General features: G+C 60.6%; 48 protein-coding genes, 1 tRNA gene and 2 pseudogenes (2 of these 51 only partly in view). 27 read left to right on the forward strand and 24 right to left on the reverse strand.

The window, feature by feature from the left end; genetic code table 11:
• A protein-coding gene (locus FJ986_RS22105) for an AbrB family transcriptional regulator (protein ID WP_140675629.1) crosses the window boundary here: on the forward strand, positions 1-939 show its 3' portion. Its footprint begins 165 nt before the window's first position; the window shows 939 of its 1104 coding nt (coding positions 166-1104); its start codon lies beyond the left edge, outside the window; the stop codon is at positions 937-939.
• Between the two features lie 40 nt (positions 940-979).
• Here the strand turns inward: FJ986_RS22105 and FJ986_RS22110 are convergent, their stop codons facing one another.
• Positions 980-2056: a siderophore-interacting protein gene (locus FJ986_RS22110; RefSeq protein WP_140675632.1), complete on the reverse strand. Its 1077-nt coding sequence runs from the start codon at positions 2054-2056 to the stop codon at positions 980-982.
• A gap of 541 nt (positions 2057-2597) precedes the next feature.
• Between FJ986_RS22110 and leuA the strand changes: the two genes are divergently transcribed.
• From leuA to FJ986_RS22135, 4 genes are all read left to right on the forward strand, one after another.
• Positions 2598-4334 carry a 2-isopropylmalate synthase gene (gene leuA, locus FJ986_RS22120; RefSeq protein WP_140496087.1) on the forward strand — a complete coding sequence of 579 codons (1737 nt, stop codon included), beginning with the start codon at positions 2598-2600 and terminating at the stop codon, positions 4332-4334.
• Between the two features lie 182 nt (positions 4335-4516).
• A complete protein-coding gene (locus tag FJ986_RS22125; protein WP_140496088.1) occupies positions 4517-6289 on the forward strand; it encodes a hypothetical protein in 1773 nt (590 codons plus the stop codon).
• Between the two features lie 328 nt (positions 6290-6617).
• The gene (locus FJ986_RS22130; RefSeq protein ID WP_140496089.1) at positions 6618-7421 is read left to right on the forward strand and encodes an alpha/beta fold hydrolase; all 804 of its coding nucleotides are present in this window, start codon (positions 6618-6620) and stop codon (positions 7419-7421) included.
• Positions 7422-7531: 110 nt separating this feature from the next.
• A complete protein-coding gene (locus FJ986_RS22135; protein WP_140496090.1) occupies positions 7532-8149 on the forward strand; it encodes a hypothetical protein in 618 nt (205 codons plus the stop codon).
• On the opposite strand, the gene FJ986_RS22140 is transcribed toward FJ986_RS22135, so the two are convergent.
• A complete protein-coding gene (locus FJ986_RS22140) occupies positions 8133-9056 on the reverse strand; it encodes a metallophosphoesterase (RefSeq protein ID WP_140639857.1) in 924 nt (307 codons plus the stop codon). The two genes, FJ986_RS22135 and FJ986_RS22140, sit on opposite strands and share 17 nt — an antisense overlap.
• 53 nt (positions 9057-9109) lie before the next feature.
• Between FJ986_RS22140 and FJ986_RS22145 the strand changes: the two genes are divergently transcribed.
• Complete coding sequence (locus tag FJ986_RS22145) at positions 9110-9607, forward strand: NUDIX domain-containing protein (protein ID WP_140496092.1); 498 nt, start codon at positions 9110-9112, stop codon at positions 9605-9607.
• Between the two features lies 1 nt (position 9608).
• On the opposite strand, the gene FJ986_RS22150 is transcribed toward FJ986_RS22145, so the two are convergent.
• Positions 9609-10607: a glutathione S-transferase family protein gene (locus FJ986_RS22150; protein WP_140496093.1), complete on the reverse strand. Its 999-nt coding sequence runs from the start codon at positions 10605-10607 to the stop codon at positions 9609-9611.
• Positions 10608-10894: 287 nt separating this feature from the next.
• Here FJ986_RS22150 and FJ986_RS22155 point away from each other — a divergent pair, with 287 nt between their 5' ends.
• From FJ986_RS22155 to FJ986_RS22175, 5 genes are all read left to right on the forward strand, one after another.
• The gene (locus FJ986_RS22155) at positions 10895-11431 is read left to right on the forward strand and encodes an N-acetyltransferase (protein WP_140675635.1); all 537 of its coding nucleotides are present in this window, start codon (positions 10895-10897) and stop codon (positions 11429-11431) included.
• Positions 11432-11490: 59 nt separating this feature from the next.
• Positions 11491-12252 (forward strand): 3-hydroxyacyl-CoA dehydrogenase, encoded by a 762-nt coding sequence (locus FJ986_RS22160; RefSeq protein ID WP_140564028.1) that lies wholly within the window; start codon positions 11491-11493, stop codon positions 12250-12252.
• A 67-nt stretch (positions 12253-12319) separates the two neighbouring features.
• Positions 12320-13099: a HugZ family protein gene (locus FJ986_RS22165; protein WP_140556152.1), complete on the forward strand. Its 780-nt coding sequence runs from the start codon at positions 12320-12322 to the stop codon at positions 13097-13099.
• A 156-nt stretch (positions 13100-13255) separates the two neighbouring features.
• Positions 13256-13600, forward strand: a complete 345-nt coding sequence (locus FJ986_RS22170) for a metalloregulator ArsR/SmtB family transcription factor (protein WP_140496438.1) — start codon at positions 13256-13258, stop codon at positions 13598-13600.
• Positions 13601-13738: 138 nt separating this feature from the next.
• Entirely contained in the window at positions 13739-14542 is an 804-nt protein-coding gene (locus FJ986_RS22175; RefSeq protein ID WP_140675638.1) for an RNA methyltransferase, read from the forward strand.
• Positions 14543-14544: 2 nt separating this feature from the next.
• Here FJ986_RS22175 and FJ986_RS22180 read toward each other — a convergent pair whose 3' ends face one another.
• Both FJ986_RS22180 and FJ986_RS22185 read right to left on the reverse strand, forming a co-directional pair.
• Positions 14545-15693 carry a hypothetical protein gene (locus tag FJ986_RS22180; RefSeq protein ID WP_140675641.1) on the reverse strand — a complete coding sequence of 383 codons (1149 nt, stop codon included), beginning with the start codon at positions 15691-15693 and terminating at the stop codon, positions 14545-14547.
• Positions 15694-15880: 187 nt separating this feature from the next.
• Positions 15881-16417, reverse strand: a complete 537-nt coding sequence (locus FJ986_RS22185) for an EipA family protein (RefSeq protein ID WP_226880597.1) — start codon at positions 16415-16417, stop codon at positions 15881-15883.
• Between the two features lie 387 nt (positions 16418-16804).
• Here FJ986_RS22185 and FJ986_RS22190 point away from each other — a divergent pair, with 387 nt between their 5' ends.
• Together FJ986_RS22190 and FJ986_RS22195 are read left to right on the forward strand one after the other, a co-directional pair.
• On the forward strand, positions 16805-17434 hold the full coding sequence (locus tag FJ986_RS22190; protein WP_140496099.1) for a histidine phosphotransferase family protein: 630 nt from the start codon (positions 16805-16807) through the stop codon (positions 17432-17434).
• A 242-nt stretch (positions 17435-17676) separates the two neighbouring features.
• On the forward strand, positions 17677-18045 hold the full coding sequence (locus FJ986_RS22195) for a response regulator (RefSeq protein ID WP_140496100.1): 369 nt from the start codon (positions 17677-17679) through the stop codon (positions 18043-18045).
• An 86-nt stretch (positions 18046-18131) separates the two neighbouring features.
• On the opposite strand, the gene ctrA is transcribed toward FJ986_RS22195, so the two are convergent.
• The gene (ctrA, locus tag FJ986_RS22200) at positions 18132-18827 is read right to left on the reverse strand and encodes a cell cycle two-component system response regulator CtrA (protein ID WP_006203583.1); all 696 of its coding nucleotides are present in this window, start codon (positions 18825-18827) and stop codon (positions 18132-18134) included.
• Positions 18828-19278: 451 nt separating this feature from the next.
• On the opposite strand from ctrA, the gene FJ986_RS22205 reads away from it, so the two are divergent.
• Positions 19279-19656: a flagellar export protein FliJ gene (locus tag FJ986_RS22205; protein WP_140496101.1), complete on the forward strand. Its 378-nt coding sequence runs from the start codon at positions 19279-19281 to the stop codon at positions 19654-19656.
• A gap of 61 nt (positions 19657-19717) precedes the next feature.
• Here FJ986_RS22205 and FJ986_RS22210 read toward each other — a convergent pair whose 3' ends face one another.
• Complete coding sequence (locus FJ986_RS22210) at positions 19718-20116, reverse strand: helix-turn-helix domain-containing protein (protein ID WP_140657042.1); 399 nt, start codon at positions 20114-20116, stop codon at positions 19718-19720.
• Between the two features lie 89 nt (positions 20117-20205).
• Between FJ986_RS22210 and FJ986_RS22215 the strand changes: the two genes are divergently transcribed.
• Entirely contained in the window at positions 20206-21132 is a 927-nt protein-coding gene (locus FJ986_RS22215; RefSeq protein ID WP_140657040.1) for an NADP-dependent oxidoreductase, read from the forward strand.
• Positions 21133-21199: 67 nt separating this feature from the next.
• Here FJ986_RS22215 and FJ986_RS22220 read toward each other — a convergent pair whose 3' ends face one another.
• Positions 21200-21475 carry a DUF1153 domain-containing protein gene (locus FJ986_RS22220; protein ID WP_006203587.1) on the reverse strand — a complete coding sequence of 92 codons (276 nt, stop codon included), beginning with the start codon at positions 21473-21475 and terminating at the stop codon, positions 21200-21202.
• Positions 21476-21573: 98 nt separating this feature from the next.
• Here FJ986_RS22220 and FJ986_RS22225 point away from each other — a divergent pair, with 98 nt between their 5' ends.
• On the forward strand, positions 21574-21768 hold the full coding sequence (locus tag FJ986_RS22225; protein WP_140518053.1) for a hypothetical protein: 195 nt from the start codon (positions 21574-21576) through the stop codon (positions 21766-21768).
• A complete protein-coding gene (gene mnmA, locus FJ986_RS22230) occupies positions 21765-22955 on the forward strand; it encodes a tRNA 2-thiouridine(34) synthase MnmA (RefSeq protein ID WP_140496104.1) in 1191 nt (396 codons plus the stop codon). The genes FJ986_RS22225 and mnmA overlap by 4 nt, the downstream gene beginning before the upstream one ends.
• A 37-nt stretch (positions 22956-22992) precedes the next feature.
• On the opposite strand, the gene FJ986_RS22235 is transcribed toward mnmA, so the two are convergent.
• Positions 22993-23958: a Gfo/Idh/MocA family oxidoreductase gene (locus FJ986_RS22235; protein WP_140582221.1), complete on the reverse strand. Its 966-nt coding sequence runs from the start codon at positions 23956-23958 to the stop codon at positions 22993-22995.
• Between the two features lie 240 nt (positions 23959-24198).
• On the opposite strand from FJ986_RS22235, the gene FJ986_RS22240 reads away from it, so the two are divergent.
• A tRNA-Met gene (locus FJ986_RS22240) sits at positions 24199-24275 on the forward strand.
• Here FJ986_RS22240 and FJ986_RS22245 read toward each other — a convergent pair.
• The 8 genes from FJ986_RS22245 to FJ986_RS22285 form a co-directional block, all read right to left on the reverse strand.
• Positions 24232-25857 (reverse strand): recombinase family protein, encoded by a 1626-nt coding sequence (locus FJ986_RS22245; protein ID WP_140675694.1) that lies wholly within the window; start codon positions 25855-25857, stop codon positions 24232-24234. The genes FJ986_RS22240 and FJ986_RS22245 overlap by 44 nt on opposite strands.
• A complete protein-coding gene (locus tag FJ986_RS22250; protein WP_140630203.1) occupies positions 25854-26126 on the reverse strand; it encodes a hypothetical protein in 273 nt (90 codons plus the stop codon). Before FJ986_RS22250 ends, FJ986_RS22245 begins: the two co-directional genes overlap by 4 nt.
• Positions 26127-26355: 229 nt before the next feature.
• On the reverse strand, positions 26356-26946 hold the full coding sequence (locus tag FJ986_RS22255; RefSeq protein WP_246678969.1) for a hypothetical protein: 591 nt from the start codon (positions 26944-26946) through the stop codon (positions 26356-26358).
• An 888-nt stretch (positions 26947-27834) separates the two neighbouring features.
• A complete protein-coding gene (locus FJ986_RS22265) occupies positions 27835-30219 on the reverse strand; it encodes a xanthine dehydrogenase family protein molybdopterin-binding subunit (protein ID WP_140675644.1) in 2385 nt (794 codons plus the stop codon).
• Positions 30216-31208, reverse strand: coding sequence for a xanthine dehydrogenase family protein subunit M (locus FJ986_RS22270; protein WP_140675647.1), 993 nt, complete (start codon positions 31206-31208; stop codon positions 30216-30218). The genes FJ986_RS22265 and FJ986_RS22270 overlap by 4 nt, the downstream gene beginning before the upstream one ends.
• A complete protein-coding gene (locus FJ986_RS22275; RefSeq protein WP_140630211.1) occupies positions 31205-31696 on the reverse strand; it encodes a (2Fe-2S)-binding protein in 492 nt (163 codons plus the stop codon). Before FJ986_RS22275 ends, FJ986_RS22270 begins: the two co-directional genes overlap by 4 nt.
• Positions 31697-31933: 237 nt before the next feature.
• Positions 31934-32767, reverse strand: coding sequence for an SDR family oxidoreductase (locus tag FJ986_RS22280; RefSeq protein ID WP_140630214.1), 834 nt, complete (start codon positions 32765-32767; stop codon positions 31934-31936).
• Between the two features lie 33 nt (positions 32768-32800).
• Positions 32801-33964, reverse strand: a complete 1164-nt coding sequence (locus FJ986_RS22285) for an NADH-dependent flavin oxidoreductase (RefSeq protein ID WP_140630217.1) — start codon at positions 33962-33964, stop codon at positions 32801-32803.
• A 105-nt stretch (positions 33965-34069) separates the two neighbouring features.
• Between FJ986_RS22285 and FJ986_RS22290 the strand changes: the two genes are divergently transcribed.
• A complete protein-coding gene (locus FJ986_RS22290; protein WP_140630220.1) occupies positions 34070-34963 on the forward strand; it encodes a LysR family transcriptional regulator in 894 nt (297 codons plus the stop codon).
• A gap of 328 nt (positions 34964-35291) precedes the next feature.
• Here FJ986_RS22290 and FJ986_RS22295 read toward each other — a convergent pair whose 3' ends face one another.
• From FJ986_RS22295 to FJ986_RS22305, 3 genes are all read right to left on the reverse strand, one after another.
• Positions 35292-36155, reverse strand: coding sequence for an aldo/keto reductase (locus FJ986_RS22295; protein WP_140630222.1), 864 nt, complete (start codon positions 36153-36155; stop codon positions 35292-35294).
• Positions 36156-36203: 48 nt separating this feature from the next.
• A complete protein-coding gene (locus tag FJ986_RS22300) occupies positions 36204-36800 on the reverse strand; it encodes a flavodoxin (protein WP_140630225.1) in 597 nt (198 codons plus the stop codon).
• Between the two features lie 89 nt (positions 36801-36889).
• Positions 36890-38047 (reverse strand): aldo/keto reductase, encoded by a 1158-nt coding sequence (locus FJ986_RS22305; protein ID WP_140630227.1) that lies wholly within the window; start codon positions 38045-38047, stop codon positions 36890-36892.
• Between the two features lie 155 nt (positions 38048-38202).
• Between FJ986_RS22305 and FJ986_RS22310 the strand changes: the two genes are divergently transcribed.
• On the forward strand, positions 38203-39090 hold the full coding sequence (locus tag FJ986_RS22310; protein WP_140630317.1) for a LysR family transcriptional regulator: 888 nt from the start codon (positions 38203-38205) through the stop codon (positions 39088-39090).
• Here the strand turns inward: FJ986_RS22310 and FJ986_RS22315 are convergent.
• A complete protein-coding gene (locus tag FJ986_RS22315) occupies positions 39055-39585 on the reverse strand; it encodes a DUF4405 domain-containing protein (RefSeq protein ID WP_246678967.1) in 531 nt (176 codons plus the stop codon). The two genes, FJ986_RS22310 and FJ986_RS22315, sit on opposite strands and share 36 nt — an antisense overlap.
• A gap of 710 nt (positions 39586-40295) precedes the next feature.
• Positions 40296-40908 (reverse strand): annotated as a pseudogene (locus FJ986_RS22320) (transposase).
• A 278-nt stretch (positions 40909-41186) separates the two neighbouring features.
• Here FJ986_RS22320 and FJ986_RS22325 point away from each other — a divergent pair.
• From FJ986_RS22325 to FJ986_RS22335, 3 genes are all read left to right on the forward strand, one after another.
• Complete coding sequence (locus FJ986_RS22325) at positions 41187-45638, forward strand: ATP-binding protein (protein ID WP_140630232.1); 4452 nt, start codon at positions 41187-41189, stop codon at positions 45636-45638.
• Positions 45639-45946: 308 nt separating this feature from the next.
• Positions 45947-50296, forward strand: coding sequence for a dsDNA nuclease domain-containing protein (locus tag FJ986_RS22330; protein ID WP_140630235.1), 4350 nt, complete (start codon positions 45947-45949; stop codon positions 50294-50296).
• A complete protein-coding gene (locus FJ986_RS22335) occupies positions 50284-51753 on the forward strand; it encodes a hypothetical protein (protein ID WP_140630237.1) in 1470 nt (489 codons plus the stop codon). The genes FJ986_RS22330 and FJ986_RS22335 overlap by 13 nt, the downstream gene beginning before the upstream one ends.
• A 216-nt stretch (positions 51754-51969) precedes the next feature.
• On the opposite strand, the pseudogene FJ986_RS30990 reads toward FJ986_RS22335, so the two are convergent.
• A pseudogene (locus FJ986_RS30990) lies at positions 51970-52247 on the reverse strand (tyrosine-type recombinase/integrase); the annotation flags it as partial.
• Positions 52248-52467: 220 nt separating this feature from the next.
• On the opposite strand from FJ986_RS30990, the gene FJ986_RS22345 reads away from it, so the two are divergent.
• From FJ986_RS22345 to FJ986_RS22355, 3 genes are all read left to right on the forward strand, one after another.
• On the forward strand, positions 52468-52662 hold the full coding sequence (locus FJ986_RS22345) for a hypothetical protein (protein WP_140630239.1): 195 nt from the start codon (positions 52468-52470) through the stop codon (positions 52660-52662).
• 16 nt (positions 52663-52678) lie between these two features.
• A complete protein-coding gene (gene dgt, locus FJ986_RS22350) occupies positions 52679-53977 on the forward strand; it encodes a dGTP triphosphohydrolase (RefSeq protein WP_281405965.1) in 1299 nt (432 codons plus the stop codon).
• 381 nt (positions 53978-54358) lie between these two features.
• The gene (locus FJ986_RS22355) at positions 54359-54739 is read left to right on the forward strand and encodes a hypothetical protein (RefSeq protein ID WP_140630241.1); all 381 of its coding nucleotides are present in this window, start codon (positions 54359-54361) and stop codon (positions 54737-54739) included.
• 407 nt (positions 54740-55146) lie between these two features.
• Here the strand turns inward: FJ986_RS22355 and FJ986_RS22360 are convergent, their stop codons facing one another.
• Positions 55147-55959 (reverse strand): helix-turn-helix transcriptional regulator, encoded by an 813-nt coding sequence (locus FJ986_RS22360; RefSeq protein WP_140582224.1) that lies wholly within the window; start codon positions 55957-55959, stop codon positions 55147-55149.
• Positions 55960-56066: 107 nt separating this feature from the next.
• Here FJ986_RS22360 and FJ986_RS22365 point away from each other — a divergent pair, with 107 nt between their 5' ends.
• Positions 56067-57671, forward strand: partial view of a CocE/NonD family hydrolase gene (locus tag FJ986_RS22365; protein WP_140675650.1) — the 5' portion only. Its footprint extends 420 nt past the window's final position; the window shows 1605 of its 2025 coding nt (coding positions 1-1605); it begins with the start codon at positions 56067-56069; its stop codon lies off the right edge, out of view.

Raw genomic sequence — 57671 nt, forward strand, 5'->3', positions numbered from 1 at the left:
CTGGCGGCCATCGTCGCCGGCACCAACGGCGCTACCGTGCGCGTGCCGCGGCTTCTGTTCGGCTCCGCCCAGGCGATCGTCGGCTGCCTCATCGCCGCTTCGATCTCGGCCGACATTTTTCGCGTCTTCTATGCCGAATGGCCGCTGTTCCTCGGCGCAGTGACAGCCACCGTCGCGGCGTCCAGCCTGCTCGGCTGGCTGATCAGCCGGTGGCGCATCCTGCCCGGCACGACCGCCGTCTGGGGATCCTCCCCAGGCGCGGCCACCGCAATGGTGCTGATGGCCGGCGCCTTCGGCGCCGACCAGCGCCTCGTCGCCTTCATGCAGTATCTGCGTGTCATCTTCGTCTCGATGACGGCGGCCATTGTCGCCAAGATGTGGGTCGACACGTCAGGCGTCGAAATCCCGCCGATTATCTGGTTTCCGCCGATCGATGCCCAAGCCTTAGCAGCAACCATTGGCATCGCGCTGGTTGGCGGGCTGGCGGGAAGGCTTTGCCGGTTGCCTTCGCCCTCCTTTCTGGGCACCTTCATCTTCGGCGCGGTGATCCACCTTGGCCTCGGCGTGCCGATGCAATTGCCGCCTTGGCTGCTGGCTGTCAGTTACGCCATGGTCGGATGGTCGATCGGGCTGAACTTCACAAGGCCGATCCTGCGCCATGCGACACGTGCCCTGCCGCAGATCGTCGCTTCGATCGTGGCTCTGATCGCCTTTTGCGGCGGCCTCGCCTTCATGATCAGCCATCTGCTCGGCATCGATCCGCTGACCGCCTATCTCGCGACCAGCCCCGGCGGCATGGACAGCGTCGCCATCATCGCCGCCGCCGCCCAGAACGTCGACATCTCCTTCATCATGGCGCTCCAGTCGGCGCGTTTCCTGATCGTCCTGCTTGTCGGCCCGAGCATCGCGCGGCTGGTAGCGCGCGCGGTGAAGGAATAGGCTGCTCCGCCCCGGCTGCCGGCATACTTATGGATCGATCCTAATCCTCGTCGTCGCCCTCGGCCTGCGCGTCGCGACGCCAATAGGCCGTTACCAGGTGCCGGTCGCGGCCCAGGCCCCACGCCTTGCGCACGATCTTGCGGATCTCGCGGAAGTCCGTGAACTCGCATCCGGCCCAGACGTAGAGGTTATCGGCAAGCGCCATGTGGCTGCGCTCGCGCAGGGCGGCCGCCAGCAGGCCGGCGGTGCCGGCCGCGCGGTCGTGCCGGTAAAGCCAGGTGATTTCGATGTTGTCGCCTTGCGCCAGCGCGATGCGGTCGTCCGGGCCATCGACCTCGATGAGCGCCTCGACGCGGGTTGATGGCCGCAGTTCCTCCAGAATCCGGCCAATTGCCGGCAGCGCTGTGTCGTCGCCGACCAGCAGCAGGGTCGGCGCCGTCGGCGTCTCGCCGCCGCTTGGCCCGATCATGCCGATGACGTCTCCCGCCACCGCGTTCTGCGCGAATGTGGCGGCGGGCGTGTCATAGCCGGGGTGCAGCACGAAATCGACATCGAGCCAACCGCTTGTCGGATCCACCGCCCGGATCGTGTAGATGCGCACGGTGAGCGCATCCTCACCGGCAGGCCACACAAGCAGGCCGTCGGCGCCCATCGAAGGCCAAACGGGCGGCCTGCCCCGCGGCGGCAGCAGCAGCCGGATGTGCAGGCCGCCATGAGTAAACCGGCCAAGATCATCGCCTGCAAAGCGCAGGCGCTGCATATGCGGAGAAATCCGCTTTGACGACACCACCGTGATTTCGCGGAAGAAGATCGGGGTGCCGGTGTCGCTGCCGTCGCCTTGCCAGCGCAGTCCGCTCGTCGTTCCGAGATGCTGCGCGACGTGGCCGGCGACCGTCATCTTCATGTAGGACAGGCAGGTTTCGTCTACGGCCGAGACGCGGATCAGCATGGAGTCGCCCTCGAGTGCCGCGCTCAGCGAACCGTAGTACAGGCGAAGTTCCCATCGATCGGCAACACCGGTCTCGACCTCGAATTCGCTGTGCTCGGTGCGCAGCCGGTCCATCACCGACCTGATCGCCGCATCGCTGATCCGGGTTTGCGCTCGCAGTTGGTCCATCGTTCGCGTCTTTCGAAACGGTTTGAAGCAATCGGCCGCAGGAGGGCCGCGCCGGCAGCGGCATGCCATAGACGTTCCGAAGTTTCCACAGAAACTTGAATACATAAGTCATCTTATATATTGAACCGCTACGTCCCGTTGGCGGCCAGGTCCGGCCTCGGCCTGTTGGAAGGGCACGCACGTCGGCGACGACGTCAGACGGAACGTGGCCCGGCACGCGCCCGGCTGTCGGCATGGCTTTCGGTACGGCTTGCCTCCGGCTGGCCGCTCCTGTATGAAAGCCGCCATGAACACGCGCGCCACCACCGCTTCCCGTCAGACCGGCTTTGCCGGCGAGACCGTGCGCGCGCTTGCCTCGACGCTGCTTCTTCTCGGCCTTATCGGCGATCGCCGGGTTCGCTGAAGGAGCGCCCGGCGGTCGAGCCGCCGCGCAAGCGCATGCTCCTTGGCAGTCACATCAAGCGAACGAAAAACTGGTAAAGGCGCCACTCGCCACCCATCCGCCTGAAGGCGGATTCGAGGGTCGCCGGGAGAAACGACGATGAACGCACGAGAAGAAATCCGCGTAAGCGAGGCCCCGGCGGGCCAGCAGAACGGCGGCATGCCGGACGCCGCCCGCAAGTACCAACCCTACCCAATCGTCGGCCTCACCGACCGGACCTGGCCCTCGAAAGTGATCGACAAGGCGCCAATCTGGTGCTCGGTCGACCTGCGCGACGGCAACCAGGCGCTGATCGACCCGATGGGCCACGAACGCAAGGCGCGCATGTTCGCGCTGCTGCTCGACATGGGTTTCAAGGAGATCGAGATCGGTTTTCCTTCGGCCTCGCAGACCGATTTCGACTTCGCCCGCTGGTGCATCGAAGAGGGCAGCGTACCGGCCGACGTTTCGCTGCAGGTGCTGGTGCAGTGCCGGCCCGAACTGATCACCCGCACCTTCGAAGCGCTCAGGGGCGCCACCAACCCGATCGTGCATTTCTACAATTCGACCAGCGAGTTGCAGCGCCGCGTCGTCTTCGAGAAGGACGTCGCCGGCATCAAGCGCATCGCCACCGATGCCGCCAAGATGATCACCGACATGGCAGCGGGTGCCGGCGGCGGCTACCGTTTCGAATACTCGCCCGAAAGCTTCACCGGCACCGAGCTCGAGGTGGCGCTGGAGATCTGCAACGCGGTCACCGAGATCGTGAAGCCGACGCCTGACAACAAGCTCATCATCAACCTGCCGTCGACCGTCGAGATGTCGACGCCCAATATCTATGCCGACCGCATCGAGTGGATGTGCCGCAATCTCGACAGGCGCGAGAACCTGATCATTTCGCTGCACCCGCATAATGACCGTGGCACCGGCATCGCCACCACCGAGCTCGGCCTGATGGCCGGCGCCGATCGCGTCGAAGGCACGCTGTTCGGCAATGGCGAGCGCACCGGCAATGTCGACATCGTCACGCTGGCGCTCAACATGTACACGCAAGGCGTCGATCCGAAGCTGGACTGCTCCGACATCAACCGGATGAAGGATGTCTACGAATATTCGAACCAGCTGAAGATTCCCGAGCGCCATCCCTATGTGGGCGAACTCGTCTACACCGCCTTTTCCGGCTCGCACCAGGATGCCATCAACAAGGGTATGAAGGCGCTGAAGAAGGCCAACACGCCAGTGTGGGAGGTTCCCTACCTGCCGATCGACCCGGCCGACGTCGGCCGCAGCTACGAAGCCATCATCCGCATCAACTCGCAGTCCGGCAAGGGCGGCATCGCCTATGTGCTGCAGGCGGATTACGGGCTCAACCTGCCGCGCAACCTGCAGATCGAGTTTAGCCAGGCAATCCAGGCGATCACCGATGCCGAAGGCAAGGAAGTGCCGGCCAGGCGCATCTATGAGCGCTTCCTCGATACCTATGTCGACCAGCCGGGCGCCAGGCTGAAATTCCTCGATCACCACACCTATCCGGACACCGAGGTAAAGGGCCGGCGCGTTGTCGAGGCCGTCATTCTCGACGACGGCAAGGAGATGACGATATCAGGCACAGGCACAGGCCCGATCGACGGCTTCGTCGATGCGCTGTCGCGTCATGTCGGCGTCGATATGTCGGTGCTCGACTATTCCGAGCACTCGATGCAGCGCGGTTCGAACGCCTCGGCCATTTCCTATGTCGAGATGGAATATCCTGACGGCAAGCTGTTCGGCGCAGGCATCAACACCAACATCGTCGCTGCCTCGCTGGAGGCCGTGGTGTCCGCCGCCAACCGGATTATCGGCAAAAGAGCCGGTTGATACAGGCCTGGAACGACTTCGGGACCATCGTCGTTTAGCGATTGGTCCCGACTTTTGTGTCATTAACCACCGGGAAATTATCCGGTGTGGTACGTGATCGCATAATACGTGTATGCTTGTACGGTGGTGCGGTAACGATATGATCGCGCCTCAACCTGTGCCGACTTCGAGAGGATCGACACTTGCAGCATGCCACGCCTGCCGCCCCCGCAGTGCGCGAGACACTGGAGCGACTGCTTGCCAGCGAAACGTTCGGGAGATCCGAGCGCGCGCGCAAATTGCTTCGCTATCTCGTCGAGCGCGAGCAGGCCGGGGAAGCCGACAGGCTCAAGGGCTTTTCCATCGCCATGGATGTTTTCGGCAAGGACGGCGATTTCGATCCGTCCACCGATGCCGTCGTGCGGGTGCAGGCGGGCCGCCTGCGCGAACTGCTGCAACATTATTTCGCCAATGAAGGCATTGCCGAGCCGGTCCGCATAGCCATTCCGCGCGGCGGTTACGTCCCGGCCTACGAACTCAATGCCATCCGCCTGCCGCAAGCAGCGGAAGCCGCCAGTCACGCAGAGCCGACAGCCAGCCTGCCCGAACAGTCCGGTGCCGCCGATGATGCCGCACCCATGGCGGCCTTGCTCGGCCAGGTTCCTGCGGCGGGCCTCTCGGTGACGCGCCATCTCAGGTTCTTCTGGATCGCGATCGCCGTGGTTATCGCCATGTTGGGCGTTCTGATCCTGCGCCAGGGCGGCGGTGCCTTGCTGGCGGGAGGCGACATCCCGGCAACGTCCGAGACCGCCGGCGAAACCGGCAGCATCACGCCGTCGCCCATGGTCGAAGCGCTGCCGCTCGTCTACATCGCCCTCAGGGCCAACACTCCCAATGCCAGTCGCGTCGCCGCATCGCTGCGTGCCGGCCTGAGCGGCTTTGATACGATCGACTTCATCGGTCGCAACACCGACAAAGCCGATCCGGTCGCCGATGCGACGAGTTTCATTTTCGATATCCTGCCTGGACCAGACGCGGGCGACGTTACCATCGAACTGCAAAGCTTGGCGTCCGGACGGGTGCTGTTGTCGCGCAACCTGACCGCCGCCGACAGCGCACCAACCGTAGTCGAGGATCGCATATCCGGCATTCTCAGTGCGGCACTTCCCGCTTCTGGCACCATCTACAATTACATCGAGCAGTCCGGCGCGGAGACCGGCCTGACGCAGTGCCTGCTGCTCAACGACAAATACTATCTCGACCAGAACGCCAGGACTCACGAGACCGCCTATCGTTGCCTCGAAGCCCTTGCCAACAGTGGCGCGAAATCGTCACTGGTTTATTCGGAACTCGCCTCATTGCATTTGGAGGCCGTGACCGACCACTACGCCTACCCGCCGGACGCAACGATCGAGAAGGCGATGACGTTTGCCCATCGCGCCGTGCAGATGGGGCCGACCAGCCCGTACGCACATCGCTCCTACGGCTACATCAATTCGCGCCTCGGCAATGCCGACGAGGCCCTGCGATGGATGCGCAAGGCCCATGATCTTAACCCCTACGATCTCGCCATGGCCGCCGCCTATGGCTACGGGCTGGTTTTCGCCGGCCGGTACGCCGAAGGAACACCTCTTCTGGCGCATGCCGTGGATGCCTCGAGCGGCCACCCGACCTGGTGGGACTTTGGGCTTTTCGCCGGAGAATTAATGCTGGGCGATACCAGCAAGGCAGCGATAGCCAGCAGCGCTCTGAGAACCACTGCGGCGAAATCGCACTATCTCGCCGCCCGTCTGATCGGCGCCAAGATCGCCGGTCGGGACAACCAGGCACGAAGGCTGCTTGATGAGCTGATAACCGAATTTCCGAAATTCGCCGCCAATCCGCGCGCAACCTTCATCGACAGAAAATATCCCGCCGATCTGACCGAGCGGCTGGTCGACGCCTTGCGTGCCGCCGGGCTCTTCAACGCGAGCTAGATGTGAGCCATTCCAGGGCAGCTAGTGCCGGGTTCCCTTCCGGAGTTGCGTGAAATGAGGACTTAAAGCGGACAGCGAGTCCATCGAATAGTGAAAGGCCCAAAAGCGTTTCGCGTCGAAACGGATTCATGCGACACGCCTTAGGTCTTTTTGCTCGTGCGTGTCGTTCGCCCAAATCGAGGTCGCTTTTGGGAGCGGCATCCACCAGCAGCCGGCTCGCTGTTCGGCCAATCGCCTAATCGCGAAAATTTTACTGGCGAATGCTCTGGACTAGGAGCAATTCAGCCACATTTCCATCGCGCCTTCTCGAATAAAGCCTCAATCTTTCATGACTTCATCACTTTATGCCGACGAACGGGGTGTGGGTTCGAAGACCATCGTCCTGCTGCATGGTTTTGGCGGCAGCCACGATGTCTGGCGCGAGGTGATCTCCTTGCTGCCGCGTTCCGTACGCACATTGGCCTATGATCTGCCGGGACACGGCCTGTCGCTCGACTTTCCGTCGGCCGGACCGGCCAAGGTCGCGGCAAACGCCATCCTTGCCGACCTCTCCGCACGCGCGATCAAGCGCGTCCACCTCGTCGGCCATTCGATGGGCGGCGCGGTTGCCGCGCTGATGGCGTTGGCGGAGCCGGCAAAAGTCGCCTCGCTGACGCTCCTGGCGCCGGGCGGTTTTGGCCCCGAAATCAATGGACCGTTGTTGCGCCGCTTTGCCCGCGCGCAGGACCTGGCCGAAGTCCAGGCCTGCCTCGCCGAAATGTCCGGCCCTCGAGCCGCGCCCTCGCGTCGCATGGCCGAATTGCTTTGCGAAATGCGCGGCCGCCCCGGACAAACCGAAAAGCTCGTCGAGATCGCGGCCGCCATGACCAGGAGCGATCGACAGGGCGTCATCCCGCGCGAGCGGCTCGATGCGCTGAACATGCCGGTGATGGTGGCGTGGGGATCGGATGACGCCGTTCTACCTTTTACCCAAGTGGATAACCCGCCGGAGCGCTTCCATGTGCACCATGTGCTGGAGGCCGGCCATATGCTGGCCGAGGAAGCGCCCGACCTGATCGCCGAGATCATTCGCCGCAACAGCAATCGCCGCGTCGGGCCGCAACGGGTGAAACTGTCCGCCGCGGCCAGCTGACTTCTTCCGTCTGCGCCGCCAACGGCGACCCTTGATGCATTGATCTCGCCAGTGCATTTTGCCGGCGGCTGTGTTAACTCCATGTTAACCAAACCCGCGAGGCCACGCCCATGAAGGATGCAGGCGAAAAGATCATCGACCCGTCGAGAAAATTGTCCGATGCCATTCGCGATGTAAAGAATGCCTTTGCCGATCGCGACGACGTCGTCGTCGACATGCGCGAGGCGCATCGCATGCGGCTCGACCTTCTTGCCACCGAACTCGCGCCCGTTTTTGCCGACGTTCCCGCCGACATGGACAGTTTCGACTTCGTCGTCTCGTCCGGTCTGCAGCCGCGCCTGTGGATCGACGCCGTCAGCCATGTCGCCATGGGACGCGACCGCCGCACCTACCGTTTCCTGAAGGACACCCGCATCGGCCGTGTGGTGCTGGCCGAATCGAGCGAGATGAAGCCGGTTGCCGATTCCGTGACGCGCTATGTCGCCGAGCGGATCGTCGAACGTCAGAGAATGATGGAGGGTGGCGTCGAGGCTGCCGTTCCCGGGATGAAGCGGCACGTGGTGCCGGAAGCCGAGCCGCCTTTGCGATCGCCGCCGCGCAGCAAGGGCTGGTCGGCCGTCCTGTCCGGCCTTGGCCTGATCGCCGCAGGCGCGCTGGTGGGACTGGCGGTTTCGATCGTGCTGTTCTGGGACCGTATCGTGGCGCTGGGGCTCAGCTTGCGGCCATAGCCGGTTGCGCCCCGAGCTCGAGCGTCTGCAGATCCGAAGGTGGTATCGCCGGCCCCGTCAAGCCGCGCCGCGTCAGGCGGATGCGCCAATCGCCTTTTTCACCGTCTATGTCGAACAGATTGTACTGCGCCGCCGGAGGCTTGCCGCCGGGAGCCTGGCCGGCCGCGGCGACGCCAACCACCGGGACCTTGGCGTCGCGCGGGCCGATCTGAAACAGCGACGGCAGATGTGAATGGCCATGCAGGACGAGCTCGGCACCGTGCCGGCGAATGATTTTGTGGAAGCGGGCGATGCCGAACAGCCGCTTGTGCTGCGGGACGGCGCCCCGCACCGGCGGATGATGGATCATGATCGCACGGAACAACCCTTGCTTCGCCGTCGCATCGAGCATTTTGCGCAGCCGCTCGGCCTGGCCTTCCATGAAGAAGCCGTTGGCCATGAAGGGTGCCGTCGCACGCGCCGTGGTGATGCCGATCAACGCGACATTGCCGCGCACGCGCAGATAGGGAAACGAATTGCGATCGACCGGACTGTTGACGCCGTCGCCCGTCATCCATGCCGCCCAGGACCGGCACACCTTGTCGAAGGCGCCAGGCACATAGGCATCGTGATTTCCCGGCACCACCGACACGTCATGCGGCGAGCCGAGCGTCTCCAGCCAGTGCTTGGCCATCTCGATCTCGCCGTCGAGTGCCAGGTTGACGAGGTCCCCGGTGACCGCGAGGTGATCGGGCGCGCTGGCCTTGATATCGGCCACGATGGTGTCGATGACGGCATCGTGCATGTGCCGGCGACGGTTGCGCTGCCAGTTGACGTAGCCCAGCACCCGCTTGGAGGCGAGATCGCGATAGGTTACTTCAGGGAGTGGCCCCAAATGGATATCGGAAATATGTGCGAGCCTGAACATTTCTCCTTCATAGGCGACGCGCACGCGGCTTTCCACCCACGGTTTCGCGACTGATGACGACCGATCCCGAGAGCACTTTGCGCCAGACCGGCTGGCCGGGGCTGCGAGCCAGGCTGTTCCATCTCTACTTCGTGCTGCGGCGGCCAATGACGCTTGGCGTGCGCGGGCTCATCCACGAAACGGCATCCAACTCCCTCTTCCTCATCCGCCACACCTATGTGCCGGGCTGGCAGCTTCCCGGTGGCGGAGTCGAGATCGGCGAGACGATGGCCGAAGCGCTGGCGCGCGAACTGGCGGAAGAGGGCAATATCACGCTGACCGCTCCGCCGGTGCTGCGCTCGATGCATTTCAACCGCCGCGCCAGCCGCCGCGACCATGTCGGCCTGTACCTGATCGAAAAATTCAGCCAGACAGCCCCGAAACTGCCGGACCGCGAGATCGCCGAGGCCGGTTTCTTTCCGCTCGACCGTTTGCCCCAGGGCACGACGCCGGCAACGCTGCGGCGCATCGCCGAGGTTTTTGGCGGGAAGCCGCCATCACCCTATTGGTAGTTCAGGCAGCCGCCTTGGCGAACCGTGCCCTGTCATGCCCCGCGCCGTAGTTAATTTCCGGCCCCACAGGCACTATACGCGTCGGGTTGATCATTTCGTGGCTGCCGTAATAGTGCGACTTGATATGATGGAGGTTCACCGTGCCGGCTACGCCGGGCACCTGGTAAAGGTCGCGCAGATAGTTCGACAGGTTGGGATAGTCGGCGATGCGGCGCCGATTGCATTTGAAATGGCCGACATAGACCGGGTCGAAGCGCACCAGCGTGGTGAACAGCCGCCAGTCGGCTTCGGTGATCCGCTCGCCGACGAGATAGCGCTGATTCGACAGCCGATGCTCCAGCGTGTCGAGCGCGGCGAACAACTCCCCGAACGCTTGCTCGTAGGCGGCCTGCGTGGTGGCGAAGCCAGCGCGATAGACGCCGTTGTTGATGGCGGGATAGACCAGCGCATTGACCGCGTCGATCTCGCCGCGTAGCGCCTGCGGATAGAAGTCGAGGTTGGCGTCACCCCAAGCGTCGAAAACTGAATTCAGCATCCGGATGATTTCGGAGGATTCGTTGGAGACGATGGTCTCATCCCTTTTATCCCACAGCACCGGCACCGTGACCCGGCCGGAATAGTTAGGGTCGGCCCTGGTGTAGATCTGGTGCAGGAAGTCCAGGCCATAGAGCGTGTCACCTGTGGCTCCGTCCTGCGCCAGGAACGTCCAGCCATCGGCGCCCATGAAATGATGGACGACCGACACGGAGATGATGCCTTCAAGCTTCTTCAGCGCCCGGAAGATCAGCGTTCGGTGCGCCCAGGGACAGGCAAGCGAGACATAGAGGTGATAGCGACCGGGCTCCGCCTTGAAGCCGCGGCCGCGGCCGCGGCCTTCGGCAGGCGCCCCGTCACGAGTGATCCAGTCGCGCCATTGCGACTGCGCCCGCACGAATTTGCCGCCGCTGCCTTTGGTGTCGTACCAGCGGTCCTGCCATTTGCCTTCGACCAGCAATCCCATCGCTTGTCCTTTCCTGTCTAGAACATCATGTAGGGCTCCAAGTCGTTGCATGGAATCGCCGGGCGCTGAACAGATCGTCAAGCACGTCGCGGCGCCCGTTGCTCTCTACCTGCAAAACCGCCGATTGCAGCGGCGGGAAATTGATGCTAGCGGACACTCCGCATGTTCGATTTTGCTTTGATCCGGTTCGACCGACGACGAAAGGGCGCCCACGCTTGATAAAGCGCTGATTGGCGAATGCTGCCGTTTGCAGCAAACCTTTCCTCCTGTGCCGGAACGCAAAGACCATGAGCCTTGCCGACGTAGAATACCTGCCGGAAACTCCGGCGCATGACCCTCAGATCGAAGCCATCAATGACGAAGCCTTCGGGCCCGGCCGTTTTGTGCTGGCCGCCTACAAGATCCGCGAGGCCGGCGGGCATGAACGCGCGCTGTCCTTCGTCGCCATGGACGGCGATCTCGTGGTCGCATCAGTTCGCATGACCCGCATCGCCGCAGGCGCCGGACGCGCGCTGATGCTCGGGCCGCTCGCGGTGCGGCCGGCCTTCAAGAATCTCGGCATCGGCCGCCGGCTGGTGGCGATCGCGCTGGAAGCGGCCGCCAAGGCCCGAGCGCCCGCCGTCATGCTGGTCGGCGACGAGCCCTATTATGGACCGCTCGGCTTCAAGCGTATCCCGCGCGGCCAGATATCGATGCCACGCCCCGTCGAGCTCGACAGGCTGCTGTCGCACGAGATCATGCCGGGCGCGGTTGCAAGGCTCACGGGCGAGGTCTGCCATGCCGACCAGGCCAGGGTCGCCGAGCACTTTGCCGCGATGGCTTGACCATTCGCGCCGATTGCGCGCCTGATCCACGCCTGACTCTCATGTGAAAGGATGACGCCATGAATCCAAACGGCGAGGTCGCGGTTGTTACCGGCGGCGGCTCCGGCCTTGGCGAGGCGACGGCGCGCGCGCTGGCCGCCAGGGGCGCCCGCGTCGCCATCTTGGATGTCGGCGTCGATCGGGCGGCCAAGGTGGCGGCCGAGATCGGCGGCATCGCCGTCCAATGCGATGTCGGCAGCGCCGACAGCGGTGTTGCCGCGCTTGCCGAGGTCGCGGCCAAGCTGGGCGAACCGCGCATCCTGGTCAATTGCGCCGGCATTGCCATCGGCGTGAAGACGATCGGCAAGGATGGTCCCCATCCGCTCGATCAGTACCGCAAGGTGATCGAAGTCAATCTGATCGGCACTTTCAACATGATCCGCCTCGTCGCCGACCGCGCCGCAAAGCTCGACCCGCTGCAGGGCGGCGAGCGCGGCGTCGTCGTCAACACCGCATCCGTCGCCGCCTATGACGGCCAGATCGGCCAGGCCGCGTATTCGGCATCAAAGGGCGGGGTCGTCGGCATGACGCTGCCGGTGGCGCGCGATCTTGCCCGTTCCGGCATCCGGGTCTGCACCATCGCACCCGGCATATTCAGGACGCCGATGATGGCCGGCATGCCGCAGGAGGTGCAGGATTCGCTGGGCGCCGCGGTGCCCTTCCCCTCGCGCCTCGGCGAGCCGTCGGAATATGCGGCCCTTGCCTTGCACATCATCGAGAACCAGATGCTCAACGGCGAGACCATTCGTCTCGATGGCGCCATTCGCATGGCTCCGAAGTAGCACTTGCCAGCCTGGCGCCATCGTCTGATAAGTGGAATAGCCAAATCAACTTAGCAGGGCGAGCATTTTGGCCGATCGAACGAAGGACGTGATCCGCGAGACCGACGCCGAGGCGATCCGGCAGGCCAAGACACTCATGCGCCGCGCCCGCTTCGGCGCCTTGGCGGTGTTGGAGCCGCAAACGGGTTCGCCGCTGGCGAGTCGGGTCGGCGTCGCCACCGACATCGACGGCACGCCGCTGATCCTGGTGTCGCAGCTTTCGGCCCATACGCCCGCCATACTTGCGGACCCGCGCTGTTCGCTGCTGCTCGGCGAGCCGGGCAAGGGCGACCCGCTCGCGCATCCCCGGTTGACGCTGATCTGCCGGGCAGCGCGGATCGAGCGCGGATCGGACGCGCATGCACGCGCCGAACGCCGCTATCTCAACCACAATCCGAAGGCCAGCCTCTATGCCGGCCTCGGCGACTTTTCGATCTTTCGTCTCGAACCGCAGCGCGCCAGCCTGAACGGCGGCTTCGGCAAGGCCTACCTGCTTGATCGCACCGATCTCATCGCCGACGGGCCGATCGTCGAGGAACTGGCAGCCAGCGAGCAATCCGCGATCGACCACATGAATGCGGATCATCTCGACGCCGTCGCCCTCTACGCGCATCATTTTGCCCGGGCATCCGGCGACGGCTGGGTCATCGCCGGGTTCGATGCCGACGGCATGGATCTGGCCTCTGGCGACGATGCCGGCAGGGTCTTCTTTCCGCAGCCCTTGGCCACAGCGCATGAGTTGAGGCACGTCTTGGTCGACATGGCCAAGAGCGGCCGGGCGGCAACGTCGCCAAATAACCGCACTTAAATTACGTTTGATCAAAAGCAACGCTTGAGATTTGAATGAAATGTTCTACCCTTTGGCTGTGGCGCTGACTCGTTGGCGACCATTCACAACTGAGTTTATGGATTCAGGCACCATTGCCCCCATGGTGCCTCGATGAGCAAAGAGCATGGGGGATCGATGATCTCGACAAAGCTAATCGCCAACGCTGGATCGGCGGCCGAATTTCTGATGCTGATGGGCAATGAAAAACGGCTTTTGATCATGAGTTATCTGATCGACGGTGAAATGTCGGTCGGAGCCATCGCCGAGAAGGTGATGCTCAGCCAGTCCGCCCTGTCGCAGCATTTGGCAAAGTTGCGGGCGCTGGACCTTGTGGACACCCGCCGCGACCGCCAGATGATCTACTACTCCTGCAAATCCGACGCCGTGCGCGAACTGCTTGCCACGCTCGACGGCATTTTCGGCAGCGGCAAGGATGATCTGTCCCAGATGGCACAAAGGCTGCGTCGCGCCGGAACTTGAACGGCTGGGCGCGTAAACGTTTACGCCACCAGCGGCCTTCGGCAATGTGCGTCCATCCTGGGCGCGCAAATACACTTTGACACTGCATCCGCGCATCATGTTCTTGGCAACCGATTCCGATTGTCAGCCGAGGCTCAGATGACCCTTGTCCACATCGACGATCCGCGGGATCCGCGCGTCGCCGCCTATCTCGACATCCGCGAGCGTGACCTCGCCGGTCGACAGGGCCGCTTCATTGCCGAGGGCAAGGTCGTGCTCGACATGCTACTGTCGGCCGCGCGCTTCCGCGCCGAATCGGTGCTGGTTCTGGAGAACCGCTTGGCCGGCCTCGAAGAAATCCTGCACAAGGCGTCTCCTGACCTGCCGGTCTATGTCGCCGCCGGAGCTGTGATGGATGCCATTGCCGGGTTTCACATGCATCGCGGCATCCTTGCCATTGGTCGCAAGGAGACGCCCCAGCTGGCCGAGGCCCTGCTGGACGGCTTGCCTGCCCGAGCATTGATCGTGGTGCTCGTGGGCATCGCCAACCATGACAACATGGGCTCGATTTTCCGCAACGCCGCCGCGTTCGGCGCCAACGCGATCCTTTTGGATGCGACCTGCTGCGATCCGCTCTATCGCAAGGCGATCCGCGTTTCGGTCGGCGCGGCCTTGAAGGTCCCGTTCGCCTCGTTCAGCGACACCGCGCGGTTCGCCGCGACGCTCGACCGGCGTGGCTTTACCCAATTTGCGCTGTCGCCGCGCGGGACATCAGACATACGCGATGCAAAACCGGCCGAACGCCTGGCACTCTACCTCGGGACTGAGGGCCAAGGCCTGCCCGAAAACCTGCTCGCCCGTCTCAATACTGTTCGGATCAACATGTCGGAAGGCTTCGACAGCCTGAACGTCGCGGCGGCATCCGCCATCGCCCTGCATCATTTCTGCGCCGGCGGTGCCTGAATTCAATCTGCCGCAGCCGCCTTCTGTAATGCCCGCACGCGGTCGGCAAGGCTGCGGCCGCCGCTGTTCAAACGCGCATCCTGCTGCGCCTCCAGCGCCTTGGCGATCGGCGACCCCGGCCCTTCGAGCTTGGCTGTCAAGTTGACGACTTCCGCCGCCAGGTCATTCATCTGTTCGCGCAACATGGAACTTGCGTGGCGTGTATCGCCCTGCGGGCTGGCGGCCTCGACGGCGGACAGATCCGCCTTCAGCCGCTTGTTCTCGCGTGCCAGTGCCGTCAGTCTGGCCTCCAGCCGCTCACGGTCGGCGTCGAGCCTGGCGATCGCCGTTTCGACGTCGTCGCGCCTGTCCGCCTGTACCTGCCCGCCGATCAACCGCAAGGCCGAGGCGCCGTCCCCGGCCTTCGCTTTTTCGCGCTGCCGCGCCAGATCTTTCTCGCGGCGTTCGAGCTTCTCCTCTCGGTCGGCAAGCGCGGCGAGCAACCGTTCGACTTTCTTGTCCAGTTCGGCGGTTTTTTTCCTCTCGGCCTTCAGCGCCTCACGCGCGGCCTTGCTTTCGGCCGCGATCTCCTGGTTGCGCCTGTCCGCCTCCTTGCGCTGGCCGCGCAGCAGCGCGATATCGCTGGCGAGCTTCTGCAACTCGGATTCGCGCGCCACAAGTTCGATCTGGCGGCTGCTGGAGGAGAAGCTGGCGTCGTCATACATGCGTTCCAGCTTCTCAAGCTCAAGCGCGCGCTTCTCCAGTTTGCGTTCGGTCTCCTTGAGCCGCTCGGACAGCCGGTGCAGTTCATCCTCGCGCTGGTGCAGCGCCGCGTTCTTGGCAGCCAGTTCATCGAGCACCTGGTTCTTGTCCATGCGCTCCATCGCCAGCCCCTTCAGGGCCTCGCGGCCGCGATTGATCTCGATGAGCTGCTCGGTCGACTTCTCGCGCAGCGCCTTGACGTTCATCTCGAGGCGGCGCGTCGCCATGGCGAACTCCGCCCGGATCCGGTCCTTGTCGGCCCCAATTTCGGCTTGCGTCAGCGGGATCGAGGCTTCGATGCGTTTGCGCGTCAGAGCGACCGCCCGTCGCCAGATGGCCGGAGCCACCATCAGCGCCAGAAAGCCGGCGCAGAGAAAGCCGAGAGCAAAGAACAGGACCGACTGAACCAAGTGACTATCCGTTATCGCGCGCCGACATGCAACAATACGAGGATCAAAAGCCGTCGCGACTTTTGACCATTACTCTGTTGGCATGACGGAAATCAGGCGCTGCGGCAAGGGCTCGCCGCGGCGCATATGGGTCATCGGATCTGGATTCTCATCGAAAGCGTATACACATTCCGGTCGTGACCTCGGGTCAGAACGGATTCCACGTCGCCCGGTCGGTAAGCTTCAGGTAGCCGAGATTGACGCCGAGCCGGGCGCCGACGCCGGTGCGGATCGGCACCAGCAGCACATTGTTGTTCTTCAGCACGTTGAATCCGACGCCCGCCACCACATAGGCCGAGCCGGCGACGCCGCCATAACGGTTGTAGAGATTGCCGACGTCATCGAGATTATAGACGAGCATCATCACCCGCGATCCCTCGCCGCCGAAATCCCAGCCGAGCGACGGGCCTTGCCAGAACACTTTATGGTCGCCGGCATTCTTGGTGTAGAGCGTGCCTTCGCCATAGGTCAGGCCGCCGATCAGCGCGCCGGATCCCTCCTCGCCAAGCAGATAGCCATTGGGCAAGCCATAGGAAGCAAAAATCTTCTCCACGACTGTGGCAAGGCCGCCCGATGTCGCGCCGAAGAACTTGTGACCGGAATCGACAATCTCCTGAGCGGTGTACTCCTGGGCCCGCAGGGCCGATGTCGAGAAGACGAGAACGCCCAGGAGCGTGATCGCCATTGAGAGGACACGGAGAAAACTCCGGCCGTAGAATCGGGAAAACATGCTTCCAATCTCCGTCAGGGAGCACTTTCGCCGACGCCTCGCACCCGTACGGCTCTTTAGGCGGCCGTTAAGGATGGCTGTTAGGGGCAAACTATGCCGTAATCCTTTTTCAACCATTAAACTCGCACATGAAGATGGCGGTTCGAAGGCTGTTGGGGTCGTTCATACAGGCAAGCAGCCTGCGTGAACGCGCCATAGGCCCCAACGGCGATTTTGGGTTTGTTGCTGCACGCACGGGCGCTGTGTATTCAGAAAGCTCGGGAAGAGAGTGTGATTCGCGTGGGCAGGCGACGATCGATCGCGCGGCCATGATTTATGGAATTTTTGCAGGGATTTTCGCCGATGTCCGATCTTTTCACCCTTTCCGCCCCCGATCTGGCGGCACTTTTGTGCAGCCGGGTCTGCCACGACATCATCTCGCCTGTCGGCGCGATCAACAACGGGCTTGAACTGCTCGATGAAGGCGGCGCCGACGAGGACGCCATGAAGCTGATCCGCCAGAGCGCCCGCAACGCCTCGGCGCGCCTGCAGTTCGCCCGCATCGCCTTCGGCGCGGCGGGTTCCGCCGGCATGCAGATCGACACCGGCGATGCCGAAGCCGTCGCTATCGCCTTCCTCAAGAACGAGAAGCCGGAACTCACCTGGAATGGAAGCCGTGCACTGTTGCCCAAGAACAAGGTCAAGCTGCTGCTCAACCTGATCCTGGTCGCCAACGCTGCCATTCCACGTGGCGGCAAGCTTTCGGTGACGCTGGAGAATCTCGAGACCGAGCCTCGCTTCGCGCTTTCGGCGAGTGGCCCCATGTTGCGGGTGCCGCCGAAATTCCTCGAACTGCATTCCGGCCACAAGCCGGAGGAACCGATCGACGCGCATTCGGTGCAGCCTTACTATACGCTGCTTCTGGCGCGGGAGGCCAACATGACGATATCGATCCATGCGACCGCGGAAGAGATCGTGCTTTCGGCGGCCTGAGATCCGCGCAAACCAGCAGCAAAGTATTTCAGCGCTGTAATATTGGTTGAACGGACCTGTGGGCGAAAGATGAACTTCGCCTGACAGCGCGGGCCAAAGCATCTGCAAGGAAAAGCTTGCAAATTGGCATCTTTGCAAAAATTTTACCTAATGGCTTTTCGGCTTCTTTACCAGATCGGCCTATGCTGTGCGGCAGATACCCCGACGCGACCGGATTGCCACAAGGCAAAGAGGACCCGGAAATGAAACGCTGCATGTTCGTCGACGATTCTAGCGTCATCAGGAAAGTTGCGAAGCGCATCCTGGGCGGTTCCGACATGATGGTCATCGAAGCCGCCAGCGGGCTTGACGCTCTGGAGATGTGCGCCGCCGATATGCCTGATATCATCGTCGTCGACGGTGCACTGCCGGATGTACAGGCGGTCGACCTGATCCGGCGCGTGCGCGCCATGGAAAGCCCGACCAAGCCGCAGATCCTGATCTCGCTGGTCGAACTGGACATCGCCTCGATCATGCGAGCCAAACGCGCCGGCGCCCAAGGCTATCTGTTGAAGCCGTTCAACCGCCCGCAGCTACTCGAGCGCTTTCGCACACTGAAGATCGCTGCCTGATCCGTCGGATCGCGGTTACCACCGGTCTATGACGCAAAAACCCGGCTGCCGCCGGGTTTTTGTCTGGAATTTCGATCGGCCGTCGCTCAGGCGCTGACGCGGATGTCTTCAGGTTCGCGCAGCACATAGCCGCGGCCCCAGACCGTCTCGATATAATTCTGGCCGCCGGACGCAGCATCGAGCTTCTTGCGCAGCTTGCAGATGAAGACATCGATGATCTTCAGTTCCGGCTCGTCCATGCCGCCATAGAGGTGGTTAAGGAACATTTCCTTGGTGAGCGTGGTGCCCTTGCGCAGCGAGAGCAGCTCCAGCATCTGGTATTCCTTGCCGGTAAGGTGCACGCGCTGACCGCCGACTTCGACGGTCTTGGCATCGAGATTGACCACCAGGTCGCCGGTGGTGATGACCGATTGGGCATGTCCCTTCGAACGGCGCACGATGGCATGGATGCGCGCCACCAGCTCGTCCTTGTGGAAAGGCTTGGTCATGTAATCGTCTGCGCCGAAGCCGAGGCCGCGCACCTTGTCCTCGATGCCAGCCATGCCGGAAAGGATGAGGATCGGCGTCTTCACCTTGGAGAGACGAAGCGTTCTCAAGACCTCGTAGCCGGACATATCGGGTAGGTTGAGGTCGAGAAGGATGATGTCGTAGTCGTAGAGCTTGCCCAGATCGACACCCTCTTCGCCGAGGTCGGTCGTATAGACGTTGAAGCTTTCCGATTTCAGCATCAGCTCGATGCTTTGTGCGGTTGCACTGTCATCTTCTATCAGCAGAACACGCATTTCATTCCCCTTTTCTGCTGCCGGACCATCTTGCGACCCATCCGGGACCGGAGCAGTGATTGCCTGGTGCAGAGGCTGCCATGGAATGGTTAACAAAACCTAATTCCGCGTCGATGACGGTACCAGATTTTTTAACCACTTTCTACACCCTCTTGAATTTAATACCGAATCACAGGACCAAACCGCTAATGCAACACATTAAAAACCTGGACTAAGTGACTCCAGGGACTCATCGACATCGCTTCCACGTCGCCAGCCGGATTTTTACCCGGCCTTAAGTCCTGACCCGTATGATTAACAATGCCCGTAAACGAATGGTTACCGTCGGCAAAAAACTTTAGGGTTTTGTTTCCCATAGTGCGGGGAAAGCCGGTGGACACGGGCAGCGCTTGGGCCTTTCCAAGTGGTTTGGACGATATGTGCAGGTGTGCGTTTCCGGGAGTACCGAATCATGAAGTCACGTGAAAACCTCGTTCGGCTGAAACAGTTTCAGGTGAATGAGAAGCGGCGGCAGCTGCTGCAGCTCGACATGATGATCGCCGAATTCGAACGCATGGCCGCCGAGCTGGAGCTTCAGATCAGCGCCGAGGAAAAGAAGGCCGGTATCACCGACATCAATCATTTCGCCTATCCGACCTTCGCCAAGGCGGCCCGTTTGCGCCGCGACAACCTCAGAAATTCGCAAGGCGACCTCGCCCAGCAGCGAAGCGCCGCCGAATCATTACTCGGCGAAGCTGAAGCGGAGCTTTCCAAGGCGGAAATGCTCGAATCGCGCGACACCAAGATTCGCGAGGCCGAAACTGGCGGTCGTAGCGCGATGATCGGCTGAACCGCCCGATATCCGCGTCTTTGAGCACGTCCAAGCGGGCGCGCAACGCATTGGGCGAGCGCTAAACGGCCCACTCCCCTTCATTCACGGCCGCAGCCCGCGCCCGGGCCTCCTTGATGTCGGGAACGTGTTGTTCCGACCAGGATCTGATCTGGTTGAGCAATCCCGCCAGATTCTGGCCAAGTTCGGTCAATTCATATTCGACCCGAGGCGGGACGACCGCAAACACCTCGCGCCGCACCAGGCCGTCGCGCTCGAGCACGCGCAACGTCTGCGTCAGCATCTTCGGCGTGACGCCTTCGAGCTTGCGGGCAAGCTCGCCATTGCGCTGCCGGCCTTGGCGCAGCGCACAAACAACCAGGTAAACCCACTTGCTGGCCAGCGTCTCCAGCACCGTGTGTGAGGGACAGGTCCGCCGGAACGCATCATAGCCGTAGGGGGAGTCGAGATCACTATCCATACGGTGCCTATATATCAACAAGGTACATACTAGACAAGAGACCATTACTCTCCAAATGATAGTGGGACCGGTCAATCAGGAGAAATCTTATGCGTGCCATTATCCAGAATTCCGTCGGCGGACCCGATGTCCTTGTCATCGCCGAGCGCCCGGCGCCCTCGCCCAACGCCGGCGAAGTGCTGGTCCGCATCAAGGCGGCCGGCATCAATCCGGTCGATGGCGCCGTGCGCGCCGGCTATTACCCGCTGCTCGGCGAACCACCCTTCATCCTCGGCTGGGACCTTTCGGGAACCGTCGAGGCGCTGGGGCCTGGTGTCAGCGGCCTGAAACCAGGTGACGCGGTGTTCGGCATGCCGCGCTTCCCAAAGCAGGCGGCAGCCTATGCCGAACTGGCCGCGGTGCCCGCCGATGAAATCGCGCGCAAGCCCGCGCACGCCGATTACGTCCAGGCAGGCGCATTGCCGCTGGCCGGCCTCACCGCCTGGCAAGGCCTCGTGCGTCATGGCGCGATGAAAGCCGGCCAGCGCGTGCTGGTCCACGCCGGGGCCGGCGGCGTCGGCCATCTGGCGGTGCAGGTCGCCAAGGCGGGCGGCGCCTGGGTTGCCGCCACCGTCAGCACGGAAAAATTGGATTTCGTCCACAAGCTCGGCGCCGACGAGGTCATCGACTACACCAAGGATGATTTTACCGACAAGGCGAAGGACATCGACCTGGTGCTCGAGACGGTGGGCGGCGAGCACGCCCATCAATCGTTGAAGGTGCTCAGGGACGGCGGCGTGCTGGTGTCACTGCTCGACGTCAGCGACAAGACCAGGGCGGATGCCAAGGCGCGAAGCATCCGCGTCGAACGCATGTCCGTTGTTCCCGACCGCGAAGGCCTGCTGGAACTTGGCAGGCTCGTCGATGCGGGAAAGCTTACCGTGCATGTGGCAAAGACCTTCCCGCTAGAACAGGCCGGCGCCGCGCACGCTTTCCTCGCCAGCAAGCCGGTCGGCAAGGTGGTGCTGACGGTCTGAAACGCGCAAATGCTGTCAAGAAACCAAAAGGGCGCGAACTTCGCGCCCTTTTGCAGATTCTTGAGCGTCAGTGCCGGTATTGCTGGATGCGCGTCGTGCGCAGCCCGGCGAGGCCGTATTCGTCGATCGAGGCCTGCCAGGACAGGAACTCCTCGGTGGTCAGCTTGTAGCGCTGGCATGCCTCCTCGAGGCTCAAAAGCCCGCCGCGCACCGCTGCAACCACTTCCGCCTTGCGCCGGATAACCCAGCGACGTGTATTCGTCGGCGGCAGATCGGCAATTGTGAGAGGGCTGCCGTCAGGCCCGATAACATATTTGACTCGCGGTCTAACCAGATCGGTCATCGTACTCTCTACAAAAAACTCAAAGACCCAATCCCCACCACGTTACCGCCACAGCTTTAAAAATTGCCTAAGCAGACCCTAACAGCTAGGTAATGATCATGAACGCCGCGTTAGTCTTTTCGCAAACATTTGAAATATCTGCCGGGAAGTTCCGGATTCGCTCGAAAAATCTGCGCGGTCACCGGGCCGGCAGTTGCCCGCCGATCGGTTCCCGCAAGCTGGCGCAGCCGCCAAGCTTGACCTATATTCGCGTCATTGGCATGCAAGCGCCGCGCAGAACGAAAGAACCATGAACAGCCTCGATCTTCCCGGACGTCCCGAAAACACCCGTATCGTCGTCGCCATGTCGGGCGGCGTCGATTCGTCCGTCGTCGCGGGTCTCTTGAAGCGCGAGGGTTATGATGTCGTCGGCGTCACCTTGCAGCTTTACGATCATGGCGCCGCGACGCACCGGGCCGGGTCCTGCTGTGCCGGGCAGGATATCGATGACGCCCGCCGCGTTTCCGAGACGCTCGGCATTCCGCATTATGTGCTCGACTACGAAGAGCGCTTCCGCAAGGCGGTCATCGATCCCTTCGCTGAGAGCTATGTCGCCGGCGAGACGCCGATCCCTTGCGTTTCCTGCAACCAGACGGTGAAGTTCGCTGATCTGCTGGCCACCGCCAAGGATCTCGGCGCCGACGCGCTGGCCACGGGCCACTACATTCGCTCCGGCGCCAATGGCGCCCATCGCGCGCTCTATAGGCCGGTCGACGCCGATCGCGACCAGAGCTATTTCCTCTTCGCCACCACGCAGGCGCAGATCGATTATCTGCGCTTTCCGCTCGGCGGCCTGCCGAAGCCGCAGGTTCGCGCCATTGCCGAGGAGATGGGCCTGACGGTAGCCGCCAAGCAGGACAGCCAGGACATCTGCTTCGTGCCCCAGGGCAAATATTCCGACATCATTGCCAAGCTGAAGCCGACGGCCGCCAATCCGGGTGACATCGTCCATATCGACGGCCGGGTGCTCGGCCGCCATGAAGGCATTCTGCGCTACACCATCGGCCAGCGCCGCGGCATCGGCGTGGCCTCCGGCGAGCCGCTCTATGTCGTCCATCTCGACGCCGAGCGCGCCCGTGTCGTGGTCGGGCCGCGCGAGGCGCTGGAGACGCACAAGATCTACCTGCGCAACATGAACTGGCTTGGTGACGGCGCGCTGGCCGACATGCCCGCGGGCGGGCTGGAACTGTTCGCCAAGGTCCGCTCGACCAGGCCGCCACGCCCGGCGATGCTGCGTCACGAGGCGGGCGTCACATCGGTCGAATTGGCCGATGGCGAGTCCGGTATCGCGCCTGGACAGGCTTGCGTGCTCTATTCCGACGACGGCAACGAGGCCCGCGTGTTCGGCGGCGGCTTCATCGAACGCTCCGAGCGCGGCGCCGAGGCCGAGGCGATGTTGAGCCGACTTGCCGCGTCACCGGCGCAGGTTCCCGCCGAGTAGGCAACGATCTCTCCGCCGCGACGCGGCCCGATCTTCTTCAGGGATTGGATTTGGTGTGCGTGACCGTACCCGCGGTCAGGATGCGCAGCACCCGGATTGCCTCCTCGCCGCTGGTGCGCGGTTCGGCCCGCGTTTCGATGCAATGGATGAAGTGCTCGAGTTCGCGCGTCAGCGGCATGCCTTGGCCAACCGCGACATAGGAGGGCTCATTGGTGGTGAACGCCCATTGGCCGCTGTCCTGCCAGACCGCGTGGCGATAGACGGCGAGCTTGCGCTCCCATGGTTCGACATCGTCGAAGACAGCCATCGCCTTGGTGCCGACCACGGTCAGCCGCCGTTCGCGGTAAGGGTTCAGCCGCGAGGCGAAGAGATGGCTGCGCAAACCGTTGGGAAAGCGCATGTGCAGATGCGCGAAGTCGCTGAGATTGTCGAGCAGCGCCGCCCCTTCGCCGCGCACCTCGATCGGTTCGGTGCCGGTGATGGCCAGGATCATCGACAGGTCATGCGGCGCCAAGTCCCATAGCGCATCGTTCTCGGTGTGGAATTTGCCGAGGCCGAGCCGGTGCGAATGGATGTAGCGGACCTCGCCGAGCTCGCCCTTGTCGATGAGCGCCTTCAGCGTCTCGAACGCGGGATGGAAGCGCAAGACGTGGCCGACCATGAAGACGCGGCCCTTGTCCTTCGCCGCCTGCACCGAGCGCTCGGCATCGGCAACCGTCAACGCGATCGGCTTCTCCACCAGCACGTCCTTGCCGCTTTCGGTGGCGCGCACCGCCATCTCGGCATGAAATTGCGGCGGCAGCGCCATGACGATGGCGTCGATGTCATTGCGGACGAACAACTGGTCCGGTTCGATCGCGAGGCAGTCCTGTTCGCTGGCAAAGCCTTCGGCGCGGGCACGGTTGGCGTCGGAGACCGCGTGCAGCGTGCCGAGCGCCTTGAGGGTGCGGATGTGGTTGGAGCCCCAGTATCCGCAACCGAGGACTGCAATGCGCGGCTTCATCTGTTCTCAAACTCTAAAAACTCGTGGCCGAGACATAGCGACGTGCCTCTTCGAACTCAACCCCGGCGGCTGCAACCAATTATCGGCGCGGCAAAGCTTTTCGGCAGCGAGAATAAGCGCCCCTGCCGAGCGGTTCGAAGCTTGACAGGCTCACCCTCCCAACCTTATATCCGCGCGACCTTGGCGAACGCCTCGAAATGCCTTGCGATTTAAGGCGGATTTCGGGCCTTTCGCCGCCCTGGCGGGGTAGCTCAGTTGGTTAGAGCACGGGAATCATAATCCTGGGGTCGGGGGTTCAAGTCCCTCTCCCGCTACCATCAATACAGCGTTAGGCGCCTCTCCTGGTTTGCGGTTTGCCAGGTTGAGGAGCTCCGCCAGCGCGCCGTGGACCTTTAGCTCAATCTGCCCCCTGCCCTCGGCCGGAATGATCTCGATCTTCGCAACTAGCGAGCGGACAATCCTCGCTGCCTCGTGACGCTCGCTTTCGTCGGATTGCAGCGCCCCCTGGAGTTCTGACACTTTCCGACGATAAGCCTCGACCGCCACCGGGTGAAACTCCACGACGCTTTCAGCGGCCGCCATGGCTTGAAGCTCTCGCGCTAGACTTTCCTTCTCGCTCTCGAGGTCCAGCAACTTCGATCTCATGCTGGCCGTCGAGACACCGTCGGCAATGGCATCGACGATATTGGCGATCTGCCTGTCGATGCCGATGAGCCGCTTCTCAGCTTCCTTATTCCGTTGGCGGTTCATCGCATTCAGCCGCTTTTGCTCGGCGTGATATTCGGCAAGGAAGCCCGCGATAGCATCTGGCGCCAGCAATCGCCGCTGGACGCCAGCAAGCACACGCTTTTCGAGGTCGCCAACACGGATCGTCCTGCTGTTGGTGCAGGTACCTTTCTCACGATGCGCAGCACAGGCCAGTTGGTCTTGATTCTTCACGGTATAGGAAGCGCCACAGCAGCCGCACCGTACGAGCCCTGAGAACAAATGTTTCGGCCGTCGGCGATGATGGAGCTTCGCACCTCCATACAGCTTCTTGCGAGCTTGGGCTGCTTCCCATAGCGCATCATCCACGATGCGCAGATGCGAGACCTCCATGACCTGCCACGTTTCGGGCGGGTTCGGCCGCGAGATGCGCTTGCCGGTTTCTGGATCCTTCACCATCTTGATACGGTTGAAAACGAGCAACCCAATATAGATCTCGTTGTAAAGGAAGCCGCTTCTTCGCTTGAGATTGCCGTTGATCGTCGAGGCGCCCCAAGCACCACCAAAGGGCGATGGGATACCTTCTTTATTGAGGTCAGCAGCTATCGCACGCGCTGATCGACCAACCGCGAACTCCTGAAAGATTCTGCGCACGACCTGGGCTTGATGCTCATCGATCTCGCGCAGACCGCGGATCGGTTCGCCGCTTTCATCAAGCTTTTTGACCACGCGATAGCCATAGGAAAGGCCACCAGCCGCATATCCATTCAATATTCGTCCGCTTTGTCCGCGCCTGATCTTAACCGCAAGGTCACGCAGGAAGAGCGCGTTCATCGTTCCCTTGAGGCCGACATGAAGTTCGTCAACCGCACCCTCGGAGAGGGTGACGAGGTTGACGCCGGCGAAGCGCAGGCGTTTGAAGAGACCAGCCACATCTTCCTGGTCGCGTGAGAGGCGATCAAGCGCCTCGGCAAGGACGATCTCGAACTGCCCGCTTTGAGCATCACTCAGGAGCCGCTGAATGTCTGGTCGGCGAACGATGCTTGCGCCAGAGATGGCAGCATCGACATAGGTCCCAACGACAGTCCATCTCTCTTTGGATGAGTGTTCTCGGCAAAGACGCAGTTGGTCTTCGATGGAGGCTTCGCGTTGGTTGTCGGACGAATAGCGGGCATAGACTGCAACACGGGTCATGGCGGCGGATCCTCTCTCCTGTCCTCAAAGGGTTTGCCATCCGGCTCCCTGCCCTCTCCCTCTCGGCGGCCCGGACGATTGTCGTTGGCCGCCAGCCCTGCCTCGAATGCCTCCCGCGCCAGCTGCCGGCCGATCAGCCGGGCGATATCCAGCACGACCTGATCCAGCCTGGCCGCCTTGTTTTCTGGGCGCCCCTCGGGGTTGGCGAGTTCACCGTTGTCGTTCGCCGGAACTAAAGCCTGTGGGCCGGTCCTGGTTTCTTCAGCCATCGCGGTCGCTCTCCCAATGGTGGATCGACCGTCTATCGGAGGCCGCCGGACGGCTAGGGAAAGCACGAAGTTCATGAAGTAGGACCACAGCGTGCAATGACTTGCGTCGTGCGGTTTCGTCTCGATCCTTAAGGTTGGGCTGCAGGCGACAAGTGGGAACGTCCTGATGCTCACATCCAGGAGCACCATCACTTCAGAAGGCGTCTCGGAAGTCGGTTACACCGCTGCACTACTCCGCTTCGCCTTCCGCTTTCAGCGCCGCGACCAGCTTGACTGCGGACTCCCAATGCTTGGCGACATCGCTCCGCGTCCTTGCTCGGCTCCGGCGACCAGCCGGCCAACCTCCCGCGATCGCCTTTAAGTCGCGCAGTACGGAAGTTATGTGCGGCCACGGGAAGTCGGTAGGGTCACCAATATCTCGATCGGCTCCAATGATCATTTCTAACTTGGCGATGACGCCGATGAGCGACGTAGCCGCGACGTCAGGGACCGAATCTTGAAATTTTAGGGCTTCGGTCATCGCAAAGACCTCGGCTTCGCAAGCTATCAGATGCTCAGAGTCCAGACCCGTAGTAGACACTGACAGTTGCCGCGGCATCGGCTCGCCCGCAGTCAATACCTGAATTCCGGTATTGGCGATCATTCGCGCCTCCACCCGCTGCTGAATTCGACACAACAGCAATGAGGCATATCGAGCTCGTTGCCACTCGCTCCATAGTCTCAAAGCGGAATCTGTGCCTTGGGGCTCCGGCCTCTCGAGCTCATCGCGTTGGCGGCCGATGACGAAAGGCAAAGTCGTGGTATTGTCGGAATCAACCATGATCCGAGCTCCAAACAGCTTGGGTTGTGGTCAGGCCGAGCGACGTGTTCGAGCACGTTGTTCGGCCGCAAAGCGCAGACCACAATTTACGTACATACCGTACATTACGGACATAGTCATTGTCAAACACGCCTGATGCTATTGATAACAAAACTGAGCGCTTCGAACTGCGGCTTACGAGTGACTTGCTTGCCCGCATTGACGAATGGCGCCGAAATCAGCCCGATCTTCCCACCAGATCGGAGGCTTTCCGCCGCCTTGTCGAGGCTGGTCTAGGCTCTAAGACAGCCGGTAAGCCAGAACCAGGCGGCACATGACGCAACAGGAATTGCCAGAGCGCTCCGGCCTGATCGCCCCTATATAAATGCCATTGAACGCGCTGATGTTTCAGCAAGTGTGCTTGGGCGCATCGGCGATGTGTTAGGAATGGAGCCGGAAGCACTCATTCGCAAAGCGAACGGCAGTCAGTCAGAATAAGTCCGCGCGTAGCCGCTCGCGAGCGCGCCGTAAACAGCGCCGTAGCGAGCGAGCGGCGGGTTTGCGCCTCATGCCGGCCGTAGAGATCAGCTAGTGTCTTCCTGAAACCAGACATCGCCTTTGGCCATATGCATAAACGCAGCACTGCGCGGAGTATCTATAAATCGTGAAATCTGGAATTTGGGCGTCAGGACCTTTCCAGAGCCTTGCGTGCCGTTTCTCACAGGTGTGTTCGGCGGAGTTTTTCGCCAGGATCAAGCCGTCAACTTGGTCAAGCCTGCCACGCCGTCGTTGCAGGGCTTTCGAGGAATAGTGTGACAGGCAGGCAAACAGGCCGACTATGGCGACATGGTGCAGGAAGAAGGCCAAGGCAGCGCGTCCGAAATCCCAGGAGAGGCGCATCGTTCGAACTCACGCGAGCTTCTCCAGCGTGATCGGAAGGCTTCGAATGCGTTTGCCGGTCGCATGGAAGACGGCATTCCCGATTGCAGGGGCGACCCCTACCACACCGATCTCGCCGACGCCTTTGCCCCCCAGAGCAGTTGCCTGCATGTCCGGAACACCAACCGAGATCACCTGGATGTCGGGCACATCGGCGTTGACCGGGACGGCATAGTCGGCAAAATTTGCGTTGACGGTGCGTCCGTCCCGCTGGTCGACGTAACCTTCTTCCAGGAGAGCCTGCCCGAGGCCCATCACCATACCGCCGATCCACTGGCTTTCCGCAAGCTTGGGATTGAAGATCCTGCCGCTGTCGAATGCCGAGACCATGCGCTTGACACGGACCGTGCCAAAATCCTCATCGACGCGAACTTCTACGAAATGCGCACACCAGCTATGGGCCGAGACGCCTCCTTCTACGGCGCCCTTCAACTGGGCGAAACTGCGGTCGGCCCCACTCTTCATTTCCTCGGTAGCGCCTGGAGCAAAGGTGTTACCTTCGATTTCCAGTTTGTTTTTACCCACTGCCTTCAACAGGTCCGCAATACTGATGCCGCCGTTCGGTCGACGGGTCGGTCGCACTGAGCCGTTTTCGAACGTAAGGTCGGTCGCCTTCGCGGTTGCAAGCGGCGACTTCGGATCGGACGCCGCAATCGCCAGCAAGGCATCGCGTGCATTTTTGGCTGCCTTGTCCACCGCGCCTGTCAGGTTGTTGGCCTGCTGAGAGCCGCCAGCGAGCGCCGATCTCGGGAGGATGGTATCGCCAAGCCGCACCGCGACCGTCTCGACAGGAACGCCCAAGGCGTCAGCCGCTGTCTGGGCGAGAATGGTATAGGTCCCCGTTCCCATATCGGTGCCCGCGCTGAGGACTTCAATCTGTCCACTGGCATGGAGTACGATCTTGGCTTCGCTAGCAGTCCGGATCATCGGGTATGAGCCAGCCGCCATTCCATATCCGATCAGTTCGCGACCTTCGCGCATTGAGCGCGGAACGGGGTTGCGATTCCACCAACCGATAGCATCTGCGCCAGCGGCGTAGGCTTCGCGTAACTGCCGAGTGCTCCACGGCAAGTTGTTGCTGGGATCGACCTCTGCCCAGTTGGCAAGGCGCAGCGTGATCGGATCAATGTTGAGTGCGTACGCCAGTTCGTCGATCGCGCTCTCCAGAGCATAAGCACTGGGATTTTCGCCGGGGCCCCGTTTCCAGCCAGGCTGGACCGTATTGACCGGCACGACGTTGAGACGTGACGAGAAGTTCGGCGTCGCATACATGATTTTCGTCACATTGCTGCAAGCCTCGATATGGACTTCGTCGATCGCCGTCTCGTTCCAGCTCTCATGGACGATCGAGCTTATCTTTCCGTCCTTCGAGGCGCTGATAGAGAGGGTCTGCCGAGTTGCCGGTCGGCCGCCAAGGCCGGTGAAGGTCTGTGGTCGAGTGAGTGAAACCTTGATGGGCCTGGCAAGCTTGCGCGAGGCCGCGCAAGCCAATCCCACATGTGGATGTGCCCCAATCTTGGACCCGAACCCACCGCCGACGTAAGGCGAGATCACCCGTACATTCTCGATGTCGATGCCGAGCCATTCCGATACGACGCTTCGTGCCCCGCCAACCCACTGGCTGGGTTCCCAGACGGTGATTTTCCCGTTCTCCCAGGAAGCGATGCACGCATGCGGCTCCATGGGCACGTTATATTCGCGTGACGTCGTGTAGATGACGTCTACCTTGACCTCGGCATTGGCCAACGCTGTCGCCGCATCGCCCCAGGCAGCACCCATGGGATCGATGAGCTGCGCTTTTGCCTTTGGATCGTTGATGTCGAGAATAGGGTCGCCGTCCTCATATTCGACCTTGAGAAGGCCTGCCGCTTCCGTTGCCTGTTCAAAGGTTTCAGCGACCACGAGCGCGATATGCATGCCGTTGAAACGGACAACATCGTCCTGAATTGGGGTAAATTCCTCGGTGGCTCCGCCGCCTTTGCTGTACACGGTCGGCTTGTTGAGCTTCAGGGAATTCTGCGCGGTATAGACGTCCAGGACACCCGGTAGAGCCTTGGCGGCCGCCATATCGATATTGACGATACGCCCTGCCGGCCGCGTTGATTGGACGGTAACGCCATAGGCCAGGTTCTCCAGCTTCTGCTCGATCGCAAAGCGGGCCTGCCCGGTGACTTTCAACGGGCCTTCGGCGCGCGACAGACGCGCACCGAGCACAGAGCCCTTGGATTTAGTGGGATCGCTTGCAAAAGCTTTTTCGCCCGACAAGCTAACCCCAGCGGTGGCCACAGCGGCTGCGCCTGCTCCGAGTTTCATGACGGTACGCCGGTTGAGTTCGAACTCGTTGCCATGTGTCATGCGATATCTCCTACCGTCATCAGGGCGCGTGCCACGACCTTCGGTGCCAGCTCGATTTTGAACGCATTGTGTCCGCTCGACTTCGCGCCATCGACGGCGGCTGCAGCAGCAGTACGGAGCGTCGCCTCGTCGAGGGTCTTTCCCTTGAGCGAATCCTCTACAGCGCGCAGGCGCCAGGGTTTGGTGGCAATGCCGCCAACGGCAATGCGCACGTCGCGAATTGTCTTGCCATCGACTTCCAATTCGATCCCGACAGCGGCGCTGGCCGCGGCGAACTCGTACGACGCGCGATCTCGGACCTTGAGATAATGCGAGCGTTCCAAGGCTGCCGAACGCGGGATCTCGATTCCGACTATCATCTCGCCAGGCGTCAGCTCATGCTCAAGATGGGGGGTATCGCCTGGGAGCAGGAAGAATTCGTCGACGGGAATTTTACGTTCGGAAGCTCCGCGGACGATGACCGTGGCGTCGAATGCCACCAGGGAAACCGCAAAATCTCCTGGATAGATCGCAATGCACGCGTCACTCGTGCCAAGCACCGCGTGGTTGCGGTTGACACCCTCAAGCGCTGCACATCCGGAGCCGGGATTGCGCTTGTTGCAGTTCGAATAAGCACCGGGGTCGCGGAAGTACGTGCAGCGGGTTCGCTGCATCAGGTTGCCGCCGATGGACGCCATGTTGCGCAGCTGCGCTGAGGCGGCACGCCACAGGCTTTCGGAGAGAACCGGCGCAGCCTCCTTGATATCGGCGTGGTCGGCGACCTTGCTCATCTTGGCGAGCGCGCCGATACGAATGACATCCGCGGACACCTCGATCGTGTCGAGCCCGGAAAGGCGCGTGATGTCCACCACGCGGGCAGGGCGTTCGACATTGAGTTTCATCAAATCAAGGAGCGTGGTGCCGCCCGCGAGAAAAAGGGTCTCGGGCCTGGCAGCCTCGGCAACCGCCGTCGCGGCGTCTTCGGCGCGGAGATACTCGAACGTTCTCATAGTGCTGCCTCCTTCTTGAGGCGGCTGGCGGCATCGCGCACCGCGGCGACGATGTGGGGGTAAGCGCCGCAGCGACAGATATTGCCGCTCATGTATTCGCGAATGTCGTCGTCGGTGCCTGCATGGCCTTCGCGAATACAGGCAATAGCCGACATGATCTGGCCTGGGGTGCAATAACCGCACTGGAAGGCGTCGTGCTCGATAAAGGCGGTTTGAACCGCGTGCATCACACCGTCGGCTGTCTGCAGGCCCTCGATCGTTGTGATCTGACGGCCCTCGACCTGGGCCGCGAGGGTCAGACAGCTCAATACCCTCTCACCGTTGACGTGGACGGTGCATGCGCCGCACTGCCCATGATCGCAGCCTTTTTTCGTGCCGGGCAGGTTGGCATGCTCGCGTAGTGCGTCCAGCAAGGTCACGCGCACATCGAGATTGAACTGGTGGCGGCGGCTGTTGATGTCCAAGGCTAGCTGTCGGGGCTCTGACATGTCGTCTCCTCGAGTGGCGGGCGGGATTAGGACGCGAAGCTGATCGGACCGACGAAGCCTGGCGGCGTCAGTCGGAAAGGGAACGTCTATTCCGAAGTTCGGTCGTTGGCCGGTTGCCGAAGGTCAACCCTCAGGAGAGCATGGGCGCGGCATTCGGATTAGCCCCCAGAATTCGCATGGGCCTATCAATGGCGCTCATAAATAGACCTGCCACAACGGCAGTGCTGGATGCGACGTTCAACTGTCGAAGGCCAGTGACCTGGATAGCGCCTCATGGGCATCGACCTGCTGCTGCAGCAGAGCGAGTTTCTGCCTGACCATGCCAAGAGCATCGGCGCCGGCGATGAACCGACGGGGCAGCTCCGGCTTGTCGACCAGAGTGATCAACGCCTGCGCGAGTTTGGCCGGGTCGCCGACTTGCTGACCGTTCGCGGCTTTCCAGCCCGTTATCTGCTGGGCGCGACGTTCGCTGTAGTCGCTAACGGAAGACGGAGCATACTGAGTGGATTCGTCCGTCAGTAGCTCTGTGCGGAAAAACCCGGGGTTCACGATCATGGTTTCAATGCCGAACGGCGCCACCTCGGCTTGCAGCGACTCGATCCAACCGTCCACGCCGAATTTGGCCGCGGCGTACGCAGAACAGAACTCGAAGCCGACCAGGCCTGCCGTCGATGAGATTGCAATGACCTTGCCGGAACCCTGTGCGCGCATCACCGGCAGGACCGCCCGGGTGACGTTCATGGCCCCGGTCAGGGTGGACGCGAGCTGAAGGTCGATATGGGCTGGAGTCAGGTCCTCGAAATAGCCCGCATAGAACCCCGCCGCATTGTTGATGAGCACGTCGAGGCGACCAAAGCGGTCGAGGGTTGCCTTCACCGCGGCGTCGGCGTCGGCCGGCTTGGTCACGTCCAACGTGACGACCAGAAGATTGTCCGACTGCCCGATCGCCTTGGCGACCCGATCCGGGTTACGACCGGTCGCAACGACCCTGTCACCGATGGCCAAGACCGCCTTGGCAAAGTCGAGACCCATGCCTCGCCCAGCGCCGGTAATCATCCATACTCTACCCATAGCCGTATCCTTCCTGACCGGTATCTTTTCAATTTATGCTGCGTTGGCTTTTGGCACGTCCGTCGCGGCGGTGATCTTGAACCACCCGGTGGCGGACTGAATCACACCCCATAGTTTCGCTGGAATATCGACGCCCGGAACGCTCGACGGCCGGATTTCGGTCTCGATCAAATCCTCGCGGCCGCTCTTTGCCAGCTCGACCCACTCCGGGTTCATCACCAGCCCCTGTCCAACCGCGACAAGCGTGAGGCCTCTTTGCAGGGCGAGTTCGGCCTGCCCAGGCTTTCTGACCTGGCCGGCGGCAACGACCGGAACCCGCCCGCCGGCTCGGTGCGTGATCAGGTCAGCGATAGTGTCGCCCTCGGGCGCCTCTATAGGCTTTGCCTCGAGAACGCTCGTCAGCGATGCGTGGAGGTAGTCCACACCTTCGTCGATAAGACATTCAATCAGCTCGTACGTGTCAGCGATACGCAAGCCGCCTGGCTCGGCTTCCTCGGGTGACACCCGGTAGCCCAAGAGGAAGGGGCGGTCCGCGTGCGCCGCGACTACTCGTTTTACCTCGCGCACAATGGCAATTGGGAAACGCATCCGATTTTCGAGAGTGCCGCCCCATTCATCGCCACGCTGATTGTAGAGAGGCGAGAAGAAGTTCTGGATCAGAAATCCGTGGGCACCATGCAGTTCGATGCCATCGAAGCCCGCCTCAATAGCCCGTCGTGTCGCCTCGCCAAAGGCGGCAATGATCGCGAGGATTTCGTCATTCGTCAGTGCACGTGTCTTCACGCCGCCCGGATTGAAGGGGCCGGGCGGGACTTCGAGCGCACTGGCGCTGACGACCTCGCCGCCAGGAATAAGCGCCGGCACGGCCTTGTTCCCAGCGTGGAAGATTTGCAGGACGGCCAAGGCCCCGCCGCTTTTGGCCGCTGACGCCAGCCGAGAGAGGCTTGGAGTAAAACGGTCGTCGTAGGAGGCGAATTCGCCGGTAAAGCCGATGCCATCGGGCAACACATGAGTGCAGCCAGTGAGCACAAGCCCGACGCCAGTCGCCCGACGCCGGTAGTACGTGATCTCCGCGTCAGAGACCGTTTCGTCGTCGTTGGCCGACCATGTGGTCATCGGCGCCATCACAATCCTGTTGTCGAGGCTCAACCCGTTCCGAAATTGGAACGGCTCGAATATCTGTCGTGTGGTGTCCACAGGCGTTCCCTTTCGACGCTCGTTCGTTGTCCAGGATGAAATAGGGGATAGGACTGGTATGACTAGCCGCTATAATCCGCATGAAGTTAGAAATGGGATTGATAAATGAGGCGCGGAGATTTCAGCGAGCTGGCAGTCTTCATCGCCGTAGCAGAGGCAGGCAGCTTCACACGCGCCGCAGCAAAGCTCGGCCTATCGCAGTCGGCGCTCAGTTACGCTGTCAGAACGCTGGAACAGCGCCTGGGAGTACGGCTGATCTCACGCACCACACGCAGCCTGTCCGTGACCGTAGCTGGAGAGCGCTTGCTGCGAAGCCTACGACCGGCCTTCGATCACATCGAAAGCGAGATCGCCGCCGTCACCGCCCTGCGCGACAAGCCCACTGGCCTCATTCGTCTGACGACATTCCGGTATGCCGCCAAATCAGTACTGTGGCCCGTCCTCGCCAAACTCCTGCTGGAGTATCCGGATATCGAAGTGGAATTGAGCCTGGACGAGGGTCTAGTTGACATCGTTGCAAGCAAATTCGACGCCGGTATCCGGATCGGCGAGCAAGTCCAGAAGGACATGGTGGCAATAAGGATCGGCCCGGACCTGCGGATGGCGGTCGTAGGCTCACCGTCGTATTTTGCGAACCGAACGGTTCCGAAGACACCGCGCGAACTTGGGGAACACAGAGGTATCAGCTACCGACAGAAGACCGGCGGCGGGCTCTTCGCCTGGGAGTTCGAGAAAGGGGGTGAGGAACTTGAAGTCAGGATGAATGGCCCACTCGTCATCAATGACGGGGAAATGCTCGAGGCTGCCGCTCTCGACGGGCTCGGTTTAGCATATACGTTTGAAAGCCAGGTCGCTCCGTTCATCGCAGACGGACGCCTGATCCGGGTGCTGGAAGACTGGTGCCAACCCTTCTCGGGCTATCACCTGTATTACCCCAGCCGACGCCAGCACACTGCAGCCTTCGCTCTTCTTGTCGAGGCACTCCGTCTTAAGGCGTGACGAACAAAACCGCACTCAAACATGTCGCTCTAACTCGGCACAGTATGAGCTATCCTTTCCTGATCGGCACAATTTTCGGGAGGTGCACAATGGAGTTGGCTCCCGCTCAGCCGGAATAGGAGCGCCCCGGCAGCTCGTTCGACAAAAGATCTAACTACCCCGACGGACTGCGCCCGGTGAATGTCCGATTCCAGAATTCCGAGCTTGGAAGCCGACATTCCGCTTCCGGCCCCACGGTGGACGGTCGTGCACTTTCGCTGCCGCACAAAAGCGGAAGCTCAGCCGGATCTAATGCCTGGAACGTCTGAGGCCGCTCCATTGGGGCGATTTAAGCCGATAGCTTCCGGGTCCCCAGCCGCTTGACCATAGCAGGGTCACGATGATCGAAGAAGCTGCTGGCCTTCTGGTCGAGCGTAGCGATCTTGGCGAGATCGTCGTCGTCCAACCCGAAATCAAAGATCGCGAAGTTTTCCGCCATGCGCTCCTTCCGCACCGATTTCGGGATGGCGACGATGCCCCGCTGATTAAGCCAGCGCAGCACCACCTGAGCGATGCTCTTGCCGTGCTTACGGCCGATGGACTGGAGCACGTCATTTGAGAACAGCCCGTTCTTGCCCTCGGCGAACGGCCCCCAAGCTTCGGGCTGAACCTTGTATTCCTGCAGGATCTTCTGCGCATCGTCCTGCTGGTGAAAAGGATGGATCTCGATCTGGTTCACCGCGGGGATGATCTCGTTGTGGAGCACGAAGTCCACGAGGCGATCGGGATAGAAGTTACTGACGCCGATGGCGCGGATGCGGCCGGCGCGGTGCAGTTCCTCCATTGCTCGCCACGCCCCGTAGACATCGCCATAGGGCTGGTGGATCAGCCAGAGATCGAGATAATCGAGCTGCAGTTTGTCCATCGAGCGGTCGAAGGCGGCCTTCGCGCCTTCATAGCTCGCGTCCTCGATCCAGAGCTTGGTCGTAACGAACAGCTCGCTTCGGTCGATCCCGTGGTTCTTGATTGCGGCGCCAACCGCCTCCTCGTTGCCGTAGGAGGTCGCAGTGTCGAGTAGCCGATATCCGACATCGATCGCGTCGCGGACGCTGCGTTCGCACTCGGCTGGGTCCGGCACCTGGAAGACGCCGAACCCGAGGCTCGGCATCCGTACGCCATTGTTCAGTGTCACTGCGGGGATGTTCATTCTCATATCCTTTCGATAGATGAGGCTGGGACGGAGAGCTGCTACGCACTTCCGTTATTTGTCGATGCTCACTTTGGTGAGCCACTTCCGAACACTTTCCGTCGTGCGTCGTTCCTGGAGCCCTTCCATCACGAAGCCTTCGGCAAAACGCGCTTGTGGCGCCGCGCGGGTAATGACCTCGAGACTGTCTCCCAACCCGAAGCCGCCGTGCAGGTTGAACGGCACGACCGCCAAGCCGGTAAAGTCGTGAGCCGCAAGGAAGGAGCGGATGACTGAGGGGGCAGAGCCGCCCCACACCGGGAAACCGAGATAGACCGCATCATAGGAGGCGAGGTCGCGAACAATAGCCTTCAGCGGCGGCAGATAATTCCGCTCGCGTTCTTGCTTTGCTTGCTCCACGGTCGCGAAGTAGTCAGCCGGATAGGGTGTCGCCGGTTCAATCTCGAACAGATCGGCACCGAGATCGCGGCTGAGGAGCCCGGCGATGGTGCGCGTGTTGCCGCTGCGGGAGAAGTAGGCGACCAGCGTTCTACTCCCTGCACGAGGTGCGGCTGTGGCCGGCGAGATCGAGCCTCCAGTCCCCATCGCAAGCGGCAGGAGCAGCGATGACATCAGGAGGTCTCTTCGGGTCGGAATGTCGATACTGGTCATGAGGGTAAATCCAGGCTGGAGGCCGGTCGTTCAGCGCGATGCCCGGCGTTCTGGTCCGCATAAATGGTTTCCTGCGACTGATGGTGCACTCAGTTCTTCGCGGGCGCCTCAACGCCAGAGTAGGCTAGGACCGCATCCGGCAGGCGCGCACCCTGAACTTGTATTACTCGCACCGCCGCATTGAGTTCCGCGATTTCCTCGGAGGTGAACCGCACCCCGCCCGCACCGATGTTATCAAGCATGTGAGTGAGTTGAGTGGTGCCGGGGATCGGTACGATCCAAGGTTTCTGGGCCATCAGCCAGGCCAGTGCGATTTGTGCTGGTGTGCTCTGCTTGCGCTCCGCCCAGCTTTTTAGGAGATCGACTAGGGCCAGATTATGCGGCAGGTTCTCCGGAGCGAAACGGCCTTCGATGCCACGAATATCCCCCTCGGCGAACCGCGTGCGGCTGTCGATGGCGCCGGTCAGAAAGCCGACACCCAGCGGGCTCCACGGGACGAAGCCGATGCCGAGTTCTTCGCAAAGCTGCAGAACATCCTGCTCGGGGCCGCGCCACAGCATGGAATACTCGCTCTGCACTGCGGCCAGCGGTACGGCCGCGTGGGCGCGCCGGAGCGTCTTGAGACCCATTTCAGACAGACCCCAGTGCACGATCTTGCCTTGGTCCATCAGGTCCTTGATCGCGCCAGCGACATCCTCGATCGGCACCTGTGGGTCGACGCGGTGCTGGTACAACAGGTCGATGTGGTCCGTCCGGAGGCGTTTGAGCGAACCCTCAACGGCGAGCTTGATATGCTTGGGCTGGCTGTTGAGCCCCGGCCGGCGCTCTCCGGTCTCCAGATCGATGTTCCAGCCGAATTTCGAGGTAATTACGACCTTGTCTCGGAAAGGCGTAATGGCGTCGCCAAGAATTCGCTCGCATTCATGCGGGCCATAGGCTTCCGCCGTGTCGAAGAACGTAACGCCCCGGTCGAACGCCGTGCGGATCAGGTTGATCATCTCAGGGCGATGGGGGACGGTCGTTTCATAGGTCCGGTGCATATTCTGGACACCTAGGCCAACGCTCGAGACCTCGATCGTACCGAGCGTCCGCGTGCCAAGCGACGAACTGCCTGCGGCTGCTGCAGTCCCACTCGACTGAGCCAGGACGGGCGCGGTACCTGCCGCGAGGAGTGGAGCGGCGGCCAGGCCGCCCGCGACGCTGAGGAGGCTCCTGCGGCTCATCTTCATCCTGCTGTCGGCGGTCATGTCTCGGTTCCTTCCAGGTCTGGGTCGCCGCGCCGCGATGGCCGGAGGGGCGACGGTGCAGCATCAATGTCGGTAGGCCCAAGATAGTGCGTGTCGAACTCTGCGATAACGCGCTATAATTCGCATGCGGTGTTTAGGTGAGCTAACGAATGAGCATGGACTTCAACAATCTGGCCGCTTTCGCCGCCGTCGCGCGGGAAAAGAGCTTTACCCGCGCCGCCGCCAAGCTGCGCGTTTCGCCGTCCGCGCTCAGCCAGACGATCAGCAGCCTCGAAGAGCGGCTCGGCATTCGGCTACTGACGCGTACCACGCGTAGCGTCTCGTGCACCGAGGCGGGCGAGCGCCTGATGCGCACCGTGGCGCCGCGGCTGGGCGAGATCGAGCTGGAACTTGCGGCCCTGACGGAACTTCGCGACAAGCCGGCCGGAACCTTGCGGATCACCGCGGGCGAACATCCCGCCGTAAGCGTGCTGCAGCCGGCGCTGCGCAAATTCCTGCCGGACTACCCGGATGTCAAAGTCGAGATAATCGTCGAAAGCGCCCTGACCGACATCGCCGCCGAGGGTTACAATGCAGGCGTGCGAATGGGCGAACAGGTTGCCAAGGACATGATCGCGGTCCGGATCGGACCCCATATGCGCATGGCGCTTGTCGGTTCGCCCGACTATTTCGATCGTCATCCGCCGCCCCGTGAGCCCCAGGACCTCGCGGACCACAACTGCATCACGACCAGGATGCCCACCTATGGCGGACTGGCAACCTGGGGCCTGGAGCGCGAGGGGCGCGAGGTGAACGTTCGCCCAGATGGCCAGCTGATCTTCAACAGCCTGACGATCCGCATCCAGTCGGCGCTCGACGGCTTGGGGCTCGCCTACGTGCCGGAAGACCAGGCGCTGCAACACATCGCGGGAGGCCGCCTGATAAGGGTGCTGGAAGAGTGGTGCCCCTATTTTCCGGGGTATCACCTCTACTACCCAAGCCGGCGTCATCCGTCGCCCGCGCTCACGCTATTGGTCGAGGTGCTTCGCTACCGGGGACCTTGACGAGCGGGTGCGCGAGAGGCTGGCCAGGCCCAGCTTCAAATAATAGGTGGGCGCGATGAACAGACCTGCGATGGCCAGCCAGTGCAGGAAGAAACCCGCGTTCGACCCCTCGAAATTCCACCAGTCGAGCGTCATCTGCATGGATAGCTTAGTGCCCAGCGCCTGGGCTTGAGAACTCAACAGGCCGTTGGCGGCAATGAGTGCCGTGGCGAGCCGAAGCGACCAGATCCGTACGTTGCTCGGACGCGTGATGCCGAACCATCCGCATGCGACCCCCATCAGCATCGGCCATCGTAGTCCCAGATGGATCGCCACCAGGATCACCGCCCAGTAGGACGCCGCGACGTGGATCTGGCGCACCGTGAACCCGCCAGAGGCCGATAGGATTGAAGACAGGGAGTTGGAGATCAGCACGCTGGTCACCAGAAGCACGAGCATCGACACCAGCAGCAGGACCGTCGCCGTCGGGCTTATCCATCCATGGAACCGGTCCAACGTTCGCACCTTGGGCGATCGAGGTCGCGGACTGCCGGTCAAAGATGCCATGTCGACAAGGGTGCAGTCTGCCGTCATGACAACGCGGCAGCCATCCAGGGCCTAACCTCGCGGCGGTGCGGAACCACTTCCAAATATCCGTGGACAATCGCAAACGCCGATTGTGAAGCACATTGTAAATTGTTGAGTTTAAACAATTGTTTCGGATCGGAGCGCACATTGCGGCAAAACCTCACAATGTGCCGAGGGCGCACAAAATCCAAGCAAAAACAGCCGACCGACCGGAGCACAATGTGCGCCCTTTTATCCTGCCGTCTTAATCGGTCGTGCTTCGAGAGACTTGGCTTCTTTCGTCGTTTCTCCTCCAATCTACGATAATACACTATTCTATAATCAATGTTGCGATTCCATAGTCTGGCGTTGAGTTCCGATGCGCCGTGCAGTCTTCCGCGCTCTGCGACGGGGTAGCAGCGCTGCTTTTTTGCAGCACAGGAACCGGCGTGGCGCACTTTTCAGCGGACTGACGGAGCATCGTCACAGACAATCGAGCGCGGTCCGGCCGTCTGTCGATCGGTGCGGCCGCCGTCAGGATAACGTGCGTTCCGTCGTTCCTGGTCTGCATCGATCCTCATACGCCGGGGCGGATTTCCTTGTTCAGATGGCGTCCGTCAGCGTGCTGGCGCCATGCGTTTGAACAGCCGTCGCGCCGCTCATCGATGCGCTCCGAGCGAGGCTTCGATCCATGATGTGGGCGCGTAGCCGTCGCTCCACATCACTTGCATGATCACCGCCAGCTTGCGCGCTACAGCGACACAGGCCTTGCGGTGGCAGGAGCGTTTGGCGATCGCCTGGCCCAGCTCTCGACCTTGTCGGAGCCCCTGAAGCGCGTCATCAGTCCCGACGCTGCCTCGTAGAACGCACGCCACACTTCGGCGTCGCCGGCCTTCGAGATGCGTCCCTGGACGTCGATCGTGGAACCGGACTGCCAGCGTCGCATCAGCCCGAAGTAGGCCACAACGTCACGCGAGCGGCGGAAACATGACGGATCGTCGATCGCGATCATGAACGAAAGCGCCGTCACCGGGCACACGTGCTGCGTCTCCGGGCAGACGGCCGGCAGGCCGAGTTTCTTTAGTCCGGGAGCAGCTAGGGCGACAACGCGACGGCTTCATGCCCCAGACGCAGCAGGCGCTGGAAACGACTTCAACGCGGCAAACCGCGCGTCAGAGCCAGTCACAACTGTTATCTCAAGATGTACCATGCCAAGATCATCGACAACGCACGTCTCATCCATCGCGACGTCCAGCCACAAAAGAATTCTATCAGACGCCTTTTGCGTTGCGCTGCCAACGGGCATCCGGTGCGCGCTCGACTGCGGGGACCGCGAGAGACATCTTCGCTAGAGCCGGCTTGATGTAGCCACTAGCTTCGCAGGAAGACGGCTTTGTAACGTAGCTTCAAAAGGCAAGCGGTGGAGCACCGCCACTTCTGGCGATATCAACGTCTGAATTAAACATGAGGGAATAAACCGTCAATTGCAGATCACTAAGCATGTAGCGTAACCGCCGGAAATCTAAACCAACCGATTCCAAGAGTACCTGATGCCGCACGAATCCCCATCGATTGATTTCCACGAAGTGCGAGCCCTCAATGGGCGCCGCTCGGAGGGGTTCGAGGAACTGGTTTGCCAACTCGCGGGTCTAGAGGAGCGAGCAGCCGGCAGCGAGTTTATTCGCAAAGGCAAAGGCCGCGATGGCGGGCTCGAGTGCTTCGTCCGGCTCGGCGATGGAAGCGAAATCGGCTGGCAAGTCAAGTATTCGTGGTCCTTTGACGCAAATCTGATTGGTAGCCTCGACAAGTCCCTCGCCGCTGCTCTGGCGAAGCATCCGAAGCTAACTGTCTTAACGGTGTGCCTGCCCTTCGACCTTTCTGATGCCCGTGGCAAGGCTGTGACCCAACGGGCTGCATATCAAACTTGGCGGGCTAATCGAATCGCAGAGGCCGCCAAGAACGGCAGGTCCTTGGAAATCAAGCTATGGGACGCACATGCCCTTGGAGAGCGACTCACCTCTGATGATTCAAGGCTCTCTGGTCGCCGTCTATATTGGTTTGGAACGCAGCATCTGACGGCCGACTGGTTCGCCGAGCAATTCGGGCGCATAAGGTCTAATCTGGGGCGCCGGTATACCGCGGAAACCAACGTCGCCTTGCCTGTTCGGCGCGCTCTGGTTGGTTTGGCACGCAATGCTGAGCTTCTGCAGGAACTTGCAGACCATCGTAGTAAGTTGCTGGAGGTAACAGATGGGCTCAAGCGCACCGGCATCATGACGGCCGAGCAGGCGGAAACTATTGAGGCCGCGGCTCGCTCGCTGGATGCCATCGAGGATCTCAGCGCTGACCAGTGGCCAATAAGTACTTGGCAAGGGAAGGCGCATACAGCCCTTGAGGTTGCTCGTTCGCTCTACCATGCGGAATTGGAACGTCAACACCGGACAGCCGAAGATTCAGGCCGACCCGAACGATCGCATTACTCGACATTCCGGCAAGCTCTTGAGGCTTTCAACGCTCTTGTTGACACGCTAGAGGATCAGCCTTGGCTGGTGGCCCTTGGTGCGGCTGTCGTGGTGACTGGCGAGGCGGGTGCCGGCAAGTCACACCTGCTCGCAGACGCCTGTGCCTACCAGCTGCAGAAATCCCGCCCCGCACTGCTGTTCTTAGGGAGCAGTCTTGTCGACACGGACGTCTGGTCCCAGCTCATTCAACAATTGGGCCTGCCATCTCACTACACGCGCGATACATTCCTTGGGGCTCTCGACGCCGCCGGTGAAGCTGCTGGTTGCCGAAGCCTGCTTATGATTGATGCCATAAACGAGCGGCATGGACGACAAATATGGCCGGATCGTCTCGGCGGCTTTCTCTTCGACGCTGCCAAGTACGCAAACGTCGCGGTCATTTTCTCCTGTCGGTCAACCTACCTCTCACAAACCTTGCCATCAGACCTTGGCGCGCGATCCCCCTTGCAGCTTGAGCACACAGGCTTCTCAACTTTCGATGCGCGCGCATTTTTGGCTTTGCGAGGCATCATGTTGACTGAGCATCCATTTCTCGATGTCGAACTCCGAAATCCACTGTTTCTCAAGACGTGCTGCGACGCGCTAGAGCGGGAAGGCAAGACTCGCTTCCCGAAAGGTCTTCGCGGCGTCACGGCCGTCTTCTCAATGTACCGAGAGGCTGTATCTGACGCCATTCAGCGACGAATGAATCTGAATAGTCGGCGACGGATAACCGAGCGCGCCATAGACGCCTTGGCCCACGAGATTGAATCCACCCAAGATCCGTATATTCCCGTAGACCGAGCCTTCGAGATTATTGACGAGATTCACGAGGGGAAGGGCGACCAAGACAGCGACCTTTTGCATCAATTGGAAACAGAGGGAGTAATCTCGGTCGAACCCGTCCCCGCTGATGAGACCTCAGATTCCGATCTCCATGACCACGTCAGGTTCACGTTCGAGCGTTTCGCCGATCACACTGTCGCACGTTCAATACTCGACGAAACTCTGGTCGAAGCACGGCTACCGTCTCCGCTATCGCCAGACAGCCCGCTAGCGCGCGCTTGTGTGCGAGGTGGTCTTCCTTGGGGGGTGCGCGAAGCGCTGGCAGTTCAGCTTCCTGAGCGCACGGGCGTAGAGCTCTCCGACGCGTTGGCAAACATTCCCGGCGTAATGACCAAGAGCCTCATAACACCGGAAACGGTGCGATTGCGGGCACCGTCGAGCATCACCGAACGTACTCTGGAACTACTTGAGGACTCTGGCGGTGTAGATGCCCGTTGGGATGCACTCGTGCGGCTAAGCATCGATTCTGAAAGTACGTTCGATGCGTACTGGCTACATGAACTTCTGAAGGTCATGAAAATTTCCGAACGCGATGCTGATTGGTCGATCTTTGTCGCAAACTACGGCGATGACAGCTCAAACCCCGACAATTCGGCGGCTGTGGACCTCATTGCATGGGCAAGAGACGTGCAAGCTGGAGAAGCTGATCCGAACATTGCGCAGCGCGCGGCGATAATTCTTACCTGGTTTCTTTCGACCTCAAGCCGGCGCGCGCGAGATACGGCGACAATGGGTCTCGTGAACCTCTTCGCCAGGTTCCCCGCCGTGGCAGACGAGTTGTTAGAGCTTTTCGATGGCGTTAACGATCCCTACGTTGGCGAGCGTCTCAGTGCATCGCTCTATGGGGCTGCTCTCCAGGGCCGCTGGGGTGCTGATGACCTAGGCGTCATCGCCAAAAGAGTGGCGACTCAGTTCTTCCAGCGTGGCCCATTACCCTTAGACCTTCTGTGGCGCGACCATCTTTCCTCCCTCTTAAGGTACGCAGAGAGCAGAGGATGCACCGATTTTATTCCGGGCGGCGTCAACACCCATCCGCCCTTTTCTAGCAATTGGCCGCTTGAACCGGTACCGGATGCCCAGATCGCTACGTATACCCGTACGTACCGAGACGGCGTGATACTGAGCGATGAGATCGTGTCCTCTACTGGTCATCACGGGGACTTCGGATCGTACGTCATCAAGTATGCCGTAGGAGGCTGGAGCCCAGCTGGCCGTGAGGAGACGACCCCTCCGTCTTCCGCGGATCTGTACTCACTATGGCGCGCTGAATTTGATTCTTATTCGACGCCCGAAATGGTGCACTTGTTCGAAGAAATGGATGCGCTCCGGGCCAAAGGTCCGGAATGGGCCTATGCCAGCGGCGATAGCGCAAAGGAGCATCAGAGAATCGAGGAAAAGTTTCGGGATACGCTAGGGACTGAGCGGTTTGAGCGATACCGCGTGATGGCGCGTCACTGGCGACCTTCGGCTGGTTGGGGTGAAAATCCCGCCGAGTTCAATGTTGCCTGGGCGCAGCGTTGGGTCTGCATGCGCGCCCATGATCTCGGTTGGAGCGAAGGGCTCCACGGCCAGTATGACCGCACGTGTGGCCATGGACGGACCAGTCACAAGAGCGAACGCATAGGCAAGAAGTACCAGTGGATCGCACTGCACGAACTGATGTCCAGGATCTCCGACAACTGCGCTGCAACGAAAGGGGATTGGACCGTGCAGTATCGCGAAACAGTACGGCGGCTTCGCAAAATTGATCCGTCCCGGCTGATGGAAGAGAGCCACGACTGGGGCTGGGCGTCGTTCAACGAGCCAACGTTCTGGATGCCAGTGATTCCGAGGAAGGCAGCGATGGATCGTGATGCTGCCTGGGAGTGGCTGGATGCCGACCGCGAGCTGCTCGACGGCGCCTGCTTTGTCGACCTGAAATCGGATCACAACGGCCAGAAGTGGTTGCCGTTGGGGGGCTTTCAACATTTTCGGTTGCGGGGCACAACCCAGGAAACCGAGCGAATCCTGCGTGAAACATGGCTTCGGCTCGAGTGTCTTATAGTGCATATCGGTGATGAATCTGCTGGTCTTGACCAGCTTAAAGATGCTCTCTTTTTGGGAAATCACGATCTCGGACTAAATCAGGATGGCCAGGACGATTGGTATTTGGGCGAGTACGACTGGCGCAATGACCGCGATCCGCAGTGGTCACGCTGGTGGGGGAATCGCCAACATCGACGAGCTGGCGTCGAGGCGGCCGCAACAACGGTTCAGTTTCTGCAAGAAGCGGGGAGTTATGACCATAGTCTGAAACAAAACTTCTCGGTGCGGTTGCCCGCCCCTTGGGTGATCCAGGCGCTCGGACTGCGACTCGCCGATGGCCGCACGGTTCGATACGTAGACTCGCAGGGCAAGACACGGGCGTTCGATCCGTCAGCAGAACAAGCGGGGCCGAGCACAGTACTCGTGGCCCGGACGGAGTTTTTGCAGATGTGCCAGGCTAAAGGCTTTCGTCCGATCTGGGTGCTGGCCGGAGCTAAAGAGGTCCACGACAAGCAAGACTCGGATTTGTTCGGTCGCCGAAATTTTACGAACGTCTACACGGTTGATGGTGACACAGTTGTTTGTCGACTGAAAAAAGCTGAGTCCGAAGGAGACTCGACTTCGAGATAGGATCGCAAGGCCGGCTGCCTTGGCGCCGAGGCAGAGAGAGTGTCATTTGGCGCTGACGGCAAAGCCGCTGAAGCCGCTTAAGCGAAAGCGACGTTGCGAAGGCTCTTGGCTGGGGTGCGCTTTGATGCTGCGCGGCGAACGCTGGTGAAGGTCACGGCGATGGATCACAAGAAAAGAGACCCATCATTGAAAAGCTGTTGGAATGATGGCGAGGGGCCTAGCACTATCGCTCTGATTGCGTCGAACTCAATGCGGGAAACGCGCCGCCTAGCGTTGCCATAGAGATCCTGGCGGAGAAGACTGCGGCCTTGGCAAACACTACGATCAAACCAACAACGATCACCCGCGTGGGCTATGAGTATCAAGACCTCGTAGGGATCGAGGCGATAATTCGCTTCTATCGGGACCCCAAATCTTACAGTTGGGTTGAGCTTGAGGCTGACAAGACAGATAGCTCGCTGGATGATGTCGTCGTGGCTCGCAGCGATGGATCACTGGAATACTACCAAGTTAAATTTACGGTGGACCAGATCGACTATCCACTCACCTGGGATTGGTTACTCAAGAAGAAACCCCGAGGGACCTCGCTTCTCCGCAAGTGGGCTAGTTCTCTGAAGAACGTGGCCAAGCAAGGTTCTATCCATACTGCGAGCCTTAGAACCAATCGCATCCCTGATGCTGATGTTGCCGCATGCCTGAAAGGTACTCTGCTATCGCTCGACCTCGTTCCCAGGGACACAAGGCTAAAGCTTGAGAAGGAGTGCGGTGGTCGAGAAGCAGCATTGGCGTTCTTCGGGAAGTTCGAGTTTGTTCACAGCGCGCGGAATTTCGACGCGTACGAAAGCCACCTTCGTGACCAACTTGTGCCGACCGACTTGGAAGCGAGCGGTTGGCTCTATCTTCGGGAACGTGTCAGGCGATGGACAACGCGGCGTAAGGAGCCGAAGCCAGCGGGACGAATCCTTTACGAGCACCTCACTCAAGTCATCTCGCGGGGACGTCCCGAGCCCATCCGACAGGACTTCCGCATTCCCACAGGCTATTCTGTTCCGTCGACCACCTTCCATGCCGATTTTTCGAGACGGATCAGCGATCGGAAAACGCCAGTCTCAATCGTTTGGGGTACGCCGGGCCGTGGGAAAAGCACCTACCTGAGCTACCTAACTGACGTGCTTCGCAAATCAGGGTTACCGGTCATTCGGCACCACTACTTTCTAGCGGATGACGATCCTACAACTGATCGAATGTCCTTCGTCGCTATTGCGGGTTCCCTCATCAACCAGCTCTTCATTCTCTACCCAGAGGCGACCAGAGGAAGCGGCGACGAGTACGACAAGCTTCAACATATCGTCTCGGGGGCCGCCCAACATTTCAAGGCCCAGTCGAAGCGACTGTACATCGTCATGGACGGGTTGGACCATGTCTGGCGCGACACCGCCAAGACCGACCAACTGAACCACATCTTCAATGCTCTCTTGCCGCTCGCGGACAACGTGAGCTTGATAGTCGGGACCCAACGGGTGCCCGACAATCAGCTCCCCAACAGGCTCGTCCGCAAGGCGAAGCTGTCAGACTGGATCGAAATCCCAGCCATGGACGAGGTCGCCGTTCATACCTGGGTGAAGGCCCAGGATGCCGCTGGTAGGGTCATGGTCAAGGGCCACAATCGGGGAGATCGACGCGAGGAGCAAGTGTCTGAGATCGCTTCCAGTTTCTATTCGATATCACAGGGCCACCCGCTGCACTTAATCTATGCGTTTGAGAGCGTTACCCGAAACGGTGCGCCCATTTCGAGTGAGGACGTAGACCGGATCCCGCCGTGTCCCGATGGTGACATCCGGAGCTACTATGGAGGATTGTGGACCGGGCTTAAGCCCGCAGCGCGAGATACACTTCACATGCTAGCCGGCTCCGACTTCCACTGGCCCAGCTCGGGGATTCGTCAATGCGCCGGCGGCTATGAGGAAATCGACTTTCTGCTCGAGCCGAGAGAGTCTGGCATGGTGCCGTTTCATTCGAGCATCTTCGCCTACGTTCGCGAGAGATCTGATCATGCGGATGCATATCAGGCCCTGTTGCCGCGAGTTACAAGTTGGCTCGAAACGGCAGCGCCCGCGTTCTGGCGATGGGGTTGGCTCTGGCTCAGCAAAGCAAAACAGGGACAGTACGAAGACCTTATGCGAGGAGCAACCCGCGCCTGGGCTATCGAGTCGCTCGCAGATGGATGGCCTGACCACCAAATTGTAGCGATTTTGCGGGTGGCGGAACGCAAGGCCTTTGATGACGGTGATCTGCCGAAGACTGTTGAACTGAGGTTGCTCAAGACGCGCGCGCTAAACGGCGCGGAATTTCAAGTCTCGGACAGCGCATCATTTGTTGCGGCAGCCATTCAGGCTTCCTCGAACTGGCAGCAACTGCGGAACCTCGCGGACAACATACAGAATCTCAATCGAAACGAGGTTTCGCTTCTCCCCGCGATAGCGCCGCCCGACCTGAGGGAGGAGCTGGGCGCTGCCGCATTGCGGGAGCTAGCCAGGCGCATCAACGTATGGATCGAGCTGCGACACAAATCTGAACAGGACTTCATTGCCTTGGCACGGCTCTTCCTCAAGGCGGCGGCATATGTCGGTGGAGACTCGGTCGGACAAGCATTGAGGTTCGTTCTGGGATTTCGAGAACCCGAAGAACTGGTTCGGTTTTTTGTTGAATGGCTTGGGAACGCTGACAATCTTGACGGACTGATCTTCGTGCACGGCAGGCTTCAGGCAAAGAAATGGAAGGACGTTCGTCGCGCTATATTCGATGAGATCGTGCGAACCTGCTGCGTCATCGGAGCGGACTTGACCGCGCTTTTGCCTGCGCCGGACGAAGCAATAGCGCCGCTGTCTGCGTGTTGGTTTCGCCTGCAACGGCCGACCATTTCTCACGAGATGCTTCTTCCGGTTGCTGCATCGAATCTATTTAGCGACGACCATAGATTTGGACGAGACCCCGGTCTTGAGGCCTTCTTCGTAAATGTGTTCTTCTCCGCCCTTGCGACTTCGCTAATAGCAGAAGGTGATTATTCGTCCCTGTACCCTGGCGTGCCCCGCGACGACATCGGATGGATGCGTCTCGCGATCGACACGCTCGAAAATACCGCAACGCAGGTCTCGCGTGGGGAACTCTACGGCTTTTCTGCTCCATGGCTCGGTGCGGCGGACGTGGCCGAGCTCAAGCACGGGCCGAACACTGAGAGCGAGTATTTACTCTACGTGAGTTTCAGGCGAGCACTTCTCAAGATTGCGCTCGATCTCCACCTTATCTCAGCGGACGGCTCGACCTCCAACGTGAGTGTCGCAGCGCTCGAGATTGCGCGCGCATCGGTCCATTGGTCGGACGAAATATGGCTAGCGGAGAACGTAGAAAACCAAAAAGCGATTCTTGACGCCACCGGTGCGGCGACGCTTGTGAAGGAGGTTGCGGATAAAGAGGCGGCTACAGTCACCCAGTTTCACGAACGATGTGACCGATGGGTCGAACTGGCCCGGTTTTGCGACCTTTACGGGTTGGCTGGCAGCCGCCAGTTCATGGTGCGGGCATCAGATTGCCTTCTTGGGTACGGATACCACAAGGATTTATGGGCGATCGACGTTCTCGATGCCGTCAGGGAAGTCCATCAAGCCGGCGCCCGTACAGCTCTCCCGTTCCTCAAGGACCTCGTACCGATTATCGACGAGATTACCGAGTTCACCGATGGCGATGAAACGGACCACGTCCGCTCGGAAATGATAGAGGTTGTGGCGCAAACCTACCCCGATCGAATGCCTCAGTTCTTTCGTCACTATCTCCACAATGACGAGTGGCGATATGCCGATGAGACGTTGCAGCAATTCACGCACGTGCAGGGATTTGAGTCGGAGTTCGAGCGCGCATTGCCTGACACATATCTCGATCATAAGACGCTATATCAACTCGAAAAGGAAACTGCGAGAAGTTCAGCGGCTGCATCGATTCATGCCGCTCAAATAGTGTTTCTCGGCGGCAAGCCCGAGGACCGTCACGAACGGCAAGGAACAGCTAGGAAAAAGCCGCGCAAGCCCCGCCGGGATCCAACCAAACTGGGATCATCCGATTTTTCGGCGTTGGTAAAAGTCGTGTCAGGCAATTTTCCCTACGAGCACCGCAAGGAATTCATGGGCGACTGGCTTCGGCATTGGACGGATGCCGGCGAAGGCAAGCGGGCACTCGCATCTATCGAGGCCTATTTCGCAATCGGAGGACCTACATTTCAGGCAGATGACATTCTGGATGATGCCTTCCTGGCAAGTCTGCGCCTTGAGGGGAAAGCTAAGGCCTATCGCTGGCTGGTAAAAGGCCACATCTTGCGAAGCGGATGGGCAAGCTACTACCACTCGGAAGAGGAGGTCATGAACCGACTGAAGCTTGCGGCAAAGCACTATGCCGCAAAGTGGCTCGATTACATTCGCGATACCGCTGGACCAGCGACGGGGTGGAGGCGTCGTGAGAGCTTCTCAATCGGCCTGCGGCACTTGGTTCGATTCCTGATCCTTGTGGGTCAAGAGGATGTAGCAGCCAATGTGACCGAGACGTTGGTTCGGGTCCTAAAGCAGGAAGTGAGTGATCTGCCCTGGTTGGACGCGCCATGGCTCCAGTGACAACCGACACTTCGGAACCTGCGCTTTCATTGCTTATGGATCGGCTTAGCTGGCCAGTGAAGATGGTCAGGTGGCGGACGGCAAAGGCAATCAGGACACTTCTGGAACAGGAGCCGACGCGGGAGAAGGCAACGCGAGCGCTTCTTGACTGGATGGCGGCGCGCGATCTTGAATCGGAGGTCTGCTCAGTGCTCTCGTTGCTGACTGTCGTAAATGAGGAGGCGAAACCCGATCTCCGCGACGTCGCTCCCTGTGTGAAACGGCCATCTATCCTGTCGGACATACTGCTTGAAGTGGCCTATGGCTGGAGCCTGGGGGGATGGGATGAGGGTCTACGCCCCGATGCACCCGAATATTTCGAGCCGAGCCAATATTTTGAGCAGCACAAGACGGCGCATGTCCCGCCAATTCTTCTGAACAGCCTCTCAAAACTCGAGGCCAAGTCCGGTAAGCCGTTCAAGCGGCAATGGGCATACGAATGGCACGTGCTGCGCGAAGAAACCGGCATTCTTTTTACCCAGTATCCCTACTATTTCGGTGACTTTGCTCTAGCTCGGTCCGGAATTCACGGTCAGTTTCTGCAGCGACAGTCGGAGCTGTACCGATCCGCCTACCTTCGGGTATTTGCACACGCCGTCGCGGCGTGGGATATGCCCGTTCGATCGGCTACGGCGTACTGCCTTGAAGTGCTTCCGGCTGTGCCCGGCTTGTTTGAGGTGGAACCTCAGGCTCGGCCTAAATGGGTGTCCGATTTCCCGGCGAAACTCCACGACCCCAGCGCTGACTTCCAAAAACTTGGACGTGCGCTTGTCAAAGCGGGCGTGTCGAGGTCCCGGGTTGCTGTCTCGCTAGACGTTCCCTTGCCAAAAGAGATTGCCGAATTTGGGGCAGTCTCCGCTACCGCGTTCCTCTGTTCGGCAGACTTCGAGCCGGCCGAGGATTTTGACCCCTTCCTGCCCGAGACACTTGTTTTTTCTCATGACGTTGGACTGGGAGACGACATCCGTTTTCGAAACTTCGAGGACGTTCGCGTTGACGGGAAAGTCGGATGGTGCGCTCCTGTGAGCACGCACCTGATACCGATGCCGTCCGGTCTTTGGCACGATGAATACCTTGGCGCTGGGATGGCAATACCCGCGGCTTACTGCTTCGACTCGACACCGCGGCTCTCAGCAGACGATCGGGGATTGGCCTTGTCCATCGGCAAGGATCTCGTTGCGACCACCTCATTCTGGCACGATGACTGGACGCCGCTCGCGCCCAAGAAGGGGGCGACGCGAATCGGCGTAGTATCTTGTATCAACCGGCGGCTTCTTAAGAAGACACTTCAACGCTTTGAGGCTCGCCTGGGGTGGTTCTTACGGCTTTCAGCGTTGGAAGGAGAACGCATCTACGGTGATCTCAAGCCTCGCGAACGGCTAACATTCTTTCTCGATACCAACGAGGTAGGGCCTTAACTGGCTGGCACCTCGCGCTATCAGGAAGGCACACGTGCCATAAGTCGCCGCCTTCCAATTTGTAAAATCGAATCTAGCGTCCCACTTTGTCCATAAGCACCCGCAATTCGGGCTGAGGCGCGACTCAGAAAGTTCGAAAAGCCTCCAGGAACCTCAGCCAAACACTTGCAAGGACTTAGCAGAAACTTGGCCTCGCAAGGCAAATCCGTGTCGCGTTTATGTCGCGTCGGCGGCCGACATGAGTATTCGCTCGGCTGCCGCCAGGACGTCGGCGTCGTTCGTGTTGGGGAAAAGGTGGCCATATGCGTCCATCGTCATAGTGATGTATGAATGTCCCATGCGCTCCTGCACTACCTGGGCGGAAGCCCTAGGCCGCCATGCTGCTGCTCGTTGATGCACCACGATGCGAAGAAGTGCCTCAACGAATGCATGCCGGTATATTTGGCCTCCTGAATTGGAGCGCCCTGCCCGTCTTTCTTGCTGGTGTCGATCGAGCGCATCACCACTCTTTCCCAGGCGGAGTATGACGCTCTGTCACCTCCCGAGCGGGCAACGCTCTATCTGATGATGGGCTGACTGCCTGGCTCGCCTTCACGCTTTCCGCGGGTGTCGTGCTGGCCCTGGCTTAGCCCTTTTGAGGTCGCCTTAGGAACGGGTATGGATTGTAAACCGTTAGTTGATATGACAAAGTTCAGGCACGAGGGAGAACGATCAATGGCGGACATGACTCAGCTCAAAGCCGATCTGCTCGAAACCGCACGTAACGGCATTGGCGCGCGAAAGCTGACGGCCGAACTCATGGCTAAGGGTTATCAGAGGCGAGACATCCAAAGAGCGCTTCAACTGTGCCTTGAGCGAGGACAATTGCGGCTAGGCTCGGAGATGCAGCTCGTTAGGGAAGCTGCGTAACTTGCCAATATGGTCGGTGCAGGATCGGCAGGATCGGCGCCATAACATCTCCAAAGGCGATCAGCGCCGCGATTTCGAGAGAGATCGCGACCGGATTATGTACTCTTCGGCTTTCCAGAGGCTGGCCGGGATAACACAGATAGTACGCGCTGGCGAGGCAGACGTCTTTCACACCCGCCAACAACATACGTTTAAGGTGGCCCAAGTTGGTAAGCGCATAGCGCAATACTGCCAGCAAAAGTTCGGCCCCGCCTGCGATGAGCTAGGAATCGATCCCGAGGTCGTAGACGCGGCCGGTTTGGCTCATGATCTGGGACATCCTCCGTTCGGGCACGCGGGCGAGAGTACCTTGGACAAGCTGGTAACCGAAGCCGGTGATAAGGAAGGGTTCGAGGGCAACGCTCAGACCTTTCACATAATAGCGATGCTTGGCGTCAGATATGAGAGTTGTTCAGGCTTGGATTTGACACGGGCCACGATGGCGGCATGCATGAAATATCCTTGGTTCAGGGAGATCGGGAACCCGGATCGCGAGAAGAAGTGGGGTGCCTATAAGTGCGATCAAGCAGACTTTGATTTCGCCCGAGCATTCCATCCTGAAGGCGTGCAAACCGCCGAAGCAGCGTTAATGGATTGGGCCGACGACATCGCCTATTCCGTACACGATCTGGAGGAATTTCATCGCTGTAGAGCGATTCCGTGGGAGACCATCTTTGGCGACGATGGCGAAGAACTGATAGGGAAGACCCTACGAAACTGGCATGGGGCGCCAGCTCGTGCAGAGGAGCGCCTCAAGGTAGCGTTCACCCGCTTGGAGGACGTCCTTACAGGCATTGGGCAAGTCCGCGAGCGTCCCTACGAAGGCAGCCGCGCTCAGCGAATCGCTTTGCGCAATATGACCTCGCATCTCATAACGCGATATCTTGAAGCCGTAACCCTTCGGCCATCAGATGGCACTTCCGGCGTCATCATCGATCCCGATCGAGAGGCGGAAGTGAAGCTCCTAAAGCAGATCGCCCGCCAATATATCATCTCGTCACCTGCACTTTTGGCACAGCAGCACGGTCAGGGACTGCTAATTCGAGATCTATTCGATTGCTTCCATGTGTCGAAAGAAGTCGAACTGGAAAAACTCAAGGTTTTCCCCCCTAAATTTCTTCCAAGCCGCCTTTCTTACGTCCAGGACTTCGAAATTTCGCGGGCTCGCTTTGCAGCAGACTGTGTGGCTAGCCTTACTGAAGGTGAGGTAATGAAATTGCACGCTCGGCTTTTCGGACGGGAAGCTGGTTCCGTCCTTGATCCGATAGTGCGTTGAACGGGCAGCGAAAGATAACCAGCCCGCAATTCGGCTGGAGACGCTAGACAGAAAGTTCGAGAAGCTTCCAGGAACCCAGGTGAGCCAAATGCCCGCGGGTACTTGGCCTCCGCGAGTGCCTATCCCTCGCCTTGGCTTCATAGCCTAGGTTTGTAGCGCTCTTGACTGCCTGACTGGGCCGGATAAACTCCATGTCGTGCCTTGAGAGAAGCGGCCCTGGGCATCTTGGCGAAGCCGCGTGATAACCGACGATGGGGGAGTCCGTACGTCGTAGACAACGAGCAGCACGGCTGCCCAACAAAACTCTTTGAACACATCAACTGGCCCGCTGACCTGCTCATGCACGTCTGCGGCCGAACGAACACGTTTGGAGATGGAGTCATGCGGATACAGAGTGGCTATTGGTGGGCGATTAGCATTCGGCAGGAGGATGATCGGCCCGAGATCATCGACGTAGGTTCTTATTCCTTTGGCCAAATGGCCAATCGCGTTGGGGATGCCGATCCATTCGACTTGATAGAATTCGAGCTACTGCAATGGCTTGATTCCAGCCTCTGGCCAACAGAGGTCGCCGTCGATCCGTCTAGAATTCGCGAGGGCTATTGGTGGGCGCTTGACCCGGCAGAGAACGCATATCAGATCGTCTTGGTGGGCAAAGATAGAGCAGTTCGAACCTTCAATGGCGATTTCGATAGCTGTCTGGACGAGTTCGAATTTCTGATGCCTCTGGATCTCATCCCCACGGCTCGCGCCGATCACTAGGGCCTGTCGCCGTCACGCTGGCTGCTTGCGCGTCACCCCGAACCCTGGTCATGTCGCCTCCTGATCCGTTGCGCGATACGCTCCATGGCCAACCTTGATGAGTGGCCCCTCGTTACCCCTTCGGATGAGATAGCAACGAGCTGAACGCTATCTGAATCCCTTGATATCAGCACCTCCACTCGGTTGAAGCAAAACGAGATCTAATCGCATAGACTCACCGCGAATGGTGCGTTAGCAGACGATTTCAACAACAGCGCTGTATTGGCGGTAGCCCTCTCCCGCTACCACCTCTCACCTGTACGGCCCGGAGACATAGGTAACAGACTGTACCTAAGACATGGGTGACAACCTCGCGCTGAACGGGTTGGACAGGCCCACGCTGATGCGGGTCGCGTGGGGAGGAACGTCTACACCTCTTCCGTCTCGAGCACGAATGTCCCAGCGGGGATGCGGTTGGTGATCATGGCGCGGATGCCGGCATCGATGGCGGGGTCAGTTTCGTCGAATAGGCCGCAGGCCTGCAGCGCCTTGCGCTGGTCGACGGAGCGGCCGAGATATTCCAGAAGCACGACCGAGGCCGCTGGTCTCCGCCCTCGTAAAAGGGGCATGCCCGTCTGGATGCCGACCAGATAGGCGACGCTCGTCTGGTAGCTCGGATAGAGGATCACCTGGGTGATGCTGGTCTTGAGCAGGGTTTCGGATTCGAGCGCGAATATGCGATCGCCGAGCAGCAGCAGGGCGGCCGAATATTTCGAGGTCTTCACGCCATATTTGCCGAAATGGACGAGCCTTTCCATGCATTTCCAGAAATAGCGGCCTTCCTTTTCATAGATCACGACCAGGCATTTGATGATCTTGCCGGCATAGCCGAACGAGTAGAAATAGCGGAAATAGTAGCCGACATAGCGCCCGAGATCGCCGGAACGCTGATAGAGCTGCTCCATATGCACCAGCATGTCCGACGGCGCGTGGACGCCGAGCGGGCGGCGGCGCAGGCCGACGATCTCGGCAAAGCGCTGCTGGTCCATCAAAAGCTCGCCTTCGCTCACGCCGAAGAAATCGCAGATCTTGCGCATGTTGCGGCGGGACGGCCAGGTCTGGCCGCTCAGATATTTGTTGAACTGCTGGCGGTTGATCTGCAGGCGCCGGCACACGGCGGCGATAGACGGATAATAGCTGCACAGGAAGGCGAGGTTCTGGGGAAGCGGTTCGGTCTGCATGACCTAATGCATACTGACGCCAGAACAGTGTCAAGTCGCGAAGGGTCGCGAAATTGTGCGGCACCGCCGATTTGCCCAAAGTGGCGCTCTCCAACAGAGGCCTCGTCATGCGCACAGTGTCCAACTTCCCCCATCCGATCCGCTCGGTCGACCATTTCGAGATTCCGATGCCGGACGGTCGCCGGCTTGCGGCGCGCATGTGGCTCCCCGAGGGTGCCGAACAAAAGCCGGTGCCGGCTATCCTGGAATACATCCCCTATCGCAAGAACGATCTGACCGCCGCGCGTGATGTCGTCATGCACCCCTACGTGGCCGGCCACGGCTACGCAGTGGTGCGCGTCGACCTGCGCGGAACCGGCGATTCCGAAGGGCTGATGCTCGACGAGTACCTTCAGCAGGAGCTGGACGACGGCTGCTCGGTCATCGAATGGCTGGCCTCCCAGCCCTGGTGCGACGGCAACGTCGGCATGATCGGCATCTCCTGGGGCGGCTTCAACGGATTGCAGATCGCGGCCATGCGGCCGCCTGCGCTGAAGGCGGTGATCAGTTGCGCCTCGACCGACGACCGCTACGCCGACGATGTCCACCACATGGGTGGCACGCTGCTCATCGACAATCTCTCCTGGGCGGCGATCATGTTCGGGCGCAACACGCTGCCGCCCGACCCACGCAACAAGCCGCACAATTGGCGCGCTTTGTGGCACAGTCGATTGAAGGAAAGCGGGCTATGGCTGAAGAACTGGCTGGAGCACCAGCACCGCGACAAGTTCTGGAAACACGGTTCGGTCTGCGAGGATTTCGGCGCGATCACCTGCCCGGTCTACGCCGTCAGCGGCTGGGCCGATGGTTATTGCCGCTCGGTCTTCCGCCTGATGGAAAAGCTGCAGGGCCCGCGCAAGGGGCTGGTCGGGCCATGGGCGCACACTTATCCCCATATCGGCAAGCCTGGTCCTGCCATCGGCTTTCTGCAGGAATGCGTCCGCTGGTGGGATCAATGGCTGAAGGGCCGTGACACCGGCATCATGGACGAGCCGATGCTGCGCCTGTTCATGCAGGATAGCGCCCCGCCGCAAACTTCCTACGAGACGCGCGCCGGACGCTGGGTCACGGAGCCGGCATGGCCATCGCCGAATATCGAGCGGCAGTCCTTCTTCCTTTCCGGCAATGGGCGCCTGTCCCTACGCCGGGCAGACGATGCGGCCGGAACGCAGACGGTCCGCTCGCCCTTGTCGGTTGGCCTGCGCGGCGGCAAATGGTGCTCCTATGCCGTGCCCGGCGACCAGCCGGCTGACCAGCGCGGCGACGATGCCGGCAGTCTGGTCTATGAGACGCAAGAGCTGGCGCACGATGTTGAGATCGCCGGCGATGCAATGCTCGATCTTGTCTTCGAAAGCGACAGGCCCGTCGCCATGGTGGCCGTCCGTCTTTCGGATGTCGCCCCCGATGGCGCGACGACGCGCGTCAGCTACGGCCTTTTGAACCTGACGCATCGCGATAGCCATGAGAGGCCCGAACCGCTCGAACCGGCAAGGCGCTACCGCACCTCTGTCCCCTTCAAGCACGTAGCACAGCGCTTCAGCGCGGGGCATCGCATACGCCTTGCCATCTCGACAAATTACTTCCCGATCGCTTGGCCTTCGCCCGAGCCGGTCACGCTCACCGTCCATCCGGCGGATTGCCGCCTTGAACTTCCGGTCCGCGTCGGGGGCGCC

Origin of the sequence: Mesorhizobium sp. B1-1-1 (assembly GCF_006442955.1) — a bacterium.
Taxonomy (GTDB): Bacteria; Pseudomonadota; Alphaproteobacteria; order Rhizobiales; family Rhizobiaceae; genus Mesorhizobium.

Bases quoted from the DNA above. Each gene is read 5' to 3' on its own strand.
- FJ986_RS22360 (WP_140582224.1), bottom strand. From the start codon at position 55,959: ATGCAGACCGAACCGCTTCCCCAGAACCTCGCCTTCCTGTGCAGCTAT.
- FJ986_RS22140 (WP_140639857.1), bottom strand. From the start codon at position 9,056: ATGTTCAGGCTCGCACATATTTCCGATATCCATTTGGGGCCACTCCCT.
- ctrA (WP_006203583.1), bottom strand. From the start codon at position 18,827: ATGCGTGTTCTGCTGATAGAAGATGACAGTGCAACCGCACAAAGCATC.
- FJ986_RS22150 (WP_140496093.1), bottom strand. From the start codon at position 10,607: ATGGGATTGCTGGTCGAAGGCAAATGGCAGGACCGCTGGTACGACACC.
- FJ986_RS22325 (WP_140630232.1), top strand. From the start codon at position 41,187: ATGCCGCACGAATCCCCATCGATTGATTTCCACGAAGTGCGAGCCCTC.
- FJ986_RS22160 (WP_140564028.1), top strand. From the start codon at position 11,491: ATGAATCCAAACGGCGAGGTCGCGGTTGTTACCGGCGGCGGCTCCGGC.
- FJ986_RS22170 (WP_140496438.1), top strand. From the start codon at position 13,256: ATGATCTCGACAAAGCTAATCGCCAACGCTGGATCGGCGGCCGAATTT.
- FJ986_RS22290 (WP_140630220.1), top strand. From the start codon at position 34,070: ATGAGGCGCGGAGATTTCAGCGAGCTGGCAGTCTTCATCGCCGTAGCA.
- FJ986_RS22210 (WP_140657042.1), bottom strand. From the start codon at position 20,116: ATGGATAGTGATCTCGACTCCCCCTACGGCTATGATGCGTTCCGGCGG.
- FJ986_RS22155 (WP_140675635.1), top strand. From the start codon at position 10,895: ATGAGCCTTGCCGACGTAGAATACCTGCCGGAAACTCCGGCGCATGAC.
- FJ986_RS22280 (WP_140630214.1), bottom strand. From the start codon at position 32,767: ATGGGTAGAGTATGGATGATTACCGGCGCTGGGCGAGGCATGGGTCTC.
- mnmA (WP_140496104.1), top strand. From the start codon at position 21,765: ATGAACAGCCTCGATCTTCCCGGACGTCCCGAAAACACCCGTATCGTC.
- FJ986_RS22255 (WP_246678969.1), bottom strand. From the start codon at position 26,946: ATGGTTGATTCCGACAATACCACGACTTTGCCTTTCGTCATCGGCCGC.
- FJ986_RS22265 (WP_140675644.1), bottom strand. From the start codon at position 30,219: ATGACACATGGCAACGAGTTCGAACTCAACCGGCGTACCGTCATGAAA.
- FJ986_RS22130 (WP_140496089.1), top strand. From the start codon at position 6,618: ATGACTTCATCACTTTATGCCGACGAACGGGGTGTGGGTTCGAAGACC.
- FJ986_RS22250 (WP_140630203.1), bottom strand. From the start codon at position 26,126: ATGGCTGAAGAAACCAGGACCGGCCCACAGGCTTTAGTTCCGGCGAAC.
- FJ986_RS22245 (WP_140675694.1), bottom strand. From the start codon at position 25,857: ATGACCCGTGTTGCAGTCTATGCCCGCTATTCGTCCGACAACCAACGC.
- FJ986_RS22270 (WP_140675647.1), bottom strand. From the start codon at position 31,208: ATGAGAACGTTCGAGTATCTCCGCGCCGAAGACGCCGCGACGGCGGTT.
- FJ986_RS22345 (WP_140630239.1), top strand. From the start codon at position 52,468: ATGGCGGACATGACTCAGCTCAAAGCCGATCTGCTCGAAACCGCACGT.
- FJ986_RS22355 (WP_140630241.1), top strand. From the start codon at position 54,359: ATGCGGATACAGAGTGGCTATTGGTGGGCGATTAGCATTCGGCAGGAG.
- FJ986_RS22175 (WP_140675638.1), top strand. From the start codon at position 13,739: ATGACCCTTGTCCACATCGACGATCCGCGGGATCCGCGCGTCGCCGCC.
- FJ986_RS22295 (WP_140630222.1), bottom strand. From the start codon at position 36,155: ATGAGAATGAACATCCCCGCAGTGACACTGAACAATGGCGTACGGATG.
- FJ986_RS22185 (WP_226880597.1), bottom strand. From the start codon at position 16,417: ATGGCGATCACGCTCCTGGGCGTTCTCGTCTTCTCGACATCGGCCCTG.
- FJ986_RS22335 (WP_140630237.1), top strand. From the start codon at position 50,284: ATGGCTCCAGTGACAACCGACACTTCGGAACCTGCGCTTTCATTGCTT.
- FJ986_RS22310 (WP_140630317.1), top strand. From the start codon at position 38,203: ATGGACTTCAACAATCTGGCCGCTTTCGCCGCCGTCGCGCGGGAAAAG.
- FJ986_RS22195 (WP_140496100.1), top strand. From the start codon at position 17,677: ATGAAACGCTGCATGTTCGTCGACGATTCTAGCGTCATCAGGAAAGTT.
- leuA (WP_140496087.1), top strand. From the start codon at position 2,598: ATGAACGCACGAGAAGAAATCCGCGTAAGCGAGGCCCCGGCGGGCCAG.
- FJ986_RS22305 (WP_140630227.1), bottom strand. From the start codon at position 38,047: ATGACCGCCGACAGCAGGATGAAGATGAGCCGCAGGAGCCTCCTCAGC.
- FJ986_RS22135 (WP_140496090.1), top strand. From the start codon at position 7,532: ATGAAGGATGCAGGCGAAAAGATCATCGACCCGTCGAGAAAATTGTCC.
- FJ986_RS22225 (WP_140518053.1), top strand. From the start codon at position 21,574: ATGAACGCCGCGTTAGTCTTTTCGCAAACATTTGAAATATCTGCCGGG.
- FJ986_RS22110 (WP_140675632.1), bottom strand. From the start codon at position 2,056: ATGGACCAACTGCGAGCGCAAACCCGGATCAGCGATGCGGCGATCAGG.
- FJ986_RS22300 (WP_140630225.1), bottom strand. From the start codon at position 36,800: ATGACCAGTATCGACATTCCGACCCGAAGAGACCTCCTGATGTCATCG.
- FJ986_RS22235 (WP_140582221.1), bottom strand. From the start codon at position 23,958: ATGAAGCCGCGCATTGCAGTCCTCGGTTGCGGATACTGGGGCTCCAAC.
- FJ986_RS22220 (WP_006203587.1), bottom strand. From the start codon at position 21,475: ATGACCGATCTGGTTAGACCGCGAGTCAAATATGTTATCGGGCCTGAC.
- FJ986_RS22275 (WP_140630211.1), bottom strand. From the start codon at position 31,696: ATGTCAGAGCCCCGACAGCTAGCCTTGGACATCAACAGCCGCCGCCAC.
- FJ986_RS22215 (WP_140657040.1), top strand. From the start codon at position 20,206: ATGCGTGCCATTATCCAGAATTCCGTCGGCGGACCCGATGTCCTTGTC.
- FJ986_RS22205 (WP_140496101.1), top strand. From the start codon at position 19,279: ATGAAGTCACGTGAAAACCTCGTTCGGCTGAAACAGTTTCAGGTGAAT.
- FJ986_RS22190 (WP_140496099.1), top strand. From the start codon at position 16,805: ATGTCCGATCTTTTCACCCTTTCCGCCCCCGATCTGGCGGCACTTTTG.
- FJ986_RS22145 (WP_140496092.1), top strand. From the start codon at position 9,110: ATGACGACCGATCCCGAGAGCACTTTGCGCCAGACCGGCTGGCCGGGG.